Genomic DNA, 50,478 nt, shown 5'->3' with positions numbered 1-50,478 from the left:
GGCGTCGCGCGCGGTGCGGGAGCCGGCGGAGGGGGAGGGGAGGGCAGGGGGTGGCTGGGTCACGGGTGGACCTCCTGGGGGTTGGTGCCACCCGCACAAGCTAGATCGGCCACCACAGGCCGTCAACACTTTGTTGAACTGTTTGTGCCGACGGAGCACGGCGCCGGGCCCGGAGCCCGGCGCCGTGTGCGATCCACCAAGAGCGGCCCCGCGCGGCGCGGGGGCGGCCCCGGCGGGTCAGCCCTTCTCCTGCCGGTTCAGGTAGTTGTACACGGTGAACCGGCTGACGCCGAGCGCCGACGCGACCGTCTCCACCCCGTGGCGGACGGTGAACGCGCCGCGCTCCTCCAGCAGGGCGACGACCCGCTGCTTGTCCGCGCGGTCCAGCTCGGTCAGCGGTCGCCCGTCGAACTGCCGGACCATCTCCGCCAGCAGCCGGTCCAGCGCGCTGCTCAGGTGCGGCAGCCGCACCGCGACGGCCGGTGCGCCGTCCCACTCCAGCACGACGTCCTCCGCGCGCGCCTCGGACGGCGCGACCGCGGTCGCGCCGACCGCGGCCAGCAGCGGCTCCAGGGCGGCGGCGAGCGGGTGGTCCAGGGCCTCGCTCACTGCGTATCCCCCCCTTCCGGTCCTCCGGGCTCCCCGTCCAGCACGCTGAGCTGGACCGAGATCCGGCTCGCGCCCGCCGCCAGGGTCTCCCGCAGCAGCCGGGTGACGGCGGCCAGTGCCTGCTCGGCGTCGCCCTCGGCGCTGGTGCCGAACGGCCCCACCGACACGGCGAGCCCCGCCTCGTCCACCGCGCGGCGCGCGGCCTTGGCGTGCTCGGGGAACCCGTCCAGTTCGAACGGCTCTGTCGTGAACTCCACCATCAATCGCACCCGCTCACCTTATCGACCCGACCGGCCTGGGGGATCGGACAGCGGGGCCCGGGCGGGCGGCCCGGCGTTCGGCTGCTTCAACAAATTGTTGCGAGTTTCTTGACAGTCCGGGCGGTGGCGGAGAAGCTTCCATCAAGCAGAATTCAACTTCCGCATGGTGGAAGTTTCCCGGTGAGAGCGAGAGAGGTGAACGACGTGACCGCTGCCGCCCAGCACCGCTTCACGGTCAACCTGTCCATCCTGTTCGGCGAACTGCCCCTGCTGGAGCGGCCCGCCGCCGCCGCGGCAGCCGGCTTCACCGCCGCCGAGCTCTGGTGGCCGTTCGGCGAGGAGCACGCCCCCGGGAACGACCAACTCGACGCGCTCGCCGAGGCGTTCGAGACCGCCGGGGTCCAGCTCACCGGCCTCAACCTCCTCGACGACCTCGCCCGCGGCGCCCGCGGCACGCTGTCCGTCCCCGCCGAGAGCGCGCGCTTCCGGGAGAACCTCCCGATCGCCACCGCCCTCGCCGAACGCCTCGGCACCGGCGCGCTCAACGCCCTCTACGGCAACCGCGTCCCCGGCACCGACCCCGCCGAACAGGACGCCCTCGCCCTGGAGAACCTCGCGCTGGCCGCCCGGGCCGCGCACTCGATCGGCGCCGACCTGCTGGTCGAGACCCTCAACGCCGCCGAGTCCCCCGACTACCCGCTGGTCACCGCCGCGGCCGCCGTCGACGTCGTCGACAAGGTCAACGCCGCCACCGGCCTCGGCAACGCCAAGTTCCTCTGCGACCTCTACCACCTCGCCCGCAACGGCGAGGACCCGGCCGCCGTCATCGACGCGCACGCCGACCGGATCGGCCACGTGCAGATCGCCGACACCCCCGGCCGCAACGAACCCGGCACCGGCGAACTCGACTTCGAGCGCCTGTTCGCCCGCCTCACCGCCGCCGGGTACCGGGGCCGCATCGGCCTGGAGTACCGCCCGGCCGGGGGCGTCAGCGCCGAGAGCTTCGACTGGCTCCCGCGCGAGCTGCGCGGCGCGCGCTGAGCCGCTCAGTCGCTGGGCCGCTGGGCGACGGTGTGCTGAGCACCGAGTCGCCGAGCGCCGAGTCGCCGAGTCGCCGAGCACAGAGTCACCGAGTCGCCGAACTGCTGGGCAACGGCGCGCCGAACTGCTGGGCGACGCGAGCCGAGCCCTTCACCCACCGAGACCCTCACACCTAAGGACCCGCACGCGATGAGCCGCAAGATCGCCTTCATCGGCCTCGGCATCATGGGCAAGCCCATGGCCGTCAACCTGGTCCGGGCCGGCCACCACGTCACCGGCTACAACCTCACCCGGGAGCCCATCGACGCCCTGGTCGCCGCGGGCGGCCACGGTGCCGGATCGATCGCCGAGGCCGTCGCCGACGCCGAGGTCGTCATCACCATGGTGCCCGCCGACCCGCAGGTCGAGCAGGCGGTCCTCGGCGAGGACGGCGTCCTGGCGCACGCCGCGCCCGGCGCCCTGGTCATCGACATGTCCAGCATCACCCCGCAGACCTCGATCAAGGTCGACGCCGCCGCGCGGGCCGCGGGCCTGCGCGCCCTGGACGCCCCCGTCTCCGGGGGCGAGGCCGGCGCGGTCGAGGCCGTGCTCTCCATCATGGTCGGCGGCGAGGCGGCCGACTTCGCCGAGGCCAAGCCGCTGTTCGACGCGCTCGGCACCACCGTCGTGCACGTCGGCCCGGCCGGTGCGGGCCAGACCGTCAAGGCCGCGAACCAGCTGATCGTCGCCGTCAACATCCAGGTCCTCGCCGAGGCCGTGGTCTTCCTGGAGAACGCGGGCGTCGACCTCGCCGCCGCGCTCGACGTGCTCGGCGGCGGCCTGGCCGGGTCCACCGTGCTGAACCGCAAGAAGGGCAACATGCTCGCCCGCGAGTTCGCCCCCGGCTTCCGGATCGACCTCCACCACAAGGACATGGGCATCGTCACCGACGCGGCCCGCGCCGTCGGCGCCGCCCTCCCGCTCGGCGCGGTCGCCGCCCAGCTGGTCGCCTCCGCCCGCGCCAACGGCGACGGCTCGCTCGACCACTCCGCGCTGCTGCGCGGCGTCGAGCGGCTCTCCGGCCGCGAGGTCGAGTAACCGACTCCCCCTGGCGGCGCGGACCTGTCCGGTCGTGCCCGCGCCCCCGGGGGGTCCAGACCCCCTCCCCGCCGAGGGGAGCCTCCCGTGCGTCGGAAGCGGGACGGGAGGTCGGCGGGGAGGGAGACTCTTCGGCAGGCGGAGGGGAACGGACCGGGGCCCGGGGAACGGCGGGTCCGAGCTGCTGGTGGTCCGGGCCCGCCGGAGGTCGGTGCTGCTCCGGGCCGGGGCGGAACGGCCCGGAGCCGATGGCACGCACGAGCAGCGAACCGCCAGCAGTCCCGAGCCCGCCGTTCCCCGGGCCCCTGTCCGTCCCCGCTCGTTTCTGCAGAAAGGCCCGGTGTCGTGCGAGGTCATGTGGTCGTTGCCCCCGACAAGTTCAAGGGGTCGCTGGAGGGCGCCGAGGTCGCCGCGCGGATCGCCGCCGGGGTCCGGCGGGCGGTGCCCGGGGTGGAGGTGCGGGAGCTGCCGGTGGCCGACGGCGGGGAGGGGACGCTGGCGGCCGCGCTCGCGGCGGGGTTCTCGCGGGTGGAGGTGAAGGTCGCGGGGCCGACCGGGCTGCCGGTGGTCGCGGGGCTGGCGGTGAAGGGCGGGACCGCGGTGGTGGAGCTGGCGCAGGCCTCGGGCCTGGCCCGGCTGCCGGGGGGCCGGACGGCCCCGCTCGCGGCGGGCTCGTACGGGGTGGGCCAGTTGGTCGCGAAGGCGGTCTCGCTCGGGGCGTCCCGGGTGGTGCTGGGCCTGGGGGGCAGTGCCTGCACCGACGGCGGTGCGGGCATGGTGCAGGCGCTGGGCGCGGAGCTGTACGACGCGGACGGGGCGCCGCTGCCGCCGGGCGGGGCCGCGCTGCGGCGCCTGGCGCGGGTGGAGCCGGGGCCGCTCGCGGAGCGGTTGCGCGGGGTGGAGGTGGTGGTCGCGTGCGACGTGGACAACCCGCTGCTGGGCCCGCGCGGCGCCGCGGCCGTGTACGGCCCGCAGAAGGGCGCGGACGCCGCCGACCTGCTGGTGCTGGAGGAGGGGCTGACCCGCTGGGCGGACGCGGTCGCCGGGCTGGCCGGCCGTGACGTCCGGGGCGCGGCGGGGGCGGGCGCGGCCGGCGGGGTGGGCTTCGCCGCGCTGGCGCTGCTGGGGGCGCGGATGCGCCCGGGCATCGAACTGCTGCTGGAGCTGCTGGGCTTCGAGCGGGCGGTGCGCGGGGCGCGCCTGGTGGTGACCGGCGAGGGCTGCCTGGACGCGCAGACCCTGCACGGGAAGGCCCCGGCGGGGGTGGCCGCGGCGGCCGCGCGGGCCGGGGTGCCGGTGGCGGCGGTGGCCGGGCGGCTGGAGCTGTCGGAGCGGGAGTGGCGGGCGGCGGGTTTCGCCGCGGCACTGGCGCTGGCCGACCTGGTGGCCGATCCGGCGGAGTCGATGGCCCGGGCGGGCGAGCTCGCGGAGCTCGCGGGGGAGCGCCTGGCGGCCGCTCTGCTGGCCTGACGGGCCGTCGGGCCCTCGTACGTTCCTACATTGACGTTTTGTTGAAGGCGGGCCTACGCTCCCCCCACTCCTTCGACCCACCCCCGCTCCCACGACGCTCGGAGGTTCCCTCATGCCCATCGGCGACACCGCGGTGATCCGCTCCCGGCGGGTGCTCCTGCCGGACGGCGAACGCCCCGCCGACGTGCTGGTGCGGGCCGGGAAGATCGAGCAGGTCGCCCCCCACGGCGCACTGCCCGTCGGCGGCCGGCAGCTCACCGACCTCGGCGGGACCGCGCTGCTGCCCGGCCTGGTCGACACCCACGTGCACGTCAACGAGCCCGGCCGCACCGACTGGGAGGGCTTCGCCTCCGCGACGAAGGCCGCCGCGGCGGGCGGCGTCACCACGGTCGTCGACATGCCGCTCAACTCGATCCCGCCGACCACCACCGTCGCGGGCCTCGCCGCCAAGCGCAAGGCCGCCGACGGCCAGGCCTGGGTCGACCTGGGCTTCTGGGGCGGGGCGGTGCCCGGCAACACCGGCGACCTGGAACCGCTGCACCGGGCGGGCGTGTTCGGCTTCAAGTCCTTCCTGGCCCCGTCCGGGGTGGACGAGTTCCCGCACCTGGCCACCCCCGCCGACCTGGAGTCGGCACTCGCCGAGCAGGCCCGGATCGGCGCCCTGGCGATCATCCACGCCGAGGACCCGGCCGTGCTGGCCGCCGCCCCCCAGGTGCCCGGCACCCACTACCGCGACTTCCTGGCCTCCCGCCCGGACGACGCCGAGGCCGCCGCGGTCGCCGCCCTGCTGGCCGCCGCCCGCCGCACCGGCGCCCGGGTGCACGTCCTGCACGTCTCCTCCGCCGCCGTGCTGCCGCTGCTGCGCCGCGCCCGGGCGGACGGCGTCGACGTCACCGCCGAGACCTGCCCGCACTACCTGACCCTGGCCGCCGAGGACGTCCCGGACGGCGACACCGCGTTCAAGTGCTGCCCGCCGATCCGCGACGAGTCCAACCGCGACCTGCTCTGGCAGGCCCTCGCGGACGGCGAGTTCGCCGCCGTGGTCTCCGACCACTCGCCCTCCACCCCCGACCTCAAACTCCTCGCCCGGCACGGCGGCAGCGGCGACTTCGCCGCCGCCTGGGGCGGCATCGCCTCCCTCCAACTGGGCCTGCCCGCCGTCTGGACCGAGGCCCGCCGCCGCGGCCACACCCTGGCCGACGTGGTCCGCTGGATGTCCGCGGGCCCCGCCGCCCTGGTCGGCCTGACCGGCACCAAGGGCGCCATCGCGCCCGGGCACGACGCCGACCTGGTGGCCTTCGACCCGGACGGCGAACTCACCGTCCGCGCCGAACGCCTCCACCACAAGAACCCGGTCACCCCGTACGCGGGCCGCACCCTCACCGGGCTGGTCCGGCGCACCTGGCTGCGCGGGCGGCCCGTCGACCCCGACGGCGCCCCGCACGGCCGCCAGATCGTCCGACCCTGACACCGCAGACACCGCAGACACCGCAACACCGACAGAAGGAGCACCAGTTGAGTACTGACCTGACCGCGGGCGCGCCGTTCACCGAGCTGGTCGACCTGGCCTCCCGGCTGCTCGGCGCGGGCGTGGTCGCCACCAACGAGGACACCTTCGCGGACGCCGAGAACCTGCTGGTCGCCGCACCCGCCGAGTTCCGCCCGCACACCTTCGGCCACAAGGGCCAGATCATGGACGGCTGGGAGTCCCGCCGCCGCCGCGGCGCGAGCGCCGAGCAGCCGCACCCCACCGGGGACGACCACGACTGGGCGGTCGTCCGGCTCGGCGCCGCGGGCCGGATCCGCGGCGTGGTCGTCGACACCGCGCACTTCACCGGCAACTACCCCGAGACCGCGTCCGTGCAGGCCGCGTCCGTACCCGGCCACCCCTCGCCCGAGGAGCTCGCCGCCGCCGAGTGGACCGACCTCGTCCCGCGCACCGCGCTCAAGGGCGACACCGCGCACCTCTTTCCCGTCGACGACCCGGCCCGCTGGACCCACGTCCGCCTGAACATCTGGCCGGACGGCGGCGTCGCCCGGCTGCGGGTGCACGGCGAGGTGCTGCCCGACCCGCGCGACCTGGCCGGCCTCACCTTCGACCTCGCCGCCCAGGAGCACGGCGGCGTCGCCGAGGCCGCCTCCGACCGCTACTTCTCCTCCCCGCACAACCTGAACGCTCCCGGCCGCGCCACCGTCATGGGCGACGGCTGGGAGACCCGGCGTCGGCGCGACAAGGCCAACGACTGGGTGCAGCTGGCCCTGGCCGGGGGCGGCGAGGTCCTGGCGGCGGAGGTGGACACCTCCTGCTTCGTCGCCAACGCCCCCGGCTGGGCCGAACTCGTCGGCACCGACGGCGAGAACGGGACCGAGACCGTCCTGCTGCCGCGCACCCGCCTCCAGCCCGACACCCGCCACCGCTACCGCCTCCCCGCGGGCACCCCGGTCACCCACGTCCGGATCAACGTCTACCCCGACGGCGGCCTCGCCCGCCTGCGCCTCACCGGCCGCCTCACCCCCGCCGGGCAGGACGCCCTCGCGCTGCGCTGGTTCAACGCGATCCCGCTGCGGGAGGCCCGCGCGGCCCTCGCCGCCGCGGGCCTGGCCGCCGACCTCGCCGAGGCCCGCCCGCTCACCGACGCGACGGCCATCCGGCCGCTGTACGCGAACTGACAGCGCGTCCCCCTCCTCCTGTCCCCGCACGCCCGAGAAGGATCACCCATGCCCAGAACCCTCACCACCGAGTCCGGCGCGCCCGTCGCCGACAACCAGCACAGCGCGTCGGCCGGCGCGTACGGCCCGCTGCTGCTGCAGGACCAGCACCTGCTGGAGAAGCTGGCCCGGTTCAACCGGGAGCGGATCCCGGAGCGGGTGGTGCACGCCCGCGGGTCGGGCGCGTACGGGTACTTCGAGGTGACCGACGACGTCTCGCGGTACACCAGGGCGGCGTTCCTCGCGCAGGTCGGCAAGCGCACCGAGGTGTTCCTGCGCTTCTCGACCGTCGCGGGCGCGCTGGGCTCCACCGACGCGGTGCGCGACCCGCGCGGCTTCGCGGTGAAGTTCTACACCGAGCAGGGCAACTACGACCTGGTCGGCAACAACACCCCGGTGTTCTTCATCAAGGACCCGCTGAAGTTCCCGGACTTCATCCACTCGCAGAAGCGAGACCCGTACACCGGCACCCAGGAGGCCGACAACGTCTGGGACTTCTGGGCGCACTCCCCGGCCTCCACGCACCAGATCACCTGGCTGTTCGGCGACCGCGGCATCCCCGCCTCGTACCGGCACATGAACGGCTACGGCTCGCACACCTACCAGTGGGTCAACGCCGAGGGCCGGGCGCACTGGGTGAAGTACCACTTCAAGACCAACCAGGGCGTCCGCTCGCTGGACGCCGCCCAGGCCGCCGAGGCCGCGGGCGGCGACGCCGACAGCCACCAGCGGGACCTGCACCAGGCGATCGAGCGCGGCGTGCACCCGTCCTGGACGCTGTACGTGCAGCTGATGCCGGTCGAGGACGCCGCCGACTACCGGTTCAACCCGTTCGACCTGACCAAGGTGTGGCCGCACGCCGACCACCCGCTGGTCAAGGTCGGCCGGCTGGTGCTCAACCGCAACCCGGAGAACGTGTTCGCCGAGGTCGAGCAGGCCGCGTTCTCGCCGAACAACTTCGTGCCCGGCATCGGCCCCTCGCCCGACAGGATGCTCCAGGGCCGCCTGTTCGCGTACGCCGACGCCCAGCGCTACCGGCTCGGCGTCAACCACACCCAGCTGCCGGTCAACGCCCCGCGCGCGGCCGAGGCGGCCCACTACGGGCAGGACGGCCTCGGCGCGCTGAACCCGAACGGCCGCGAGAAGAACTACGAGCCCAACTCGTACGGCGGCCCGGCCCAGACCGACGAGCCGCTGCACGCCCCGCAGCCGCTCTCCGGCCACACCGGCACCTACCCCGTGCCCGCGCACAGCAAGGACGACGACTTCTTCCAGGCCGGCGAGCTCTACCGGCTGATGACGGACGCCGAGAAGTCCCGCCTGATCGCCAACCTGGCCGGTTCGCTCGCCCGGGTCGGCCGGGACGACGTGGTGGAGAAGAACCTCGCGCACTTCCACGCCGCCGACCCGGAGTACGGCGCCCGCCTGGCCGCGGCCGTCACCGCACTCCGGGAGTCGCACGAGGACTGACCGGCCGTCAGGCGCGCCGACCACCCCGACGGTCGTCCGCGCCCCGAGCCCCGCCCCGCCGGGGCATATGCCTGTCAAGGGCGCCCCGGCCCGCCGGGGCGAATATCCGGTGAGGGGACGGTGCGGCAGCCGTGCAGCGCCTACCCTGGACGGAAGGCAGGACCGGCGCGGGAGGGGGCCAGACCATGTCCGCGGTGAGCAGGGGCAGGGGCCGGAGCGACGGGTTGCTGGGGTCGGGCGGCGGCTCCGGGCCGTTCGGGGTGCTGCGGCGGGCGCTGCGGCTGCTGGAGGCGGTGGACCGCAGGCCGGAGGGGGCCACCCGGGCCGAACTGGCCCGGGAGCTGACCCTGCCGGAGACCCAGGTGCAGCTGTTGGCCGAGGAGTTGGAGACCGAGGGCTACCTCGTCCGGGTGGAGGGCGGCTGGGCGCTCGGCGGCGCGTTCACCCTGCTGGGGACGCAGCATCGGGAGCCGATGGTCCGGGCCCGGTTGCAGCACCGGCTGGAGGAGCTGCGCGACGAGCTCGGCGCGGCCGTCTACTTCAGCCGCTACCACGACGGCGAGCTCTCGGTGGAGGCGGTCTGCGCGGACGAGGACGCCCCCGCCGTGCACGAGTGGGCCGACTTCCGGGCCACCGCGCACGCCTCCGCGATCGGCAAGTGCCTGCTCGCCCAACTCGACCACGACGCCCGCCTCGACCACCTCTCCCGCCACCCGGCCGCCCGGCTCACCGTGCGCACCATCACCGAGACCGACCGCCTGCTGCACCGGCTCGACCGGCAGCCCGCCACCGTCCCCGTCCTGGACCTGCAGGAGTACTCGATGGACACGGTGTGCGCGGCCGTCCCGGTCGTCGCCGGGAGCACCCTCGGCTGCCTGGCCACCTCGCTGCCCCTCGACCAGGCGCACCGGCTGCGCGAGGCCGCCGAACTGCTGTCGGTGCGGGCGGCGCCGCTGATGCTGGCGATGGCGGTCTGACGTGCTCTGACGGGTGATCAATCCGCTTGTCGAACGGGTCGTTCGAAGGAAGGATGCGGGGATGAGCGATCACCCCCGACGGCCCGTCGTCCGCCCCTACCGGCCCACCGACCGGGCCGCGCTGTTCGACATCTGCGTCCGCACGGCCGAGAACGGCGGCGACTCCCGGCAGACCTACCCCGACCACGAACTGCTGCCGAACATCTTCGCCGCCCCGTACGCCGCACTGGAACCGGACCTGGCGTTCGTGCTGGACGACGGCGGCCAGGCCGTCGGCTACGTGCTGGCGACCGCCGACACCCCGGCGTTCGTGCGGCGCTTCCGGGACGAGTGGCTGCCGACCGTCACCGACCGCTACCCGCCGCTGACCGGCGAACCGGCCACCCCCAGCGAGGTGATGGTCCACCTGCTGCACACCCCCGAGCGGATGGTGCTGCCCGAACTCGCCGACTACCCCGCCCACCTGCACATCGACCTGCTCCCCAGCCACCAGCGGGCGGGCCACGGACGGGAGTTGATGCACACCCTGCTCGACGCCCTGGCCGCCAAGGGCGTCGGGCAGGTCCACCTCGGCATGGTCACCGCCAACACCGCCGCCCGCGCCTTCTACGACCGCCTCGGCTTCCACGTCGTCCCCGTCCCCGACCCCGGCCCGCTCACCTACCTGGGCCGCCGCACCACCCGCTGAAACCGCTCCGCTACGATCGCGGCCCACCACGACCGGAAGGACCGCACACCACCGATGGGCCTCTTCACGCGCCGCAGGACCGACCGGGCCGCCGAACTCCTCCAACAGGCGCTACGGGCCGAACAGGACGAGCGGCACGCCGAGGCCGAGCAACTCGCCCGGCAGGCAGCCGAGTCGTACGCCCGGGCGTCCGGCCCCGGCGCCGTTCCCACCGCGGACGCCCTGGTGGCGGTCGGCCGCGCCCTGCACGCGCAGGGCCGGACCGAGCAGGCCGAGCGCGAACTGCGCGCCGCCCTGGACACCCCCGCCCTGCAAGCCGACGGTGAGGTGCTGCTGCGCAGCGGGCTCGCCAAGCTGCTGCGCGACGAGGGGCGCTACCAGGAGGCGGTCGAGGAGATCGCGCGGGCCCTGGCGCTCGACGCCTCGCTCGCCCCGTCACTGATCGCCCGCAAGGCGAACGCCACCGTGCTGGCCGACCTGGGGCGGCACCGGGAGGCCGCCGAGCAGTACGCCGCCCTCGGGACCGCCGCCCGCCGCGAGGGCTGGGAGTTCGCGCTGGTGGTCGAGAGCAACCGGCTGGCCCAACTCGCCTACCTCGGCGAGCACGAGGCGGTCGAGCGCGGGGCGGCCCGGCTCAAGGCGGAGTCCGTCCGGGCGCCCGAGCCCGCCGCCACCCTGACCCGGACCTCGGCCGACAACAGCCTGGCGGTCAGCCTCTCCCTGCGGGGACGGCACGCCGACGCCGAGGACCTGCTGCGCAGGGGGCTGGCAGCCGGCCCGGCGGGCGGCTCGTTCGAAGCGATCCTGCGCGTCAACCTCTCCCGCGCGCTGCTCGGCCAGGGCCGCACCGAGGAGTCCCGCACCGAACTGGACGCCGCCCGGGCCGTCGCCGAGCGCCTGCCCGCGCTGCCCGACGCGGACCGCTCCGCGCTCGACCTGGCCACCGCCCGGCAGCACCTCGCCGAGGGCGACCCCGCCGCCGCCGAACGGGCCGCCCGCGCGGGCCTCGCCCTGTGCCCGCCCGGCGACCGCCCCACCCACCGGGCCCTGGAACTGCGCACCGCCCTCGGCACCGCCGAAGCCCGGCAGGGCCGCGGCGAGCGGACGCTCGCCGCCGCGGTCGCCGACTGGGAGGCGCACTTCGGGGCCGACCACCACGGTGCGACCGCCGCCCGGGCCGCGTCGGCGGCCCCGGCGGGCTGAACGCGCGCGCCCGGGCAGCGAGAAGCGGCCCGTCCGCCGGATCGGGGGCGATCCGGCGGACGGGCCCGCACCGTTCGACGTGTCCCCTCTGCCACCGGCGGATCCCCCTGGGCGGCTGTCACGTCGACCGCGAGGCGCCCCGAGCGGCCAGGGCCTCCTTCGCGTGGATCACGTTAGCCAACCGCGGGGGCCGCGCCTTGGCGGTGCGTGCACAGCGTCTTGGCGCTGCGTCCACCCCGGGCCCGCTCAGCCCTCCGCGGAGGGCTGCGGCGCCTCGCCCAGCGCCTGCCTGCGGTGGTCGCGCGGGGAGAGCCCGTACGCGGCGCGGAAGGCCCGGCTGAAGTCGTCGGGGCGCGGGATGCCGCAGCGGGCGGCCAGGACGTGGATGGGGGTGCCGCGCTGCGCCGGGTCGGCGAGGTCGCGGTGGGCCTGCTCCAGGCGCCGGCGGCGGGTCCAGGCGGCGACGGTCTCGCCGCCGCTCTCCTCGGTGAACACCCGGTGCAGGTAGCTGACCGAGATGTGGTGCGCCGCGGCGATCACCCCGGGCGTCAGCTCGGTGTCGTGCAGGTTGCGCCGCACGAAGGCCCGGACGTTCTCGACCAGGGCGCGCCGCCGGGTCTCCGGCGACAGCAGGGCGGTCATCTCCACCTCCTCGGTCAGCCAGGCGGACACCAGGTCGACGACGACCGGGCCGAGCCGGCTCACCGCGGCCGGGCCCAGGGACACGGCCTGCCGGTTCAGGCTCAGCAGGAAGTCGGGTATCAGCGCGGCCGTCCCCTCCTGCGGCCGGTAGCCGCGTCCGAGCAGGGGGCGCAACTGGTGCGGCGGCACCGGCAGCAGCGAGGTCGGGAAGTCGATGCCGAGGGCGTTGATTTGGGGCGACTCCGCCCCTTCGAGCGGCGCCCCGAGGGCCCGCAGGTGGTACGGGCGGGAGCTGTCGAGCAGGGTGATGTCGCCGGGCACGGCGGTGAAGTCGGCCTCGTGCGGCCGGACCAGGTTCAGCCGGCCGTGCAGCATCAGGGTGAGGTGGAAGACCGCCGGGTCGGAGCGGCGCACCTGGGCGTCGGTGCGCTTGAACTGGGCGGCCGGGAAGGACGTCCCGAGGAAGGTCACCGGGCCGAGTTCCAGCCGCCGCAGTTCGGCCGAGAACCGGTCGGTGTACGGGGTGCTGGCGTCGCAGCTCCGGGTCAGCGCGATCAGGTCCCGCCAGGTCTCGAAGCGCTCCTCCGATCTCCTCTTCCGCTCCAGGACGTCCTGCTTCGTCGCGGTCATGATCCGTTCCACTTCCCTCATTCGTGCCGTACGGCCCCCCGACGGCCCGTCAAGCATTTCAGGTGGTGGAGCGCACCGGGACGCCGGACCCGGCAGCACCCGCCCCCGTCCGCCCCCGCTCCCACCACGGCCTTCACCGCGGCCTTCACCACGGCCTCCATCCGAACCCGCTGATCCTGTGACACCCCTGGAGGGACCTTGGCGCACACCACCGCACCGGGCGACCGCGAACCCCTGGCCTATCTCTCGCGGCCGCGCTGCGCGGCGTCGGCCAGGTCGGCCTGCAACCGCAGCTGCTCACCGGGGCGTTCGTCCTCGCCAGGCTGTGGGCGGCGGGCCGGGAAGTCGGCCTGTCCGCCACCCTCGGCACGCTGGTCTCCACCACCGCGGCGTACGCGTTCGGCGTCGACCGCGGCTCCGTCGCGCTCGGCCTGCAGGGCTACTCGGGCTGCCTCACCGGCATCGCCCTGATCGGCTCGCTCGGCGGCCACCTCGCCGCGTACGTCCGCACCGTCGTCGGCTGCGTGTTGTGCACCGTCCTGACCGCCGCGCTCACCGCGCTGCTCGCCCCCCTCGGCGGCCGTACCCTCACCTGGCCGTTCGTCCTCACCACCTGGGCGCTGCTGGCCGCTGTCCCGCACCTGCCCTGGTTGCGGGCCGCCGCCGCCTGAGGCGGGCCCCGGGAATGCGAAAGGCAGGGAGCGCGCGCTCTCCTGCCGTTATCAAACTTATACCGCAGAGGGGGCCTTGCCGCAAGGCCCCCTCGATGCCGCACAATCGCTGGTCTGAACCGGGGAACCCGCGCGAACAGCACAGACGGGGCAGACCGCGAGCAGCACGCGGACGGAGCGCGGCCCACCCGGCAGCGGATCGGAGTCACCACCCATGAACCAGCCGACGACCAGCGCCTTCGACCTGCCCGAGCGGCTCGCCGCCAAGGCGGACCCGGCCCTGATCGCCGCCGACGACCGGCACTTCGCCGAGGTCGCCGACACCCTGCGACGGGACACCGCGGAGCTGACCGCGCGCCTGGAGGAGGCCCGCCGCGGCCCCGGAGGGGCCGGGCGGGCGGCGATGGACCGCGACAACGAGGTGCACCAGCTCTCCGCCCGGCTGCGCACCCTGAACCGCTTCGGCCACGACCTGTGCCTGGGCCGGATCGTCCTCGCCGACGACCCCCAGCCGATCTACATCGGCCGCCTCGGCCTCGCCGACGCCGACGGCCGCCGCCTGCTGGTCGACTGGCGCTCGCCCGCCGCCGAACCCTTCTTCGCCGCCACCCACGCCAACCCGATGGGCCTGACCAGCCGCCGCCGCTACCGCTGGCAGCGCGGCAGGGTCGGCGACTACTGGGACGAGGTGTTCACCGCCGACGGCCTCGAGGGCCACGCCGCCCTGGACGACCAGTCCGCGTTCATCGCCAGCCTCGGCAGCTCCCGCTCCGAGCGGATGCGCGACGTGCTGGCCACCATCCAGGCCGACCAGGACGCCATCATCCGGGCCGGCTCGCGCGGCGCCCTGGTCGTCGACGGCGGCCCCGGCACCGGCAAGACCGTCGTCGCCCTGCACCGCACCGCCCACCTGCTGTACTCCGACCCGCGCCTGGGCCACCGCAAGGGCCGCGTCCTGTTCGTCGGCCCGCACCAGCCGTACCTGGCGTACGTCTCCGACGTGCTGCCCAGCCTCGGCGAGGAGGGCGTGCAGACCTGCACCCTGCGCGACCTGCTGCCCGAGGGCGCCGCCGTCGCCCCCGAACCCGACCCCGAGGTCGCCCGGCTGAAGGCCGCCGCCGGGATGGTGCGCGCCATCGAGAAGGCCGTCGCCGTCTACGAGGAGCCGCCCGCCGAGGGCCGCAAGCTCTCCACCGAGTGGTACGAGCTGTGGATCGACCCCGAGGACTGGTCCGAGGCGTTCGCCGCCCCCGGCCCCGGCACCCCGCACAACGAGGCCCGCCAGCAGATCCTCGACGAGCTGATCACCATCCTGCTCGACAAGAACGCCGACTCCTTCGACGACGAGGAGGACGGCATCTCGCCCGAGGTGCTGCGCCGCGAACTGCGCCGCGACCCCGAACTGCTCGGCGCGCTGCGCCGCGCCTGGCCGATCCTGGAGCCCACCGACCTGGTCGGCGACCTGTGGACCGTCCCCGCCTACCTGCGGCTGTGCGCGCCCTGGCTCGACCGCGAGGAGGTCCGCACCCTCCAGCGCACCGACCCCGCGGCCTGGACGCTCTCCGACCTGCCGCTGCTGGACGCCGCCCGCCGCCGCCTCGGCGACACCGACGCCGACCGCCGCCAGCGCGCCCACCGGGCCCGGCTGGCCGCCGAACGCGAACTGATGGACGGCGTCGTCGACCACCTGCTGGACTCCGACGACGACGGCGAGGGCGCGGTCGCCATGCTGCGCGGCGCCGACCTGCGCGACGCGCTGATCGACCACACCGAGAGCGAACCCGTCCACCCCGACCTGCTGGCCGGGCCGTTCGCCCACATCGTGGTCGACGAGGCGCAGGAACTCACCGACGCCGAGTGGCAGATGCTGATCGCCCGCTGCCCCTCCCGCTCCTTCACCATCGTCGGCGACCGCGCCCAGGCCCGGCACGGCTTCACCGAGTCGTGGACCGAACGCCTGGAACGCGCCGGGCTGGACCGGGTCACCCTCACCTCGCTGACCGTCAACTACCGCACCCCCGAAGAGGTGATGGCCGAGGCCGAGCCGGTCATCCGGGCCGCCCTGCCCGACGCCAACGTCCCCACCTCGATCCGCCGCAGCGGCCTGCCCGTCCACCACGGCGCCCGCGCCGAACGCGACGCGCTGCTGGACGCCTGGCTGGCCGACCACCCCGAGGGCACCGCCTGCGTGATCGGCGACCCGACCTACCTCGGCCGGGGCCGGGTCCGCTCGCTCAGCCCCGAACTGGTCAAGGGCCTGGAGTTCGACCTGGTGGTGATCGTCGACCCGGACGCGTTCGGCGAGGGCATCGAGGGCGCCGTCGACCGGTACGTGGCGATGACCCGCGCCACCGGGCAGCTCGCGATCCTGCGCTAACTCCCTTGCAGGAGACGCTGCTTGGCGAGGGCGAACTCCTCGGCGGTGAGCGCGCCGTCCCGGTGCAGCCGGTGCAGGCGCTCGATCCGGCCGGGGAGGTCGGCACCGCCCGGCGGGGTGTCCGGGTCGGTGCCGTCCCGCGGGGCGTCCGGGGTGTCGAGCTCCAGGCGGACGTCGGCCGGGTCGGCGGGCAGGAAGCGGACGGCGGCGGTGTCGCCGGGGCGGGGACGGGAGTGGGCCGGGAAGGACAGCGGGTGCTCCACCTCGTGCTCGGCGCCCGCCGCCGGGTAGCGCACCGTCAGGGTGGCCCGGTAGCGGCCCTCGTGGTCCGGCTCCGGCGAGATCCGGTCGACCCGGACCACGGTGCCCCGGGCCACCTCGCCCTCGGTGCGGATCCGCCGCTCCAGCAGCGCCGCCGCCCGCTGCGCGGCCAGGTCCGCCAGCCGCCACCGGCGCGAGTGCCGGGCCGCGGGCACCGCCCCCGCCGCCGCCAGCAGCGCGACCACCGCGAGCGGCCGCCCGCCCCAGCCGCCCGCTGCCGCGCCCCCCGCCCCCAGCGCTGTCCCCACCAGCACGGCCGTGCCCGCGCCGAACACCGGCACCCCGCCGTCCGGGCCGCCGCCCCGGGCGACCAACTGCCCGAACACGAAAGCCAGGAGGGCCCCGGCCAGCGCCAGCCCCGCGAGCACCCGCCCCTCGGCGGCGGGCTGGGTCAGGTGCGCCCGGGCCGCCCCGAAACCGCCCGCCGCCACGAGCACCGCGAAGAACCCCGCGCCGAACCAGCGCCCGCCCGAAAGGCCCGGCCAGCGGGGCTCGTCCGGGACCACCGTGTCGTCCATGGTCGTGATGCTAGCCGCCCGCCGGAAATGGTCCAGTCCACTGCGGACGAACGGACACCGGCCCCCACCGCGGAGCGGGTTGCGCGGATACTCGGCACCATGACCGAACAGCCGAAGGCCGGGCGCTCCCTCGCCGCGGACGCCGTGCAGAATCCTCACCTGGACGGTGAGTTGGCAGCCGCACTGGCCGCCCGCGGCGGACCGCCCGCACCGCTGACGCCCGACGCGCTGGCCGAGTGGCAGCGGCGCGACGCGGCCCGGCGGCCGAGACCGACCCTGCGGCAACTCGCCGACGGCGGACGCTTCGAGACCGCCGAGCACGACGCCGACGGCGTCCCGGTGGTCGCCGCCCGCCCGGCCGGGGCGGCCGGGCCGCTGCCCGCGCTGTTCCACCTGCACGGCGGCGGGCTGATCGGCGGCAACGCGTACGCCGTCCTGCCGCGCGTGCTGCGGGAGTCGGCGCAGCCGCTCGGGCTGGCCGTGCTCTCCGTCGACTACCCGCTCGCCCCCGCTGCCCGCTACCCCGCCCCGCTGCACGCCTGCCGCACCGCCCTGCGCTGGGCCGTCCGGCACGCCGAACGGCTGCGGATCGACCCCGGGCGGATCGTGCTCGCGGGCAAGAGCGCCGGGGGCGGGCTGGCCGCCGCGCTCGCCCTGCTGCTGCGCGACGAGGGCGGTCCGGCCCCGCTCGGCCAACTGCTGCTCAGCCCGATGCTGGACGACCGCGGCACCACCGCCTCCACCCGGCAGGCCGCCGGGCACGACACCTGGGACGCCGTCTCCAACGCCACCGCCTGGCAGGCCGCCCTCGGCCCGCTGCACCGCACCCCCGACCTCCCCCCGTACGCCGCCCCGGCCCGGGCCCGCGACCTCTCCCGCCTGCCGCCCGCCTACCTGGAGGTCGGTTCCGCCGAGACCTTCCGCGACGAGGTCACCGCCTACGCGAACGCCCTCTGGCGCGACGGCGGCCACGCCGAACTCCACGTCTGGCCCGGCGCCTGCCACGGCTTCGACACCCTCGCCCCAGACGCCGCCGTCAGCCGCACGGCGGTCGCGGCCCGACGGGACTGGCTGCGGCGGTTGCTGCGTCCCAGCAGTCTGACGGAACGTCAGGAGAACGGCTGGGGGCGGGGCTAGAATCCGGACGCGATGGCGATGGGCCGAGTGGGCAAACGGAGGGCGACGATGAGCGCGAGCGGTACCCGCACCTGTTCCTGGTGTGGCGTGGGAGGGCATGACAAGCGGTCGTGCACCGTTTCCCCCCGTGCCGGGAAGTGCAGCGTGTGCAACTTCCACGGGCACGACAAGCGCAACTGTCCGGACAAGTGAACCCCGAGCGGTAGAGCCCTTCTTCGGCTGACCGTGCGTCGCAGGCAAGCCCCCCGGGGTCGCGCTCGTGGCGTGGCGGTCAGCCGGGCAGGCGGGTGTCCGTCCAGCCGGTGTCGGTCCAGCCGGTGGGGGTGCGGGTGTGGCGGCGGCGCAGGTGGTGGCGGTCGGGGCCCGCCTGCCAGAACTCGACCTGGTCGGCGTGCAGGGCGTAGCAGTGCAGGCCGGGGGAGGGCGTGGCGCAGCTGGGGGAGGGGCGGACGGGGCCGCGCAGGCGGACCTGGCGGCCGTGGGCGGGCCAGTAGGCGGTGAGTGCGGCGTCGGGGCGGGCGGCGAACTGGCGGGCCTTGGGGGAGTCGGGCTCGGTCCAGAAGTGCCAGGCGGCGGCGGGGAGTTCGACGTCCCGCAGGACGAGCACCCGGGCGTCCGGGCGGCCCTCGGCGTCGACCGTGGCGAGCGTCAGCACCTGCACGTCCGGGACGCCCGCGGTGAGGGCGTCCAGCAGCCAGGCGGTGAACAGCCCGGCCGGGCCGGCGGGGGCGTGGTCCGGCGCCGGGTAGGCGGGGGCGGCCAGCACCGGGTGGGCGACCAGCGCGCGGACGAGGGGGGAGGGGGCGTCGGTCACGGGGCCTCCTGGGCGGGGGCGGCCACCACGGTGGTGCCGTCGGGTCCGAGGGCCGAGCCGGGCGGCAGCAGCACCTGCAGGCGGCTGCGGACGGGGGCGTCGGTGCGGGTGCAGGGGGTGTCGATCCGCAACTGCCGCTCGTCGACGGGGTGGTGGGCGGTCAGCAGCCGGACGTGTGCGACCAGGCTCGCGCGGTCGGCGAACCAGCCGGCCGGGTGCCACTGCCAGCCCGCGTACGCGTCGGTGTGGCGGCCGTGTTCCTCGTCCTGCTTGCGCTTGCGCTTCCGTTGTCCCGGCACGGGAGACACACTGGCGGGTCGCGGGGGCGGTGGCAAACGGGTTTGCGGGGTCGGGTCACCCGATCGGGCGTCTTATTAGACTCGGCGTTGATAAGGATGGTCGAAACCCTTGTCGGACCCGCTACCCGCGAGTAGTTTGCCGGTGTGCCCGCCGGACGGTCCCCGGGTCGTCCCTCCCGTCCGCCCCCTCGTCCACCGCGCGCCAGGAGGCACCCCATGCCCCGCCCCACCCCGTCCGCCACCGTGCACGACAGCCTGGTGCTCGAACCGCGCGACGTGCACTTCGACTGGTCCGAGCTGCCGCTGCACTGGATCCCCGACGAGCCGATGGCCACCCACACCATCAACGTCCTGCACCTGCTGCTGCCCGAGGGCGAGCGGTGGTTCGTCAAGGTGTTCAAGGACGCCCTGCCGCTGATCCGCGACGAGCAGCTCCGCGAGGAGGTGCTCGGCTTCATCGGGCAGGAGGCGATCCACGCCGAGGCCCACCAGGAAGTGCTCGACCACCTGCTCGGCCAGGGCCTCGACCCCCGCCCCTACGTCCGGCAGATCAGCTGGCTGTTCCACCGCGTCCTCGGCGACAGGCCCGGGCTGACCGCCCGCCAGCGCCGCGAGAACACCATCGAACGCGTCGCCTTCGTCGCCGCGATCGAGCACTTCACCGCCTTCCTCGGCAACTGGGCCCTCAACTCGCCCGGCCTCGACCGCGCCGGGGCCGACCCCACCATGCTCGACCTGCTGCGCTGGCACGGCGCCGAGGAGGTCGAGCACCGCAGCGTCGCCTACGACCTGATGCGGCACCTCGACCCCGGCTACCTGCGCCGCGTCCGCGGCATGTTCGTCTCCGGCCCGCTCCTCGTCCACCTGTGGATCCGCGGCACCCGCTTCCTGCTCGCCGCCGACCCCACCCTGGGCGCACACCCCGCCCCCACCTGGCGCGAGGCCCGGAACGCCGCCCGGCGCGGCCTGCTCCCCGAACCGGCCCGCTTCCTCCGCTCCGCGGCCCGCTACTTCGGCCCCCGCTACCACCCCACCCGCGAGGGCAGCTCCTCCCAGGCGCTCGCCTACCTCGCGAAGTCGCCCGCGGCGCGGGCTGCCGCGACGCGCTGAGCGGAGACAGGGCTCGGGGAACTGCGCGAGGGGGAACGGGACTTCGGGAAGATCCGGATTCCCCGAGCGCCCGCGTCCCGGCTGCGGGCTTCGCGGAGCGTGTCACCCCCAGCGGCTCCGCCCACCTGCAACCGGCTCCCCGTCCCCGGACCTCCTCGCGTCCCGTCCCCCTCCGCGCAGTTCCCCGCGCCCCTGGCTTCGCAGCCCTTCTCCCCTGGAGCCGTCACGTCATGGACCTCGAAACGCCGCCCCCCGACCTCTACGGGCGCCCGCGCGCCGACCGCTTCTTCGCCCGGCTGACCGCCTTCGGCGACTGGTACGGCCCCGCGCTGGGCCGCCCCGGGCTGCGGCGCAGCCCGCGCCGGGGCGAGGCGCGGGGGGTGCCGCCGCTGCACCTGGTGGTGCTGTCGCACCGGCCGGTCGCCGAGGACGTGGTGGAGCTGCGGCTGGGCGACCCGTCCGGGGGGACGCTGCCGCCGTGGCAGCCCGGGGCGCGGATCGTGCTGACGCTGCCGTCGGGGCGCGAGCGCCACTACTCGCTGTGCGGGGACCCGGCGGACCGGCACGCCTACCGGATCGCGGTGCGCCGGATCGCGGACGGCGGCGGCGGTTCGGTCGAGGTGCACGACGCGCTGCACGTCGGGGTGCGGTTGCGGGTGCGCCGCCCGCGCAACGGCTTCGCGTTCTGCGGGGAGGAGAAGGTGCTGTTCCTGGCCGGGGGGATCGGCGTCACGCCGCTGCTGCCGATGGCCCGGGCCGCCCAACAGGCGGCCGTCGACTGGCAGTTGGTGCACACCGGCCGCACCGCGGCCGCCCTCCCGTACACCGCCGAGCTGACCGCGCTCGACCCGGCCCGGGTGACCGTCCGCACCGACGACGCGCACGGCGTCCCCGACGCGGCCGAGCTGCTCGCGCACGCGCCCCGCGGCGCCGCCGTCTACGTGTGCGGGCCCGCGCCGATGCTGCTGGCCGTCCAGCGCGCGCTGCCCGCCTCGCCCGCCACCGCCCTGCACTTCGAACGCTTCGGGGCCGCGCCGATCCGGGACGGGCGCCCGTTCGCCCTCCGGATCGGTGACGCGACACTGACCGTCCCGGCGGACCGCTCCGCCCTCGACGTCGCCCGCGAGGTCCGCCCCGACCTGCCGTACTCGTGCAAGCAGGGCTTCTGCGGCACCTGCGTGCTCAAGGTCTCCGCCGGGACGCCCGAGCACCGCGACCGCCGCCTGACCGAGGAGCAGCGGGCCGCCGGCCTGGTGCTGCCGTGCGTGTCCCGGGCCGCCGAGGGCGAGACCCTCGTCCTGGAGGTGTGAGATGCCCCGATTCCCCTACGACGAACGCGACCTGGCGAAGTTCCGCGAGGTCCAGCAGCTCGCCTACCACTGCGCCGAACAGGTCGCCGCCTGGATCGAACCCGGCGTCACCGAACGCCAGGCCACCGCCGAACTGCGCCGCTGCCTGGTGCGGGCCGGGGTGCAGGACTTCTTCCACGTCCCGTTCGCCTGGTTCGGCGACCGCACCGCGTTCCGGCACTTCCGCACCCCGCTGCAGTTCTTCGCGGGCTCCCGGGTCCTCGCCGAGGGCATGCCGTACGTGCTCGACTGCGCGCCCGTGGTGGACGGCTACACCGCCGACATCGGCTACGGCGGCAAGGTCGGCGAGAACCCCGTCTGGGACCTGCTCGCCAAGGACCTCCGGGTCTACCGCGAGCTGATCCTGCGCGAGGTCCGCGCCCGCAAGCCGCTCGCCGAGGTGTACGCCGCCGTCGACGCCCAACTCGCCGCCCACGGCTACGACAACCGCCACCAGGTCTACCCCGGCCGGGTCATCGGCCACCAGGTGACCAGGAACACCGCCCGCGGCCCGGCCGGCGTCAACCTGTTCGGCTTCGGAGTGCGTACGCTGCAGACCCTCGGACGCGAACTCGTCAAGGAACGCCTAGAGGGCCGCTCCCCGCTGTGGGCGGGCGGCCGCGCCTCCCGGCACGCCCCCACCCCGGGCCTGTGGGCGGTCGAACCGCACATCGGCTTCCGCGACGTGGGCATCAAGTTCGAGGAACTCCTCGTCGTCACCGACGAGGACGCGTACTGGCTCGACGACGACCTGCCGCACGTGCGGCGCTGGGCACTCCAGGAGGACGCAGCATGACCGGCCGCAGCAACGGGACACACGGCACCGACGGGACCCACGGCACCGATGGCACCGACGCGACCCGCCGCCGCACCGTCGACTCCGGCGGACTCGCCCTCGCCGTGTACGAGCAGGGCGACCCGGCCCGCCCCACGGTGCTCCTGGTGCACGGCTACCCCGACGACCACTCGGTCTGGGACGACGTCGCCGCCGACCTCGCCGCCGACCACCACGTGGTGCGCTACGACACCCGCGGCTCCGGCGCCTCCGGGGTGCCCGCCGCCCGCGAGGACTACCGGCTCGAACTGCTCGGCCAGGACCTGTACGCCGTCGCCGACGCCGTCAGCCCCGACCGGCCCGTGCACGTGGTCGCGCACGACTGGGGCAGCGTCCAGGCCTGGGAGGCCGTCACCGCGCCCGGCGCGTACCGGCGGATCGCCTCCTACACCACCATGTCCGGCCCCTGCCTCGACCACATGGGCCACTGGATCCGGCACCGGCTGCGCCGCCCCACCCCCCGCCACCTCTCCCAACTGCTGCGCCAGGGCGCCCACTCCTGGTACATCGCGCTCTTCCAGCTCCCCGTCCTCGCCCCCGCCGCCTGGAAGCTCGGCCTGGCCCGGCTGTGGCCGCGCGTCCTGCGCGACCTGGAGGCCGTCCGCCCCCGGCCCGGCCACCCGCAGGCCACCCTCGCCAAGGACGCGGTGCACGGCATCGAGCTGTACCGGGCCAACATGCGCCCCCGCGTCCGGGCCCCGCGCGAACGGCACACCGAGGTGCCGGTGCAGCTGATCACCCTGCAACGCGACCACTACGTCGCCGACTTCCTCTCCGAGGGCCTGGAACGCTGGGTCCCCCGGCTCACCCGGCGCACCCTCGACGCCACCCACTGGTCCGCCCTGCTGGAGAAGGGCCCCGCGGTGGCCGCGCTGGTCCGCGAGTTCACCGCCCGCGACCACACCGCCGCCCGCCAGGAACCCTCCGCGGCGGGCGAGTTGGTCGTCGTCACCGGCGGCGGCAGCGGCATCGGCCGGGCCACCGCCCTCGCCTTCGCCGACCGGGGCACCCGCGTCGTGGTCTGCGACCGCGACCTGCCCGCCGCCCGGCGCACCGCCGAACTGTGCGAACTCTCCGGCGCCAAGGCCGCCGCGTACCGGGTCGACGTCAGCGACGGCGCCGCCGTCGACGCCTTCGCCCGGCAGGTCGCCGCCGACCACGGCGTCCCCGACGTCGTCGTCAACAACGCGGGCATCGGCCACTCCGGCACCTTCCTGGAGACCACCGAGGAGGAGTGGCGCCGCGTCCTCGACGTCAACCTGTGGGGCGTCATCCACGGCTGCCGCGCCTTCGGACAGCTCATGGTCGAGCGGGGGACGGGCGGCCACCTCGTCAACCTCGCCTCCGCCGCCGCCTACCTGCCCGCCAAACGGCTCGCCGCGTACGCCACCTCCAAGTCCGCGGTCCTCATGCTCTCCGACTGCCTGCGCGCCGAACTCGCCCCGCACCGCATCGGCGTCTCCGCCATCTGCCCCGGCATCGTCAACACCGACATCACCCGCACCACCACCTTCTCCGGCCTGCACGACGACGCCCTCGCCGCCAAGCAGGCCAAGGTCTCCAAGCTGTACGCCCGCCGCGGCTTCCCCCCGGAGAAGGTCGCCGCCGAGATCCTCCGCGCCGTCCGCACCCGCAAGCCCGTCGTCCCCGTCACCTTCGAGGCCAAGGCCGCCCGGCTGCTCGGCCGGCTCAGCCCGGGGCTGCTGCGCCTGCTCGCCCGGGTCAACGCGGGCTGAGAGACCTGGCTTCGCAGTCTGTCGCGCCCCCTGGCGGCGCAGCCTGTCGTGTCCCCCCGGCGGCGCAGCCGCTTGCTTCGCCGCTCGCGAAAAAGGGCTGCGGGAGGGGGGCTGACCAGGGCAGACTGCGCGCCATGGAACAGACGCCCGAAGTCCGCGCAGCCCTCCGGCACGTCGCGGCCCGCAGCAGTGGCGACCCGCTGCTCGCCGGGCTCGACGTCACGCTCAACTTCCACCCGGACCGGACCGGCGCCGACGGGGCGTCGATCCTGGCCGCGATGGCCCGCGACGGCGTCTACCGTTCCCAGTTCAGCACCGGGACCAGCAACGGCGGCCTCACCGCCCACCCCGGGGGCGACCGCTGGAAGTGGGAGAGCCGGATCTTCGGCGGCGCCTACGACGAGGCCCCCGCCGAGAGCCGCCCCGTCTACGGCGCGCTCAACCGTCACCGCAGCCCGTACGGCGGCGCGCCCCGCTTCGGCTCCGCGCACTTCCGCCTCGCCCCCGGCACCCTGCACCGGGCCACCTTCTGCTACCCCGACAGCTTCCTCGAACCCGAGGACTTCGGCACCATCGAGGCCATGCCGCTGCTCGCGCTCGCCGAGGCCGACGAGCAGGACGCCCTGGACGACTACATCGAGGCCCAACTGCACGGCCCCGTCCGGTTCGACCTGCACGTCGCCGCCCTCGTCCTGGACCCGAGCCACCGCGGCACCGAGGTCGAGGCCGCCGCCCGCGCCCTGCCCTGCCCCGTCGAGTGGCACCCGGGCTACCGCCTCCCGGCCGCCGAACTGCCCCGCCACGCCGACTACCGGGGCCCGCACGTCACCGCCCTCGCCGCCGAGGTCGCCCGCGACGGCGTGCTCGACCCGGCCGCGATCGGCGCCGCCGCCCGCAGCGGGCAGCACGACCCGCAGGACCTGAAGAAGGTGTGGCACTGCCTGGCCCGTTTCGGCCGCCCCGCCGACTCCTGGACCCGCCCGCTCCTGGACCCGCCCGCTCCTGGGCCCGCCCACGCATAGACCTGTCGACTCGTAGACTCGACCGCCGTGGACCTGACGACGATGGCCGGAGCGCTCGCCTCCTTCGCCCTGGTGGTGGGCCTGCTCACGCTCACCCCGGGGCTCGACACCGCACTGATCCTGCGCACCGCCGTCCTGGGGCGGCGGCGCCAGGCGTGGGGCGTGGTGCTCGGCATCCAGACCGGCACCCTGATCTGGGGCACCGCCTCCGCGGCCGGGGTCAGCGTGCTGCTCACCGCCTCCCGCCTCGGGTACGAGGCGCTGCGCTGGGCGGGCGTCTGCTACCTGCTGTGGACGGGCGCGCGGATGCTGCGCAGCCGCCACCAGCAGCCGGACGAACCGCCCGCGGGGGACGACGGCACCGGCGGCGGCTGGTGGGCCGGCTGGCGGCGCGGGACGCTCACGGGGTCCAGCCAAGGTGAGCCTAAAAGGGGCAGTGGGATGATCTTGGATGTGTGAGCCCACCCTTCGGGCCGAGGGCTTGGTCCTGTCCTGGGTTCTGCGGGCCTCCCCGTGAAGGGCTGCGGCTCCTGGGCGACCCCGCCACCGTTCATCTCGACGAGGACGCGGACGCCGGGGAGGAGCGGTGAACTGCCCACAGCCGACCGGGCGAGGGCGGTGTCGTTGGCTCCCCTCCGAAGCGGGTGCGCTGGAGGGACGGCCCCGCCGTGTGTGCTCTGATCGGTCACCACGGGGCAACTGCTGCTTTGTGGTCCCCTATCGCCTACCGCCGGGGTGCCGGTGCCCGGGTGGGTGTAGCCGATATTCTCGGCGCGGTAACGCTAAGTCACCGGGGCCACGTGAAGCGCCCTTCCCGCCGCATCCGTCGCAGCCCTGTCCCGGCCCGGTTTCGCCCCGACGCAACACGTGGGCAGCTTCGCTCTCTGATGCGTCACGTCCGCAGGTGTGGTGGGGGTTTGGCGGGGGAGGATCGCGAGGGGCCGGCAGGGAACCATGCCCTGAGGGGGGACGCCATGACTGATGAGACCGCACAGCGAGTCGAGGAAATCGACATGAGTTCCATCCCGGCGGGCGAGGGCGAGGCGGGGCAGACTGCTCTGCGCCCGTTCCCGGTGACTGAGGTGACGCCGGACGAGGTGGGCATGGTCAGTGTGCGGTATGTGGAGGGGACGCCTCAGCTCGTCATCACCGGCGGAACGGTCATCCCTGCTGTGCTGACCGCTGTGGACGGGTCGGGAGATGTCGTCGCGGAATACACCGCGCCGCGCCGGCTGGCCAGGAGCAGCAGTTACAGCATCCTCGAAGCGGGCATCGGCATGGCGGACTTCGAGGACACCGCGGGCTAGGGGTGTCCTCGAAGTCCGCCAGCAGGGGCATCGGATGGGTGGGCTCGGAGGCCGGGTGTTCCACCGGCAGAGAGACCATGCGCGGCGGATGTGGCAGCGCATGGTGGTGATGGTGGCGGCCAGAGCGAGGAGGAACTCGATGGCCGCTCTGCGGCGTTCGGTGCAGCGTCGGTGCGTGCCGCAGTTGTTCATCCAGGGGGCGCCTCCTAGTACACCTGGCCGATCTTCGGGTTGGGGTCGCTTCCGTCGCCCAGGGCAGGGGTCTCGTCGGGGAAGAGCGCCTTTTGCTGATCCATGTTGAAGTAGAGGCGGCCGTCCGGGCAGCGCGCCTTGTCATTGGCGAGGGGCGTGTTCCTCAGGAAGAGGTGCCCGTCGGCTGTCTTCTCGTAGAAGGTGATGCCGATGCCGAAGGGGTCGGTGTATGAGCAGGCGGGCGCCAGGCGCAGTGCCTCTTCGTACTCGGACCGGTTTCGCGCCGCTTTGAGGGCGCTGGCAGCGGCATCGCTGATGGTCGCGCCGTTGGGGAGGACGCTTGCCATGGGGGACCTCTGTTCACTCGACGTCAGGAATGATGATCATTCTCAGCGTAGGTATCGGATGCCGATCGTGTCAGCCGGAAGTCGAAAGTGATCCGGCACGTCTTCGCTCACGGTTGCCTGCCCGGGCAGCATGGGGGCGCTGAGCTGGCGGGTATGGAATCGGTCGGGTTCGGAACGACTCAGGAGCAGCGGCTGGAACGGCTGCGGGCGCAGTTGCAGGGACGGCCAGCGGTCGGGCCTGCCACAGGCCCTTGCCGGGGCTGAGGGGGCGGCGCCCGGTACGGACTCTGCTGTGAGCCGTGCCGGGCGCTGCTTTGCGCTCAAGCACAGGGGTTGGTCTGGTGGTGCGGGTGCGGCTTTCCCCGCGGTCCGGCCCGTACCTCTGTGCTGGGGGCTGTTTCGGCCGCCGGGGTGTCAGGCGGTTTGGGTAAGCGGGCCGAGGAGGAAGTTGCCGGGGGCGGTGGGGTCGGTGCTCAGGTAGAACTCGACGATGGCTGCCCGGTACTCGCCGTAGCTGATCACGCCGTTGCCGTCGCGGTCGACTCGCGCGAAGGCTTCCTGGGACAGTTCCTGCGGGACGCCGAGGGTGTCGTAGAGGCGGATGTACTCCTCGCGGTCCAGGACGTCGTCGCCGTTGGTGTCCAGGGCGTTCATCACCGCGTCGGCGATCGTCATGACCGCCGTCTCGAAGTGTTCGGGGGCGGTGACGTTGACCTCCATGGCCGTGATGAACTCCTCGCGGGAGACCTGGCCGTCGCCGTCGGTGTCGGCATGCTGGAGCAGCAGCTGCCACCACTGCTCGAAGGCGTCATGGATGGCGGTGATGTTGCCGTGGTCGTCGTCGGCTGCCGCCTGGGAGAACACCCGGGCGGTGGCTCGCAGGTCGGCCTGGGTGAGCTGGCCGTCCTGGTCCTGGTCGAACCAGTCGAAGAGCGTGCTGAACTTCTGGCTCGTCACGGCAGTCGTCATGTGCGTCGTCCTCGGATCGTGGGCTGCGCGCCCGAGTGCGGGCGGCGCTTCCCGCACGGTAGGGCCGCCTCCGGACTGGGGTCGCCGGTACGGGGCGAAACCAGCCCGGAGGGTTACGGCCGGGACGTGCGCACGACCTCGCGGGCTGCGGGTGTGCTCCCTCGGCGGGGGTGGTGCACAGCACGCAGCCCCCGGGGGTTACATGCTGCGGTAGGCGATGTGGAGGGTGTCGCCGGTGTCACCGGCCAGGGCGGCCTCCGACATGGTGGCCGCGCCGGGGACCGGCGTGTGGAAGCCGGTCCAGGTGGTGCCGTTGAGGTTATTGAGGACGACCTCTCCTTGCAGGGCGCGCACCGCGCAGTACAGGACTCCGTTTCGGACGGTCAGCGCGGGGGCGCAGTCGGTGAGGCCGCCGAGGTCCATCGGCGTCGTGGACCACGCGGTGCCGTTGTCGACGCTGACGTAGGTCTTGCCGTCCATGCCGACGGCAGCCACGTACAGATTGCCCGCGTGGGCGGCCAGGGCCGGGGCGTGGGGAGTCGTGAGGCCGGGGACGGGATGGAAGGCCGACCACGTGGTGCCCCTGAGCCAGGCCAGGTACACCTGGCCGTTGTCGTCCTTGCCGCGGATCGCGCAGTGCAGCTGCCCGCCCCGGCTGGCCAGGGCCGCACCCGCCGAGCTGGCCCCCGACAGCTGGACCGGCCGGCCCCAGTCGAAGCTGTTGGCGGAGACGTAGATCTGGCCCTGTGGGCCGCCGCTGGTCACGTACAAGGTGCCCGCGTTGACCGCCAGGGCCGGCGGGGTCCAGGTCGTGAGCCCGGGCACGAACCCGTAGCCGCCCCAGACGCCACCGCTGAACTTGCCGATATGCACGCCGCCGTTCATTCCGCGCGAGGCGACGTGGAGGTCGCCGTTGTGGACCACCATCGATGGGCCTGCGTCGGTGACATCGCGCAGCCGGACCGGGGCGCTCCACCGTCCGTTTGCCCGGGTGATCACCATGACGTCGCCGGGGTTGTCGGCCGGGGGCGGGCTGCCGATCCACTTGAGCTGCAGACGGTGGCGGCCTTCGGCGTCGCCGCCGTTGAAGACCCAGCCGGTCGAATTTGCCCCACCGCTGGTGACCAACTGGCGCAGCGCGGCCTGGCTGAAGACCAGGGTGCGTTCCTGGATCAGGTCGTCGTTGTTGCGGAACAGATCGATCAGCCAGGCCACGATGAGCGCGACGATCGCGGTGATCTGCACGTAGTCCAGGAAGTCGCCGTACTGCGGCGCCAGGTAGCCGTAGATCTCCATGACCTCAAGGAACTTCATCAGCTCCGCACTGATGGCGCGCAGCTTGTCGCGCAGCTCGTTCCGCCACTTGTCGCCGCCGTCGTCCTCCTCCCAGCAGGAGATGTTGCACACCAGGGAGGTGTTCACGCGGCCGTAGAAGACCGTGGTGTTGGCGGCGAAGTCGTGCCACTCGCCCTTGTCGACGTTGGTTCTCACCGGGGTCAGCAGCTCGGTCCGGGCCCCGAACGCACCCACCGAGCTGGTCGCCCAGTAGATTTCGTCGGACGCCGAGGCTTCGTTGGACTCGTCCTCGCAGTAGAACGAGTGCATGTCCACCCGCGCGATGAACGAGGCGTTCACACCCGGCTCCTCGGCCGGCGGCACCGTCGTCTTCGAGGCGGTCACGAACGTCGCCCCGTACCCGTAGGCGGCCTGACCCTCGATGAACTGCGCACTGTCCCAGGTCTCCTCGCCCGCAGCCGGGGCGTCCAGGTCGACGAGGTTCACATTGGCCTGCGCGAGGATCTCCTCGCGCAGCGCGGGCAGGTCCTTGACCAGATCCGCCACCGCGTATCCCTGCTCCACCGCCCGCCCGGTGAGCACCTCGGGGAACACCGCGGCCGTACTGCGCGCGGTGTTCTCCTCCCGGTACACCCGCCCGAAGTCACGGACCTCCTCCTCCGACAGCAACAGCCGCAGCGGAGCGAGCATCCGCGTTTCCAGGTCCGTCAGCTCCAGCCCGGCCTCCAGCCGGGCTGCCGCGTGCAGCATCACCCCCAGCAGCAGATGCGACCCCCGCGACGGCTGGGTGCGCTGCGCGGCCCGCGTACCCACCACCGGCGTACCCCGCAACTTCCCCCGCAGCCGCTCCAACCGTTCGGCCGGTGTGGTCCCGAAATCGACGGTCTCCATGAGCAACTCCCCAGTCTCATGCACGGTCCGGACGGATGAACGCGGCCGTGCGCATTGATCCTTCCGTCGCACCGCGCAAAGCGACAGGCCGTTTACAGCCAGTGATCTTGCCTCTGTCCGGCGCGCCGCACATGGCCCCCGCTGCCTCGCCAATGCAGGCAGCGCTGTGGTGAATCCACCTTCAAGACAGCCAGGGCAGGTGCCCGCGTTCATCTATCGACCGTTTGCCGAACGCACGCCGCTGCGCCGCCCCGCGTCCCCATTCCCCGTCGGAACCGTTCATTTTCCCGTTCATCAACCGCTAGCGTTCAGATCGCTACCTGAAGACGTTTGATGAACGGAAAGGGTGCCCCGTGGCGCTCATCGGACTGGTCCGCGTCAGCACCGACAAGCAGAAGACCCAGCGCCAGCACGACGCCCTCGGCCCGATCTGCCTCAAAGTCTTCGAGGAGAAGATCAGCGGCAAACTCGCCGTCGACGACCGGCCCGGCCTGACCGCCGCCCTGGACTACCTCCGCGACGGCGACATGCTCACCGTCCAGGAAGTCGACCGCCTCGGCCGCAACCTTCTCGAAGGGCTGATCGTCCTCAACGACCTCTTCCAGCGCGGCATTGCGGTCAAGGTGCTGGACGGCATCGCCGCTGGCGAGCACACCGAACGCTCGCTCATCCTCGACCTGGCCCTCGCCCTCGCCGAAGACCGGCGTCGCGACATCGTGAAGAAGACGAAGAACGGCCTCGACTCCGCCCGTGCCCGCGGCCGGATCGGCGGACGGCGCCCCGTCGTGGACGACGACAAACGGCGCGTGATCCTCGCCCGCCGCGCCGAAGGCCAGTCCATCCGCGAGATCGCCGCCGCCGTCAAGGTGTCCGTCGGCGTCGTACACAAGACCCTCAACCCTGCCCCGTAGCGCCCAAAATCCGCTGCCCAGCGCCAACTGGCTGTTCCACCGTCCCGGGGCCGCATTCGTAGTGCAGGCACGGCCCATGGCCCGTTCCCACCCGATGGGGTGACGGACGGTGCTGCGCGCGCCGGTCGAGCGATCGCAACGATCATCCTGAGGGCACTGGCCCCCATGGGAGGGGGCCGCGTAGACAGGAGTCCCCGATGAACCCTGCCCGGCGTGCGCTGGTCGCCGCAGCTGCCCTGATGGCCGCTCTCGGTACCGCCGTTCCCGCACAGGCCGTACCGCCGCCCAGTGACTGGCAGTCCCGGTGGTCGTTCAAACTCGATGCCGTGAACGAGGTGCGGAACGGGCCCTATGACCGTTACACCGTCTGGAGCGGGACATGCGCCGAGCCCGGCCCCTATCGCGCAACTATCCAGAAGATCGCAGGCTCGGACTCGCTGTTCCTCGGAGAGGGTCAGCTGCAGTGCAAGGCTGATCACACCTTCAGCGGAATGGAGATTTTGGTCTACGACTACTCCCGCAGCCGTGGACTCCCCAAGGGCACGCAGATCGATGTCCAAATCCTCGGGGCCGAGTCCGAGGTCGGGCCCGGCCTCGGATTCGGCAGCCTCGGGACCGAGTCCGGGCCCAAAATCCCCTGTGTGCGGGTTGAGGGAGAAGGCCCGGTCTGCCATCCTCAGCCCGCCATGAGGTTCACGATCTAGCCTCGGGAAGCCTGGCGGATCTCGCTCGCGCCCCGCTCCGGCCGTACGCGTCGGCTCCCGCAGACCCGGCGGCTTGCACCGGCCGGGGCCCGGCCTCTCGCGGCAGGCTCCCGGGCCTGCCGCGAGAAGGGTGTCCGAGAACTGCCCTCCCGCCGCCCATGACCGGCTGCAGTACCGGAGGGAGGAATCCTCGTGCTGGTTCGACGCCGAGCCCGCTCGACGTTCAGGGCCGTCATGCTGCTGTCGCCTTCTCGTCGCCGAGCACACTGAAGTCGACGTCCAAGCGGGCGTCGTAGGCGTCGGGTGTGATGCCGAGTTCGTGGGTGGAGTACTCGCCGAACCGCTTGATGTGCTCCGTCAGGTACGGGGAGACCTGCGCGAGGTCGAGCGGGTCGACCGCTCGGCCCTGGGCCTGCAGCTCACGGACGACGTCGGCGATGTCCAGGGTGTTGTGGAAGATCACCAGGTTGGCCAGCAGGGAGGTGAACTTCACGTCCTTCTCCTGCTCGGCCGGGTCGTTCGCCGCCACCGTGCCGTTCTGCCCGAAGCGCACCCAGTCCGAGAAGCCGTTGAACGCCTCGACCTTGTTGGTCGCTGCCGTCACCCGGGCCCGCAGCGGGCTGTCCGAGAGGTAGCGCAGGAGCTGGACGGTGCGGATGACCTTGCCCACCTCGCGGAAGGCGGTGTAGGTGGCGTTGCGCCGGGAGCCCGAGCGCAGGCGCCGCAGCAGCAGCACGGAGGAGATGGCCCCCTCGCGGATCGAGACGATCACCCGCATCAGGTCCCGGAAATGGGTCTCGATCAGGCGCCAGTCGATGACGTTGCGCCCCATCTCGCCGAACAGGGCGTCGATGTGCTCGTAACTCTCGGTGCGCGAGGGGCGGAAGAACAGCAGGTCCTTCCAGTTGCGGATGCGGGGCATCAGGTCGATGCCGAGCAGGTGGGCGATGGCGAAGACCGGGTAGCTCTGCCCCTGGGTGTCCGCGTGGAGGGTGGTCGGGCGGACCTCGGAAGTGTTCTTCAGCAAGCCCTCGATGATGTAGACGGCCTCCCACACCCCGCACGGCACGAAGCGCGTGAACAGCGCGATGTAGAGGTCGGAGACGTGGTGGTAGGCGATGCCGCCGACCGCCCCGTACCGGACGCTGGTCTCGGCGAGCAGGTTGTCCAGGTAGGTGTCCATGTGGGTGCCGTCGGCCGCCGCGGTGGTGCCGTTGCCCCACGCGCGGGACAGGTCGAGCTGAGCATGCCGGTCGACCACGTCGCCGATCGCCTCGTTCAGCTTCGCGGTGGTGACGTGGCGGCGGGACGCGATGGAGAGTTCGTGGCCGGAGACGCCGGCGATGTGCCGGGCGGCCTCGGCGAAGGTCATGTTCGTGCCCTTCACGAACGTCGTGATCACGTACCGGCCGAACGGGTCCCTCAGCTTGGGGTCGTTGCCGGACGCCGGCCCGAACCGGTTCCACCACTCGGTCCAGTACGCGGTGCGGGCCACGATCCCCAGCAGGGTGCGTTCGGGCATCCGCTCCTTGACGGCCTGCTCCAGCACCTGCGCACTCTTGCGGGGCTTCTCCGCCCGGCGGGCCTTGAGCCTGGGCGCCCCGCTGTCGGGGTCGATGAACAGCTCGTCGTTGTCCGGGTACTCGCCGTCCGCCGCAGCCGCCGCCGCGCTCAACCGCCCGCGCAGCTGGGCGACCAGCGCGCGGCCGTCGAACGGCACCTGGCCGTCCGGCGCGGCCAGGCCGACCTCCGCCAGGTACTCCGGCAGCTTCGCCTCCACCTGATCCCAGGGCAGCAGCTGCTCGGACCAGTCCGCGTACTCCTCCGAGCCGAGCACCGCGACGTCGCCGGTGCGGAGCTCGTCCGCGAGGTAGAAGAAGACCATCGCCTCGAAGTGGCGGCGCACGAAATGCCCGGGCCGGCGCCGGTCGCGGATCGCCTTCTGCCAGTTCTGGGTGGCGAAGGAGACGTCCACTTTGCGGCCGTCCGCGTCGAGGTCGGGGATGAAGTCGCGCACCAGCGCCCGGTGGGCCCTGGCGTGGGCAAGGGCGTCCAGCACCGAGGAGTCCTCGCTGGTGGCCCTCAGCTCGATCACGTCGGGCAGGTCGAACATCACCGGCCGGTCCGCCTTCAGGTGCCCGTGCAGCAGCACCTCCCAGTTGTCGCCGTGGTGGGCGGAGACCCGCTCGATCTGCGCGTACTGGGCGTCGAACCCGCCGAGCCCTTCCACCGCCGCGGTGAGCGAGGCGAGCCCGTTCGACTGCACCATCAGTCCTTCGGCCAGTGTCAGCAGGGCGGGCGAGACGCGGCCCTCCAGCTGGCGGACCGCCTCGGCCGCGCTCGACTCCTCGTCCAGGCCCTCCAGCGCGTCCAGCGCCCGCTGGGTCAGCGCGGCAGCCTTCGCCCGCGCGGTCTGCGCGGGCCCGCCGACGTCGACCTGCTGCAGCAGCGTGCGGTAGTTGGCGACCAGCGTCTCCACGATCTCCTGCTGCTGGCGCCGGATCTCCGCCAGCTCCTCGCGGGCCTTCTTCGCCTTGCCCGCCATCCGCTTGCAGAACATCGTCGTCAGGTCGTCGCGGGCCCGCATCCTGGCCTTCGCTGCCAGGCAGGCGATCAGCGCGACCCGGCGGCGGGCGGTGTAGTCCTTGAGCGTCGCCGCGTCCTGGGCCTCCGCCTCCCCGGCGAAGTCCGCGACCTTCCCCGTCGCCACCGACTCCAGCCACCTGGCCGTCTCGCCGAGCCCGTCGACCCACGCCAGGTGGCCCTTGAGGCGCTTGAAGTTCGACCAGGTCGCCCGCCCGGGGTTGTGCTTGAGCGCGTTGAACAGCGTCTTGCCGTCCAGGCCGACGACGTCGACCAGGCCCAGCAGCCGCGCTCGCTCGTCCTCGGTCATCCGCTCCCGGATGCCGGCCAGGATCTCCTCGTTCACCCGGGCCCGCACGGTGGAGGCCATCGCGTCCAGGGTGGAGAAGCTCGGGATCTCCAGCCCGGCCTCCACCAGCTTCTCCAGCGCGATGTTGATCAGGTCCGCGGGGTTGTTCTTCGACGCCGCCCCGATCCGCATCGTCTCCTCGGCCAGCGCCCGGGCGGCAGGCCCGTCGTAGCGCATCCCGCACCGCTGACGGACCATGCTCCGCTGGCTCTTGGCCGTCCGCTCCGAGCCGTACACCGGCAGGGTGTCCTCCGGGAGCTCCGCCGCCCGCCGCACGAACTCCATCACCTGGTCCGGCACGTCGTGCGCTTTCGGGAAACAGCCCATCCGCTGGTACGACTTCAGCGCCAACAACAGCGTCAGCTGGTGCTCATCGGAGTCCGCAGCCTCCTCCGCCCAAGCCCGCTCCTCCTCGCACGGCGTGAAGAACACATGCAGCTCACGCGCCGTGATCAACCGCTTGAACCGCGGATACGCGGTCCGCTCGATCGAAGTCATCCCCACCCCACCCGATACCCAGCCCCTGCCGGGCACGCGGTACGCACCCGCGCGAGATCATCGTGGCGTCAGCGCCGGGAGAGCATTGGAACAGCGGTACCCGGGACAGCGGCAAGCCCTGGGTGCTAGGCCCGGAACGCGGGCTCACAACTTCAAGATCATCCCACTGCCCCTTTTGAGCTCACCTTGGCTGGACCCCCTCACCAACCTGCTCAACCCGAAGGTCGGCGTCTTCTACGTGGCCGTCCTGCCGCCGTTCATCCCGGCGGGCGCCCCGCACCTCGCCGCCGGCGTGCTGCTCACCTCCGTGCACGTGGCCGAGGGCCTGCTGTGGTCCGCCGTCCTGATCGCCTTCGCCCGCACCCTGCGCACCCGGCTGCGCCGCCCCTCCGTCCGCCGCCTGCTGGACCGGGCCACCGGCGTCGCAGTGCTCGGCTTCGGCGCGAAGCTCGCCCTCGGCGACTGACCACCGACCGCGGCTCCCCCGTCCGACCTCCGCCCCGCCCCGCCGGGTTCCGCGTCCAGCCGCGGCGGGGGCGTGGACGTCCCGGCCGCGACGAGGCTGCCCAGGAGGCCGGTACGGTCCGCGCCGCGGACCGTACCGACCCCGGGCGCCCCCGCTCCGCGCGGCCCCTCAGCCCCGCAACTTCTCGATCCCGGCCCGCAGTTCGTCCGCCGACATGCACGGCGTCACCGTGACCTTGGCCCCGAGCCGCATCCACAGCGGCTCCATGGTGGTGACCAGCGAGGACTCCTGGTCCACGTCCACCACCAGGGTGAACCCGCGGTGGCCGTTCAGCGGGTAGAAGTACGCCGCCTCGGGCCGCAACTGCTCCATCATCCGGCCCATCATCTCGGGCATCTGCCCGCTGGTGATCAGGTCGTTGGACTTGTCGGTGTCGATCTCCGCGACGATCAAAGTTCGCATCGCACGCCTCCCGGGCCTCTCAGGGCTTCCGCGAACCGTTCCATTCTCCTGCGCCCACCCACCCCGGTCACGCCGGAACGTCCACCACGAGAACGGGCAGCTGCCCGGACCGGCACCCGCGGCGGCGTCGGCGGCCACCGGAGCCGTCACCGCCGACCCGACGGGTCAGGCCTCGCCGAAAGCACCCCCGGCAGCTGCGGCGGCGAAGGACGCCCAGGTGCTGTTGGAGAAGCGGAGCCGGGGACCGTTCGGGTCCTTCGAGTCACGGACGGCGGTGGTCGCGGAGTCGGGGGCGGCGACCTCGACGCAGTTGCCGCCCGATGCACCGCTGTAGCTGGACTTGTGCCACTCAAGCGCGTCGGTCTTCTTCACTCGCGTGCTCCTCAGTCGCTCTGTCGATGAGAGCCAGCGACGCCTTCGGGGAGAGGGCGTCGGCCCGGGCGAGATCGTAAGTCAGACGGATCTTCCGGACGGTCTCCGTGCTCTCGACCAGCACGCCTACGTGCGGTCCCTCGATGTATGCCACGTCCGGGCTGCCGTCGGCAAACGACATGAGGGTCAAGGCGCCCTCCAGAGCGGCATGTGCGCCACTCCGCTGCTCAAGCACCTGCACTACCACTACCCTTGAGCGGATCAGCTCGGTCAGGTGGCGGAGTTGACCGGCCATCACCGCGGATCCGCCGATCGGTCGGCGGATCGCGGCCTCGTCGATCAGCCACCACAACACGGGGCGTGTTGGACCGGAGAGCAACTCCTGACGGAGGAGCCGGGTGCGGATGCTGCTCTCGACCCCCGCCTCCGGCGCGAAGGGCAGCCCCGAGCGGAAGATCGCTCGCATGTACTGCTCGGTCTGGCCCAGCCCCGGAATCAGGAACCCGCCGAACTCGAGGATTTCCGACGCCCTCCGTTCGAGTTCCGCGTACGTCCGGAAGTAGTCCGGGTAGGGCCCCCGTCCGACGTGCGGCCAGAGTCGGCCGAACAGTCCGCCCGTTCCCAACGCCCCGTCCAGGCGTTCGGCGAACTCCTGGGTGGGGGAGCGCTTCGCCGTCTCGATCTGGCCGACCAGCGATCCGGTGTAGCCAAGGACTTCGCCCAGCGCGTCCTGGCTCAGGTTGGCCTCAGCGCGGATCCGGCGCAGTTCCGAGCCGAACAGGGCCGCCATCGAGGCGGCCGGGTCGAGGTCTCGCGGGTTCGGTATGGACTGGGTTCCCCTCTCACAGCTGCGGAGTTGGACTGGCGGCCCTGGTGAGGGTAGCGCTCCGTGCCGATGCTGTTACTCGGAACGAGAATCCCCCGGATCGTCAGGAGTGCTGCATGCAAGTGGAGTTGGAAGCAGAACAGCGGTTCCCGCGACCCCGCGGTGCGGACCGCGGAGCTTTCGTCACCCTGGACGGCCTCAGCGCGAGCGGGAAGACGACCGTCGCCCCGCTGGTCGCGGCCCTGCTCGGTGGCGTCCACCTCACGGACGACACCCTGCCGGGGTTCTCCCGGATGCGGGCCGAGGTGGACGACGCCGGGATCCTGCCCGCGCGGCTCCACTGGTGGTTGATGGCGAACCACGTGAAGTCCGAGAAGGCCAGGGAACTCGTCGGCAGCGGGCGGCCGGTGGTGGTCGAGTCCTACTTCCCGCGGACCGTCGCCACGCACCGGGCGATGGGACAGGACTGGCCGGTGGCCTACCCGGACGGGGTGCTGCTCCCGGACGCGGCGGTGCTGCTGGAAGTGGACGAGCGTGTCCGCCGGGAGCGCCTGCGCGAGCGGGCCGTACTCGGGGCGCTGAGTGGTTGGCACCGGCGGGAGGAGCCGGGGGTCGCCGAGAGCTCCCGGGTGTACCGCGCGTTCGGTCTCGTCCCGGTGGACGGCACCGGGCGCACGCCGGGCGAGGTGGCGGAGGCGGTCGTGTCCGTCGTCCGCAGGCAGGTTCGGATCCGTCGGCAGGAGAAGGAGGCTCCCCGTGAGCACCACTGAGTTCGAAGCGAAGATCCTCGACGTCGAGCCGGGGAAGATCCGCGCCCTGCTGGTCGCGGCCGGTGCCGAGCACGTGGCCGACCGCCTCCAGCGGCGCTACGTCTACGATCTCCCGGACCGGCCGGGGGCGTGGCTGCGGCTGCGGGACACCGGCAGCGGCGTCACGCTGTGCGTGAAGGAGATCCACTCCGACGCGATCGACGGGGTGACCGAGACGGAGACGGCGGTCGGTGACTTCGAGACGACGAACGCGCTGCTGGAGAAGCTCGGGCACCGACCGAAGGCGTACCAGGAGAACCGCCGCTCCTCCTGGCGGCTCGGCGGTGCGGCCGTCGAGATCGACGAGTGGCCGCTGATCCCCCCGTACCTGGAGGTCGAGGGGGACAGCGCCGAGCACGTCTACGCGACGGTGGCCGCGCTCGGGCTGCCGCTGGCCGGGCTGACGAGCGAGAACACCACCAGGGTCTACCACCGCTACGGGATCGACATCGAGGCGATCGCCCGGCTCACCTTCGCATGAGGGACCGGACGGAGAGGGGAGGGGCCTTGGCGGAGAACCAGCGTCCGGCGGTCCGGATCGTCCGGGACCGGAGCATCCGGATCAAGGTGATCGACGACTGCGGACTGGCCTGCACGTTCTGCCACAACGAGGGGACGCCGGTCACCGCGGACAACCGGGACCGCACGGCCCTGCCCTTCGTCGCGGGGCCGGGACGGACCGGGCGGGTGTCGATCTACGGCGCGACGAACGGAGCCGGGTTCCTCGCCGCGCGGATGGCGCCGGACCGCGCCTTCCGGCGGGCAGTGCGGGCGGTGGCGAAGGCCTTCGACGCCGACGAGGTCCACCTCACGGGAGGGGAGCCGACCCTGCACCCGGAGGTGTCCGGGTTGGTCGCGGCGCTCACCGGCATGGGGCTGGGCGTCGGCATGACCAGCAACGGGGAACGCGGACGCCAGGTGATGCCGGACTGCTCGGCGGCCGGGCTCGACCGGGTCAACGTCTCGGTCTTCGGCACCACGGCCGAGGAACTGCGGGCGGTCCAGCACCCCGGGCGCTTCGGATCGGCGGCGCTGGCCGGGGCGAAGGTCCGAGCGGCGACCCAGACCGTCCGGGCCGCGGTGTCGCACGGGGTGAAGGCCTCGGTGAACGTCGTCGTTCCCGGCCCGGCCCACGTGGACCGGGCCGTCAACCTGGTCGAGGCGTACGGCCAGTTCGCGGACGTGCGGATGCTCACCAGCATCCAGGACGGGGCGGAGTCGCTCGCGGCGATCTCCGAGGTGCTGGCCCGGGTCGGTGCGGAGCCGGTGCTGCGGACGTTCACCGCGGGCACCTCCGACGAACGCACGCTCTACCGGGCGCTCGGCGGCCGGGCCGTCCACGTCAAGCGGCTGCTGCCGGTGCGGCTCCCGGACACCTGCGCGTCCTGCCGGTTCGACAACGGTGCGGACTGCCAGGAGGGGTACTACGGAATCCGGCTGTACCTGACCGAGCAGGGGGAGTACACGGTCGGCGTCTGCATCCAGCGGATGGACCTCTGCGTGCCGGTCGCCGAACTCCCGGACAGCGGGATCGTGGAGGAGGTCCGGGCGTTCAAGGAGGCAGAGGTCCGCAGGCTGGCCCGCCGCTACGGCCCCGGGTGAGCGGCCGGGGCGGGGCTGGGTGGGGTCGGGCCGGGGGCGGAAGGTCGACAAGTCGGTAGGGAGAGGGGTCGACGGAGCGATCTCCCGTGCGCCCTGTGCGTGTCCGTCGTGCGCGGGTGGGGCGGGGGTGGGGGCGGGGGCTGGTCAGGACGGGCGGGTCAGGGTGTGGAGGTGGCCCTGCTGCGGGTGCGGGGGGCGGGGCGGGAGGAGGGATTCGAGGCGGTAGCCGGCCTTCTCGGCGACCCGGCAGGAGGCGGGGTTGCCCGCGTTGTGGACCAGTTCCAGACGGGTCAGGCCGAGCTCGCCGCAGGGGTCGAGGGCCCAGGCGGAGAGCAGGGCCACCGCCCGGGTGGCGAGGCCGCGGCCGCGGGCGGCGGCGCCGGTCCAGTAGCCGACCTCGCCGGTGCCGCCGGTGCCGCCGGTGCCGCCGGGGCGTTTGAGCACGACGTGCCCCGCCAGCCGGTCGTGGGCGAGCAGGGCGAAGCCCAGGCGGGCCCCGGTGGCGCGGCCCGCGTGTTCGGCGGCGAGCCAGCGCAGGGCGTCCCCGCGTCCGCGCAGGGGGCGGTGGGAGGTCCAGCGGTGGATCTCCGGGTCGGCGAGCAGGGCCGGGAGGGCGGCGGCGTCGCCGTCCTCCCAGGGGGGCAGCGTCAGCTCCGCCGCGGTCAGTGCCGCCGCCGGTCCCGGTCCCGTGCCCGTGCCCGTCGTCATCGCTCTCGTTCCCTTCCGTGCGCCCCGGCGGGGCTCCGGCCGAGCCTAACGATCGGGCACGTCCGGTCGGGCGGGCCCCTGTGGCAGGAATCTGACGCTCCGTCAGGAGGGGGCGCACGAGGCGCACGCGAATGTGACCGGTGTGCTTCGTGACGGTGCGTCAATTTTCTTGTCCAGCAACCCGGATGGCCGTATTCCGCTTAATATTCGGCCAAAAGAGGTGCGTTCCGAGCCGTCCGGGTGATCTTCCGACGGCCGCTCGGCGTGCCTTCCGGACCGACGACGAGAGCAGGGAATGACCCAGACAGATCAACAGACCAGGGCGCCCGTACCGGGCGCGGCCCGGCGGCGGGCCGAACGGGCCGCCGCCGTGGTGGCGGCCTTCGCGGCGGCCACCGCCGTCGCCGCCCCCTCGGCCTCCCCGGCGACCGCGGACGGCTCGGTGACGGTGCGGGTGGTCCGGGCCGTCGACCAGAGCGGGACGTGGACCCCGGCGCTGGAGCCGGGGATGGGCGGGGTGACCGTCACCCTGACCGGGGACGACGGGGCGGTGCGCACGGGGGTCACGGCCGCCGACGGCACCGTGACGCTGACCCCGGCGAAGGCCACCGCCGACGGGAAGTACCGGGTGGAGGTGGTCAACCCGGAGCCCGGCGTGCTGTACCCGGCGTTCGCCGCCCGCGAGGGCCTGGCCGGGGCGCCGAACAGGCTGAGCAGCAACGAGGAGTTCGTCGACCTCTCGGCCGGCAAGCAGGCCGCCTACACCACCGGCCTGTGGAACCCCGCCGACTACTGCCAGCGCAACGCCCCGCTCGCCACCGCCTGCCAGCCCCCGATCGGCGCCCCGGCGACCCAGCGCACCCTGCTGACCTTCCCGTACGAGTCGCGCGGCGTGAACAAGGACGTCACCGACCTCGGCACCAGCGCCGGGACCGGCAACGTCTTCGGCATCGCCTGGAACCGCGACGACCGGCGGCTGTTCAGCTCCGCCCAGGCCAAGCGCGCCACCGCGTACGGGCCCGGCGGGCCGGGGGCGATCTACGTCACCGACCCGGCGAAGAAGGCCACCGCACTGTTCGCGACCGTCCCGGACGCCGGGACGACCGCGCACACCGGCGGCGACGACGCGGCGTTCCTGCCCGCCGTCGGCAAGGAGAGCCTCGGCGGGCTGAAGCTCACCGAGGACGGCCGCGACCTGTACGTGGTCAACCTGCACGACCGCAGGCTGTACCGCTACGACGCCACCGCCCCGACCGCGTCCGCCCCGAAGGCCGTGTACGCGATCCCGTCCGGCGGCTGCCCGTCGCCGGACGACTGGCGCCCGTACGGCCTCGGCATGCAGGACGGGGTCGGCTACGTCGGCGGCGTCTGCTCCGGCCAGTCGACCGGGAGGATCACCGACCTGCGGGCCGTGGTGCTGCCCTTCGACCCGGCCAGCGGCGTCTTCGGGGCGGCCGTGCTCGACCAGCCGCTCGACCACCGCGGCACCCCGGCGCAGACCTGCGCGGGCTACTACTGGTACCCGTGGCAGGACGACCAGCCGCTGCAGAACGGCCAGGTCTGCGGCCTCAACCCGGAGCCCGAACTCGGCGAGGTCGGCTTCGAGACCGACGGCTCGATGCTGCTGGCCTTCCGCGACCGGTACGCTGACCAGGCCGCCGCCGCCCCGCCCGAGGGGCAGCCGCTGCCGAACGGCTTCGTCTACGTGCTCGCCTCGGCCGACCTCAACAAGGCCTGCCGGTCGGGCGACGGCTACGTGCTGGACGTCAACCTCGGCTGCGGGCAGACCGTCCGCAACAAGGGCTTCTTCGACCTGAGCCGGCCCCACCCCGGCGGCCACCCGTACCCGGCGTTCGCGGGCATGGCGCTGTCCAAGGTCGAGAACTCGATCGCCGCCTCCGGCTACGACGTCTCCAACAACATCGTCACCGCCGGAACGATGTTCACCCTGCGCACCGGCGCACCCGACCCGGGCTTCGGCAACGAACTCTCCGACGGCCGCTCGCGCTTCGGCAAGGGCGCCGCGATGGCCGACCTCGAAGTGCTCTGCGACCGCGCCCCGCTGCAGATCGGCAACCGGGTCTGGTACGACCCGGAGCGCTCCGGCCTGCAACTGCCGCAGCAGGAGCCCGTCCCCGGCGCGACCGTCCACCTGTACGACGCGGACGGCGAACTGGTCGGCACCACGAGGACCACCGCCCGGGGCGAGTACTACTTCGACGACGGCAACGTCACCGGCGGGCTGAAGCCGAGGACCTCGTACACCATCCGGCTCGACCACCCCGCCGACTACGCCGAGGGCGGCCCGCTGCACCACTGGGTCCCGACCCGGGACAACGTCGGCGACAACCGCCGCACCGACTCCGACGGCACCGTCCCCCAGGGCGGCACCTACGTCGAACGGGCGCTCACCACCGGCGGACCGGGCCAGGACGACCACAGCTTCGACTTCGGCTTCCAACGGCAGCGGGGCGCGCTGCGCCTGGTCAAGCACGACCAGGACGGCGCGCCGCTGCCCGGCGCGGTCTTCCAGCTGTGGCGCGAGACCAACGGCACCGACGGCCTGCAACCCGGGGACACCGAGGTCGGCGACCCGTGCACCACCGGCGAGGACGGCACCTGCACCAGCCAGGCCGACCTCGGCACCTACTACTGGCAGGAGGTCACCCCGCCCAAGGGCTACCGGGCACCCGCGCAGCCGGTCCTCGGGCCGATCGTGCTGGACGACGCGCACCTCGACGCGGGCATCACCACCTTCGACACCGCCGACGTGTACGCCGAGACGCGTGCCGAGTCGGTCCTCGGACGGGCGCTCAAGGGCGAGCGCCGCGAGGGGCTGGAGATCCTCACCAAGGTGTTCTGGCCGACCGGGCCGGGCCGCAACGACCGCGGCCTGGGGCGCAAGCACGTCATGGAGTCGATCGACGGCTCGCTGCGCCGCCTGCAGACCGACTACGTGGACGTCTACCAGGCGCACCGCTACGACCCGTCGACTCCGCTGGAGGAGACCATGGAGGCGTTCGCCGACGTGGTCCGCTCCGGCAAGGCCCTGTACATCGGCGTCTCCGAGTGGACCGCCGACCAGATCCGGGCCGGGCACGCGCTGGCCCGCGAGCTGCGCGTCCCGTTCGTCTCCAGCCAGCCGCAGTACAGCGCGCTGTGGCGGGTCATCGAGGGTGAAGTGGTGCCGACCTGCGAGGAGTTGGGGATCGGCCAGGTGGTCTGGTCGCCGATCGCGCAGGGCGTGCTGACCGGCAAGTACAAGCCGGGCGCCGAGCCGCCGGCCGGGTCCCGGGCCACCGACGAGAAGGGCGGCGCGAACTTCGTGGCGCGCTGGCTGCGGCCCGAAGTCCTGGAGCGCGTCCAGCTGTTGCAGCCGCTCGCCGCGGAGGCCGGGCTGTCGCAGGCCCAGCTCGCCGTCGCCTGGGTGCTGCAGAACCCGAACGTGTCCGCCGCCATCATCGGCGCCTCCCGCCCCCCCCCCCCCCGCGCCCCCCCCGCCCCCCCGGGGGGCCCCCCCGCAGCCCCCCCCCCCCCCCGGCCCCCCCCCGCCCCGCCCTACCCCCGCCCTACCCCCGCAGTTCGCCCCCGCCGCCGCGCCCCGCCTCCGACACCTCCGACGGAGCCTCGGCCACCGGTTCCGGCACCTCCTGCTGCGCCCAGATCGTCTTGCCGTGCCGGGCGAAGCGGGTGCCCCAGCGCTGCGCCAACTGCCCGATGATGAACAGCCCGCGGCCGCCCTCGTCGGTGGACTTGGCCCGCCGCAGGTGCGGGGTGCTGTCCGAGCTGTCCGACACCTCGCAGATCAGGCCCCGGTCGTTGATCAGCCGCAGCCGGATCGGCGACTTCCCGTACCGGATCGCGTTCGTCACCAGCTCGCTGACGATCAGGTCGGTCGAGAACTCCAGTTCCTCCAACCCCCAGGCGGCGAGCTGGTGTTCGGCCAGCCGCCGGGCGGTGCGCACCACCGCCGGGTCCTCCGGGAGGGTCCACACGGCGACCTTGTCGTCCGGTAGCCCCAGGGTGCGCACCAGCAGCAGCACCGCGTCCTCGCGCTGCCGTTCGGGCAGCAGCGCGTACACCGCCTGGTCACAGAGCCGGGGCAGTTCCTCCTCCCCGGCCCGGGCCAGCACCCGCTGCAGCACCGCCCGCCGCCCGTCCCCGGGCCCGACCGGCAGCACCTCGTCCAGGCCGCCGCGCTCCGCGCCGCCGTCGACCCGGCCGGTGGGGCGGCGCGGCGGGCCGGACAGCAGGCCGTTGGTGTAGAGCGCCAGGACGCTGCCGACGGGCAGTTCCGCGACGCGGGTCTCGTAGCAGCCGTCGCCGCAGCCCAGCGGCAGTCCGGGTTCGACCGGGAACGGCACCGGCACGCCGTCGGGGCCGACCAGGACCGGGCCGGGGTGTCCGGCCGAGGCCGCCGTGCAGGTCCGGCCGATCGGGTCGTAGACCAGGTAGAGGCAGGAGGCGAGGCCGTCCGGCAGGGTCTCCGCGCCCGCGGGCAGGCTGCCCCGCTGCTCGTCGGTGAGCACCCGGGCCGCGTCGTCCAGCCGCACCAGCAGCTCGTCGGGCTGCAGGTCCTGGACGGCCAGGGTCCGCAGGGCGGTGCGGACCTGGCCCATCACGGCGGCGGCCTCGATGCCGGTGCCGGTGACCGATCCGATCGCCAGGCCGACCCGGGCGGCGGACAGCGGCACCACGTCGTACCAGTCACCGCCCGGCCCGACCACGCCCGGCAGGTAGACGTGCGAGCTCTGCACGGCGCTCAGCTCCGCCGGTTCCCGGGGCAGCAGTTGGCGCTGCAGCGTGGTGGCGATCGAGCGTTCCCGCGCGTAGCTGCGCGCCTTGTCGATGGACATCGCGCCGCGCGCGGCCAGTTCGACGGCCAACTCCAGGTCGTCCTGGTCGAACGGTTCGAGCCGCCGGTGCCGGTACAGCGCCAGCACGCCCAGCACGATGTCGTGCACCACCAGCGGCGCGACGATCATCGAGTGCACGCCGAGCCCGGTCAGCCGCCGCCCGCGCTCCGGGTCGGCGCTCAGCCACTCCTCGTCCTCGCTCAGCCCGCGGATCAGCCGGGCCCGCCCGTCCACCAGCGCCTGGCTGTACGGCGTCGGCGCCCCGTACGTGGACAGCGCGCCCTGCGGGATCGGCCCGGACGAGGGCCCGGCGGGGCCGGCGCCGTGCACGCTGCGGTAGGCGACGCGGCGCAGCGGTGCGCCGGGGTCGGTCGGGCCGGGGCGCAGCGGTAGTCCGCGCAGCGGTTCGTCGAGCAGGTCGACGGTGGCGGAGTCGGCGAAGCGCGGGACGGCGACGTCGGCGAGTTCCTGGGCGGAGCCGACGGCGTCGAGGGAGGCGCCGAGGCGCTGGTGGGCGCTGTGCAGGATGTCGAGCCGGTCGAGGGCGCCCTGGCGTTCGGTGACGTCCTCGACGGCGGCGACCAGGTAGGGGCGGCCGGTGTCGGAGACGATCCGGAAGAAGGAGATCGCGCCGACCATCTCGTGCCCGGGGTCGATGGGCATCCGGCCGCGCACCAGGTGTTCGCGGACGTAGCCGCCGTCCTGGAGGGCCTGCCGGGCGAGCGCCTCGAGTTCGGCGCGGTCGAAGCCGGGGGCGAACTCGGCGGGGCGGTGGCCGACGATGTCGGTGCTGGGCATGCCGCGCACGCCGCGGGCGGCGGTGTTGTAGCGGACCACCCGCAGGTCGCGGTCGAGCAGGTACAGGCCGAGCGGGGCCTGGGCGAACAGCGCGTCGAGCAGGGCGGCGTCGACGTGGTCGCCCTCGCCACTGCCCCTGGGCCCGCCGCCCTCCGCTGCCGCGCCCTCCGCTTCCCCGTCCGCACCGCCACCACCACCGCCGCCGTCGCCGCTGTGCCGGTCGTCCCGGTCCTCCCGGTAGCCGTCCACGCCGTCCCTCCGCTTTCCGCCCTCGTCCCGGCCCGCACCCTCGCGCGCCTGTTCCTGTCCCAGCCCCTGCTCCTGCGTCTGCCCCTGCTCCTGCGCCTCTTCGTGCGCTTCCTCGTCCCCGGGTCCGTTCACGGCCGTCCCCCTCCCTTCGCTCCGTGCCCGCCGTGCAGCGGGTCGGGGCGGAACGCGATCACGGCGATGTCGTCGCGGATGTCGGCGATCCCGGTGACGAGGTGGTCGCAGAAGTCGGCGAGCGGTCGGTGGCGGGCCTCGGCGGCGGCTTCGCAGAGCCGGGCGATGCCGTCGCCGAGGTCTTCGCCGGGCACTTCGACCAGGCCGTCGGTGTAGAACAGCAGCGTCTCGCCGGGCCCGACCGGATGCCGGTGGGTGACGCGGGGGCGGCGCGGGTCGACGCACAGTGGGACGTCGGCGTCCTCGGCGGACAGCAGCCGGGGCGGCCCGTCGACGGGCACCAGGACGGGCGGCGGGTGTCCGGCGTTGGCCCACTCCATCTCCCAGCCGCCGTCCGCGCCGTGCCGCACCAGCCGGGCGTGCACGGCGGTGGCGAAGCTGCCGACGCCCAGCCCCTCGGCGGCGGTGTCGAGTTCGCGCAGCGTGTCGGCGGGGGTGTGGGCCTGGCCGCGGGTGTACGCGATGGAGCGCAGCATGGCGCGCAGCTGGCCCATGGTGGTGGCGGCGGCGAGGTCGTGTCCGGCGACGTCGCCGATGGTCATGGCGAGCGAGCCGTCGGGCAGCGCGAAGGCGTCGTACCAGTCGCCGCCGACCTCGGCGTTGCGGCTGCCGGGCTGGTAGCGGGCGGCGACGGCGGCGCCGCCGAGCGTGGGCGGGGTGGTGAGCAGGGCGCGTTGCAGGACGACGGCGGCGTGCCGGGCGCGTTGCAGGGCGAGGGCCTGCCGCAGCGGGGCCTGGGCGCGCTGCAGGACTTCGTGCTGGAGGTCGATGTCGGCGGGTCCCGGTGGTGGGGCGCCCTCGCAGCCGGCGGTGGCGGCGAGGGCGACGACGGCACCGTCGACGACGATGGGCAGCAGGGTGAGGCTGGTGGCACGGGTGTCGTGCAGCCAGCGGGCGGAGATCTCGGGGACGGCGCCCTCGGGGACGGCGCCCTCGGGGAAGTGCAGCAGGGTGGGGGTGCGGTCGGTGACGGCCTGCCGGGCGCGGGCGCCGAGGGTGAAGGTCTGCCGGTTGAGCGGGGGCAGCGGGGGCAGTCCGGGTCGGGCGACGGAGGCGATCCGGGTGGCGACGACTTCGTCGTCGGCGGCGTCGGGTCCGGGGAGGAGGTAGACGGCGCAGACGTCGGTGAGGTCGGGGACGAGGGTGGCGGCGAGGGCGGCGAAGGCGTCCTCGGCGCGTTCGGCCTCGGTGACGGCTCCTGCTCGGGCGAGCAGGCGTTCGCGCAGGCGAGCACGCCACTGGTCCTCGATGTCGCCGGTGGTGCCGATCCATTCGGGGCCGCGGTCCTCGCGCAGCACGGGGACGGCGCGGGAGCGGACGTGCCGGTAGCCGCCGGCGGCGCTGCGGACGCGGAAGGTCTGTTCGAAGACGGGGGGCAGGTCGCGGGCGGCGGCGGCCCAGCGGGCGGCGACGGCGTCGCGCTCGTGGGGGTGGACGACGTCCAGCCAGCCGAGGCCGACGGCTTCGGCGAAGGGCTGGCCGGTGAGTTCCTCCCAGCCGGGCATGAGTTCGTGGGCGGTGCCGTCGGGGCGGACGACCCAGACCATCTGGGCGGCGGCGGCCATCAGCGCCTCGTAGCGCTGCAGGGCCTCCAGGCGTTCGGCGGACTGGCGTTCGGCCTCGAGGGCGGAGTGCAGTTCGGCGGTGGTGTCGATGGCGGCGGCGAGGATGCCGGGGCCGTAGCGGGTGGCGGCGGGTGAGCAGGAGTAGACGAAGTGCCGGTGGGCGGGGGTGCCGGAGGGGCAGCCGAGGGTGCGGTGGGCGGTGACCTGCCGGGCGGTGCCGTCGGCGAGGACGGCGTCCAGGGTGGCGACGAAGCGTTCGGTGCCGGGTTCGGTGAAGGCCTCGTGGGCGGGTGCGCCGAGCGGGCGGTCGCCGAACAGGTCGCGGAAGGCGTCGTTGTAGTAGACCATCCGGTGGTCGGGTCCGGCGGTCAGGGCGATGGCCACGACGGCGCGGTCGAACACCTCGGGCGTCAGTTGCGGTTGCGGCACCCCGGTGTCCTCCTCCCGTCCGCCGTGCGGCGGGTCCGTGGGCCCTGCGCGGTCGGCGTGCGCGTCGGCCCGGGCCGGGGCGGGTGGGGTTCCCGCTCCGGCCCGGGCTGCGCCGGTCCGTCGTCCGGTCATCGGTCCGGGCTGTCGTCCGGTCATCGGTCCGGGGTCAGGCGAGCAGTTTCTGCTTCGCCCTCTCGAACTCCTCCGCCGAGATCGCGCCGCTGCTCTTCAGGTCGGCGAGGCGGGCGAGCTCGTCGACGTGCCGGGGCCCGGCGTTCTGGTCCTCCGTTCCGGCGGCCTTCCGGATGTAGTCCTGGAAGTCGCCCTCGGCCTTGGCCGCCAGTGCCCGGTCGCGTTGGCCCATCTCCTTGCCGCGGGCGACCAGGTAGACCAGGACGCCGATGTACGGCAGCACGATCACGAAGATCGTCCAGCCGGCCTTGCCCCAGCCGCCCATGTCGTGGCTGCGGAAGATGTCCGTCAGCACCTTGAACATCAGGAAGAACCACAGGATCCACAGGAACAGCCACAGCATGGTCCAGAACAGGTTGAGCGCCGGGTAGTCGTCCATCGACTGGCTCCCTTCCACAGGTCCTTCGAGTGGTATCACCACATTCCGGACACCGCACCTCGGCGGCCGCCCTCCGTGCGCCCCCGCGCGCGCCGCCGTGCGCCGGGTGAGGATGTGAGCGGGTGTCAGGTTCGGCGGCGGCGCGGGAGGCGCAGATGGACGCGGAGGGCGGGCGGGCGGTGCGCCCGGAGGACGGGGGCGGCGGCACCGGCGGCACTGGCGGCGCCGGGGGGACGGAGCGGTCGGAGCGGGTGACGGCGCTGCTCGCGCGGCTGACCGGGATGCTGCTGGCGGCCAGCGGCGAGGGCGCCTCGGAGGTCGCGCAGACGGTGGCGCAGGCCGCCGCGGGCCTCGGCGCCCGCACCTCGATGGTGCTGGTCCCGGACGGCGCGACGCTGACCGTCGTCCTCGACGGCCGCGCCTCGACGGTCGCGGTCCGGGCCTTCCCGGACGTCGCCCGGCTGGACAAGGTGGCCGCGCTCAAGCCCTGGGCCCACCGGGTCTCGCTGGGCCGCACGCCCCTCGCCGAGGCCGAGCGGCGGCTGGCGGCGATCGACGGCTCGCCCGCCCCGTACCCGTGGTGGCTCAAGGGCCTGGGCATCGTGCTGTTCTCGGTCGGGTTCGCGCCGCTGATGCAGCCGACCTGGTACGAGATCGGCAGCACCGCGGCGCTCGGCCTGGTCACGGCGGTGCTGGCGGTGGCCGCGGGGTGGTGGCCGCGGCTGGCGCGGGTGCTGCCGCTGGTCGCGTCGACGGCGGTGTCGGTGCTGGTGCTGGAGGTGTTCGCGCGCGACCCGGTGCACGGCGGGGCGGTGCTGCTGATGCTCCCGGCACTGTTCTACTTCGTCCCCGGCGACCTGCTGTCCGCGGCCGCGGCCGAGCTGGCGGCCGGGTTCCTGACCACGGGCGCGGTGCGCCTGGTGTACGCGCTGTTCCTGCTGCTGCAGCTGTACCTGGGCGTGATGCTCGGCGTGTACGCGACCGGCGGCGACACCTCGGCGATGTTCGACCTGGCGGCGCACGCCGACCTGCCGCGCTGGGCGACGTTCCTGTCCTGGGTGGTGTTCACGGTCGGCACGGTGCTGGCGTTCGCGGTGCCGTGGCGGCTGCTGCTGCCGCTGCTGGGGCTGGTGTACCTGACAGTGGCGGTGCAGTCGGGGGCGACGAAGCTGCTGGGCGAGGTCGGCGGGACGTTCGTGGCCGCCGCGGCGCTGGGCGCGCTGGCCACGGCGGTGGCCCGCCGCCCGGACCGGCCGCCGCGGATGCTGCTGGCGCTGCCCGGGTTCTTCACCCTGACCGTGGGCTCGCTGGGCATGCGCGGCCTGACCAGCCTGGCCGGCGGCCACCCGGTACGGGGCTTCCACGACCTGCTGTCGATGGTCACCACGGTGGTGGCGATCTCCGTCGGCCTGCTGCTGGGCTCAGTGCTGGCCCAGCGCCCGCAACCGCTGCCCTGACGCCCGACTCCCCGGTTTCCCCACTCCCCGGCCTCGGCTACCCCACTCCCCCAGCCCCGGCTTCTTCACTCCCTCACTCCCCGGCCCCGGCCCCCGCTCCCGGC

Annotated in this window: 43 protein-coding genes and 3 pseudogenes; 28 read left to right on the top strand and 18 right to left on the bottom strand. The window is 73.8% G+C overall.

The annotated features are described in order from the left end of the window. Positions 1-237 precede the first annotated feature (237 nt). Both OO57_RS25475 and OO57_RS25470 read right to left on the bottom strand, forming a co-directional pair. Positions 238-609: a helix-turn-helix domain-containing protein gene (locus tag OO57_RS25475; RefSeq protein ID WP_033254978.1), complete on the bottom strand. Its 372-nt coding sequence runs from the start codon at positions 607-609 to the stop codon at positions 238-240. Then, positions 606-869 carry a thiamine-binding protein gene (locus tag OO57_RS25470; protein ID WP_081973950.1) on the bottom strand — a complete coding sequence of 88 codons (264 nt, stop codon included), beginning with the start codon at positions 867-869 and terminating at the stop codon, positions 606-608. The genes OO57_RS25475 and OO57_RS25470 overlap by 4 nt, the downstream gene beginning before the upstream one ends. Before the next feature lie 195 nt (positions 870-1,064). Between OO57_RS25470 and OO57_RS25465 the strand changes: the two genes are divergently transcribed. From OO57_RS25465 to OO57_RS25425, 9 genes are all read left to right on the top strand, one after another. Then, complete coding sequence (locus tag OO57_RS25465; protein ID WP_051778234.1) at positions 1,065-1,910, top strand: TIM barrel protein; 846 nt, start codon at positions 1,065-1,067, stop codon at positions 1,908-1,910. A gap of 189 nt (positions 1,911-2,099) precedes the next feature. Further along, entirely contained in the window at positions 2,100-2,987 is an 888-nt protein-coding gene (locus tag OO57_RS25460) for a 2-hydroxy-3-oxopropionate reductase (RefSeq protein ID WP_033254976.1), read from the top strand. 345 nt (positions 2,988-3,332) lie between these two features. After that, complete coding sequence (locus OO57_RS25455; RefSeq protein ID WP_033254975.1) at positions 3,333-4,457, top strand: glycerate kinase; 1,125 nt, start codon at positions 3,333-3,335, stop codon at positions 4,455-4,457. Positions 4,458-4,569: 112 nt separating this feature from the next. Then, complete coding sequence (gene allB / locus OO57_RS25450) at positions 4,570-5,925, top strand: allantoinase AllB (RefSeq protein WP_033254974.1); 1,356 nt, start codon at positions 4,570-4,572, stop codon at positions 5,923-5,925. A gap of 47 nt (positions 5,926-5,972) precedes the next feature. Beyond that, positions 5,973-7,127, top strand: a complete 1,155-nt coding sequence (alc, locus tag OO57_RS25445; RefSeq protein WP_033254973.1) for an allantoicase — start codon at positions 5,973-5,975, stop codon at positions 7,125-7,127. A 48-nt stretch (positions 7,128-7,175) separates the two neighbouring features. Further along, positions 7,176-8,636: a catalase gene (locus tag OO57_RS25440; RefSeq protein ID WP_033254972.1), complete on the top strand. Its 1,461-nt coding sequence runs from the start codon at positions 7,176-7,178 to the stop codon at positions 8,634-8,636. A 194-nt stretch (positions 8,637-8,830) separates the two neighbouring features. Then, positions 8,831-9,613: an IclR family transcriptional regulator gene (locus OO57_RS25435; protein WP_234337498.1), complete on the top strand. Its 783-nt coding sequence runs from the start codon at positions 8,831-8,833 to the stop codon at positions 9,611-9,613. 61 nt (positions 9,614-9,674) lie between these two features. Next, on the top strand, positions 9,675-10,301 hold the full coding sequence (locus tag OO57_RS25430) for a GNAT family N-acetyltransferase (protein WP_033254970.1): 627 nt from the start codon (positions 9,675-9,677) through the stop codon (positions 10,299-10,301). Between the two features lie 54 nt (positions 10,302-10,355). Then, the gene (locus OO57_RS25425; protein WP_033254969.1) at positions 10,356-11,504 is read left to right on the top strand and encodes a tetratricopeptide repeat protein; all 1,149 of its coding nucleotides are present in this window, start codon (positions 10,356-10,358) and stop codon (positions 11,502-11,504) included. Between the two features lie 246 nt (positions 11,505-11,750). Here OO57_RS25425 and OO57_RS25420 read toward each other — a convergent pair whose 3' ends face one another. Further along, a complete protein-coding gene (locus OO57_RS25420) occupies positions 11,751-12,776 on the bottom strand; it encodes an AraC family transcriptional regulator (RefSeq protein ID WP_051778237.1) in 1,026 nt (341 codons plus the stop codon). 257 nt (positions 12,777-13,033) lie between these two features. Here OO57_RS25420 and OO57_RS41480 point away from each other — a divergent pair, with 257 nt between their 5' ends. Together OO57_RS41480 and helR are read left to right on the top strand one after the other, a co-directional pair. Beyond that, entirely contained in the window at positions 13,034-13,447 is a 414-nt protein-coding gene (locus tag OO57_RS41480; RefSeq protein WP_081973949.1) for an urea transporter, read from the top strand. 214 nt (positions 13,448-13,661) lie between these two features. After that, positions 13,662-15,824 carry an RNA polymerase recycling motor ATPase HelR gene (helR, locus tag OO57_RS25410; protein ID WP_033254968.1) on the top strand — a complete coding sequence of 721 codons (2,163 nt, stop codon included), beginning with the start codon at positions 13,662-13,664 and terminating at the stop codon, positions 15,822-15,824. On the opposite strand, the gene OO57_RS25405 is transcribed toward helR, so the two are convergent. Continuing rightward, positions 15,821-16,663, bottom strand: a complete 843-nt coding sequence (locus OO57_RS25405) for a DUF3592 domain-containing protein (RefSeq protein WP_033254967.1) — start codon at positions 16,661-16,663, stop codon at positions 15,821-15,823. The two genes, helR and OO57_RS25405, sit on opposite strands and share 4 nt — an antisense overlap. Before the next feature lie 99 nt (positions 16,664-16,762). Here OO57_RS25405 and OO57_RS25400 point away from each other — a divergent pair, with 99 nt between their 5' ends. Continuing rightward, positions 16,763-17,800: an alpha/beta hydrolase fold domain-containing protein gene (locus OO57_RS25400; protein WP_051778231.1), complete on the top strand. Its 1,038-nt coding sequence runs from the start codon at positions 16,763-16,765 to the stop codon at positions 17,798-17,800. 271 nt (positions 17,801-18,071) lie between these two features. Here the strand turns inward: OO57_RS25400 and OO57_RS39805 are convergent, their stop codons facing one another. After that, the gene (locus OO57_RS39805; RefSeq protein ID WP_051778230.1) at positions 18,072-18,614 is read right to left on the bottom strand and encodes a pyridoxamine 5'-phosphate oxidase family protein; all 543 of its coding nucleotides are present in this window, start codon (positions 18,612-18,614) and stop codon (positions 18,072-18,074) included. Continuing rightward, positions 18,611-18,913, bottom strand: coding sequence for a hypothetical protein (locus tag OO57_RS46930; RefSeq protein ID WP_033254966.1), 303 nt, complete (start codon positions 18,911-18,913; stop codon positions 18,611-18,613). Before OO57_RS46930 ends, OO57_RS39805 begins: the two co-directional genes overlap by 4 nt. 216 nt (positions 18,914-19,129) lie before the next feature. Here OO57_RS46930 and OO57_RS25385 point away from each other — a divergent pair, with 216 nt between their 5' ends. The 7 genes from OO57_RS25385 to OO57_RS44095 all read left to right on the top strand — a co-directional run bounded on the left by OO57_RS25385 (position 19,130) and on the right by OO57_RS44095 (position 26,272). Continuing rightward, complete coding sequence (locus OO57_RS25385; protein WP_033254965.1) at positions 19,130-20,023, top strand: metal-dependent hydrolase; 894 nt, start codon at positions 19,130-19,132, stop codon at positions 20,021-20,023. 230 nt (positions 20,024-20,253) lie between these two features. Next, positions 20,254-21,333, top strand: coding sequence for a PDR/VanB family oxidoreductase (locus OO57_RS25380; protein WP_033254964.1), 1,080 nt, complete (start codon positions 20,254-20,256; stop codon positions 21,331-21,333). Between the two features lies 1 nt (position 21,334). Next, positions 21,335-22,168 (top strand): M24 family metallopeptidase, encoded by an 834-nt coding sequence (locus OO57_RS25375; protein ID WP_033254963.1) that lies wholly within the window; start codon positions 21,335-21,337, stop codon positions 22,166-22,168. Beyond that, entirely contained in the window at positions 22,165-23,943 is a 1,779-nt protein-coding gene (locus OO57_RS25370) for an SDR family oxidoreductase (RefSeq protein ID WP_033254962.1), read from the top strand. The genes OO57_RS25375 and OO57_RS25370 overlap by 4 nt, the downstream gene beginning before the upstream one ends. Positions 23,944-24,077: 134 nt before the next feature. Continuing rightward, positions 24,078-24,965 (top strand): DUF3626 domain-containing protein, encoded by an 888-nt coding sequence (locus tag OO57_RS25365; protein WP_051778229.1) that lies wholly within the window; start codon positions 24,078-24,080, stop codon positions 24,963-24,965. Positions 24,966-24,992: 27 nt separating this feature from the next. Beyond that, a complete protein-coding gene (locus OO57_RS41475) occupies positions 24,993-25,424 on the top strand; it encodes a LysE family translocator (protein WP_234337497.1) in 432 nt (143 codons plus the stop codon). Between the two features lie 515 nt (positions 25,425-25,939). Further along, positions 25,940-26,272, top strand: a complete 333-nt coding sequence (locus OO57_RS44095; protein WP_158715226.1) for a hypothetical protein — start codon at positions 25,940-25,942, stop codon at positions 26,270-26,272. Between the two features lie 30 nt (positions 26,273-26,302). Here the strand turns inward: OO57_RS44095 and OO57_RS41470 are convergent. The 4 genes and pseudogenes from OO57_RS41470 to OO57_RS25340 all read right to left on the bottom strand — a co-directional run. Next, a pseudogene (locus tag OO57_RS41470) lies at positions 26,303-26,467 on the bottom strand (IS5/IS1182 family transposase); the annotation flags it as partial. A gap of 11 nt (positions 26,468-26,478) precedes the next feature. After that, complete coding sequence (locus tag OO57_RS25350) at positions 26,479-26,811, bottom strand: hypothetical protein (RefSeq protein ID WP_033254960.1); 333 nt, start codon at positions 26,809-26,811, stop codon at positions 26,479-26,481. A gap of 414 nt (positions 26,812-27,225) precedes the next feature. Further along, positions 27,226-27,780, bottom strand: a complete 555-nt coding sequence (locus OO57_RS25345) for an EF-hand domain-containing protein (protein ID WP_033254959.1) — start codon at positions 27,778-27,780, stop codon at positions 27,226-27,228. A 198-nt stretch (positions 27,781-27,978) separates the two neighbouring features. Continuing rightward, positions 27,979-29,967, bottom strand: a complete 1,989-nt coding sequence (locus tag OO57_RS25340; RefSeq protein WP_033254958.1) for a hypothetical protein — start codon at positions 29,965-29,967, stop codon at positions 27,979-27,981. A 353-nt stretch (positions 29,968-30,320) separates the two neighbouring features. On the opposite strand from OO57_RS25340, the gene OO57_RS25335 reads away from it, so the two are divergent. Together OO57_RS25335 and OO57_RS25330 are read left to right on the top strand one after the other, a co-directional pair. Further along, a complete protein-coding gene (locus tag OO57_RS25335; RefSeq protein WP_033254957.1) occupies positions 30,321-30,878 on the top strand; it encodes a recombinase family protein in 558 nt (185 codons plus the stop codon). A 197-nt stretch (positions 30,879-31,075) separates the two neighbouring features. Then, entirely contained in the window at positions 31,076-31,582 is a 507-nt protein-coding gene (locus OO57_RS25330) for a hypothetical protein (protein ID WP_033254956.1), read from the top strand. Positions 31,583-31,814: 232 nt separating this feature from the next. Here OO57_RS25330 and OO57_RS25325 read toward each other — a convergent pair whose 3' ends face one another. Continuing rightward, positions 31,815-35,012 (bottom strand): Tn3 family transposase, encoded by a 3,198-nt coding sequence (locus OO57_RS25325; protein ID WP_033254955.1) that lies wholly within the window; start codon positions 35,010-35,012, stop codon positions 31,815-31,817. 175 nt (positions 35,013-35,187) lie between these two features. On the opposite strand from OO57_RS25325, the gene OO57_RS25320 reads away from it, so the two are divergent. After that, on the top strand, positions 35,188-35,478 hold the full coding sequence (locus tag OO57_RS25320; RefSeq protein ID WP_324606799.1) for a LysE family translocator: 291 nt from the start codon (positions 35,188-35,190) through the stop codon (positions 35,476-35,478). A 168-nt stretch (positions 35,479-35,646) separates the two neighbouring features. On the opposite strand, the gene OO57_RS25315 is transcribed toward OO57_RS25320, so the two are convergent. The 3 genes from OO57_RS25315 to OO57_RS25305 all read right to left on the bottom strand — a co-directional run bounded on the left by OO57_RS25315 (position 35,647) and on the right by OO57_RS25305 (position 37,102). Then, positions 35,647-35,940, bottom strand: a complete 294-nt coding sequence (locus tag OO57_RS25315) for a hypothetical protein (RefSeq protein ID WP_033254954.1) — start codon at positions 35,938-35,940, stop codon at positions 35,647-35,649. A gap of 165 nt (positions 35,941-36,105) precedes the next feature. After that, the gene (locus OO57_RS25310; RefSeq protein WP_033254953.1) at positions 36,106-36,312 is read right to left on the bottom strand and encodes a DUF397 domain-containing protein; all 207 of its coding nucleotides are present in this window, start codon (positions 36,310-36,312) and stop codon (positions 36,106-36,108) included. Then, positions 36,290-37,102: a helix-turn-helix domain-containing protein gene (locus OO57_RS25305; protein WP_051778228.1), complete on the bottom strand. Its 813-nt coding sequence runs from the start codon at positions 37,100-37,102 to the stop codon at positions 36,290-36,292. Before OO57_RS25305 ends, OO57_RS25310 begins: the two co-directional genes overlap by 23 nt. Positions 37,103-37,254: 152 nt before the next feature. Between OO57_RS25305 and OO57_RS25300 the strand changes: the two genes are divergently transcribed. Genes OO57_RS25300 through OO57_RS25290 form a run of 3 tightly spaced genes read left to right on the top strand, consistent with a single transcriptional unit; the run spans position 37,255 to position 39,549 of the window. Beyond that, a complete protein-coding gene (locus tag OO57_RS25300) occupies positions 37,255-37,908 on the top strand; it encodes an AAA family ATPase (RefSeq protein ID WP_033254951.1) in 654 nt (217 codons plus the stop codon). Then, on the top strand, positions 37,895-38,428 hold the full coding sequence (locus tag OO57_RS25295) for a class IV adenylate cyclase (RefSeq protein ID WP_033254950.1): 534 nt from the start codon (positions 37,895-37,897) through the stop codon (positions 38,426-38,428). Before OO57_RS25300 ends, OO57_RS25295 begins: the two co-directional genes overlap by 14 nt. A gap of 26 nt (positions 38,429-38,454) precedes the next feature. Next, positions 38,455-39,549 carry a radical SAM protein gene (locus tag OO57_RS25290; RefSeq protein WP_033254949.1) on the top strand — a complete coding sequence of 365 codons (1,095 nt, stop codon included), beginning with the start codon at positions 38,455-38,457 and terminating at the stop codon, positions 39,547-39,549. Positions 39,550-39,693: 144 nt separating this feature from the next. Here the strand turns inward: OO57_RS25290 and OO57_RS25285 are convergent, their stop codons facing one another. Beyond that, on the bottom strand, positions 39,694-40,257 hold the full coding sequence (locus OO57_RS25285) for a GNAT family N-acetyltransferase (RefSeq protein WP_051778226.1): 564 nt from the start codon (positions 40,255-40,257) through the stop codon (positions 39,694-39,696). A gap of 295 nt (positions 40,258-40,552) precedes the next feature. Here OO57_RS25285 and OO57_RS47235 point away from each other — a divergent pair. After that, positions 40,553-42,946: pseudogene (locus OO57_RS47235) on the top strand (SdrD B-like domain-containing protein); the annotation flags it as partial. A gap of 39 nt (positions 42,947-42,985) precedes the next feature. Beyond that, positions 42,986-43,735, top strand: a pseudogene (locus OO57_RS44875) (aldo/keto reductase family protein); the annotation flags it as partial. 91 nt (positions 43,736-43,826) lie between these two features. On the opposite strand, the gene OO57_RS25270 reads toward OO57_RS44875, so the two are convergent. The 3 genes from OO57_RS25270 to OO57_RS25260 all read right to left on the bottom strand — a co-directional run bounded on the left by OO57_RS25270 (position 43,827) and on the right by OO57_RS25260 (position 48,917). Beyond that, complete coding sequence (locus tag OO57_RS25270; RefSeq protein WP_234337496.1) at positions 43,827-46,292, bottom strand: SpoIIE family protein phosphatase; 2,466 nt, start codon at positions 46,290-46,292, stop codon at positions 43,827-43,829. Beyond that, positions 46,289-48,346 (bottom strand): SpoIIE family protein phosphatase, encoded by a 2,058-nt coding sequence (locus tag OO57_RS25265; protein ID WP_051778225.1) that lies wholly within the window; start codon positions 48,344-48,346, stop codon positions 46,289-46,291. The genes OO57_RS25270 and OO57_RS25265 overlap by 4 nt, the downstream gene beginning before the upstream one ends. 166 nt (positions 48,347-48,512) lie before the next feature. Beyond that, positions 48,513-48,917: an SHOCT domain-containing protein gene (locus tag OO57_RS25260; protein ID WP_033254948.1), complete on the bottom strand. Its 405-nt coding sequence runs from the start codon at positions 48,915-48,917 to the stop codon at positions 48,513-48,515. Between the two features lie 122 nt (positions 48,918-49,039). On the opposite strand from OO57_RS25260, the gene OO57_RS25255 reads away from it, so the two are divergent. After that, positions 49,040-50,374, top strand: a complete 1,335-nt coding sequence (locus OO57_RS25255; RefSeq protein WP_234337495.1) for a threonine/serine exporter family protein — start codon at positions 49,040-49,042, stop codon at positions 50,372-50,374. The last annotated feature ends 104 nt before the right edge of the window (positions 50,375-50,478 follow it).

This window comes from Kitasatospora phosalacinea, from assembly GCF_000717185.1.
Classification (GTDB): domain Bacteria; phylum Actinomycetota; class Actinomycetes; order Streptomycetales; family Streptomycetaceae; genus Kitasatospora; species Kitasatospora phosalacinea_A.
The sequence above is the reverse complement of the archived record's forward strand: the minus strand, read 5'-3'. Positions and strand labels throughout refer to the sequence as shown.

Bases quoted from the DNA above. Each gene is read 5' to 3' on its own strand.
- OO57_RS25420 (WP_051778237.1), bottom strand. From the start codon at position 12,776: ATGACCGCGACGAAGCAGGACGTCCTGGAGCGGAAGAGGAGATCGGAG.
- OO57_RS25365 (WP_051778229.1), top strand. From the start codon at position 24,078: ATGGAACAGACGCCCGAAGTCCGCGCAGCCCTCCGGCACGTCGCGGCC.
- OO57_RS25340 (WP_033254958.1), bottom strand. From the start codon at position 29,967: ATGGAGACCGTCGATTTCGGGACCACACCGGCCGAACGGTTGGAGCGG.
- OO57_RS25370 (WP_033254962.1), top strand. From the start codon at position 22,165: ATGACCGGCCGCAGCAACGGGACACACGGCACCGACGGGACCCACGGC.
- OO57_RS25300 (WP_033254951.1), top strand. From the start codon at position 37,255: ATGCAAGTGGAGTTGGAAGCAGAACAGCGGTTCCCGCGACCCCGCGGT.
- OO57_RS25345 (WP_033254959.1), bottom strand. From the start codon at position 27,780: ATGACGACTGCCGTGACGAGCCAGAAGTTCAGCACGCTCTTCGACTGG.
- OO57_RS25400 (WP_051778231.1), top strand. From the start codon at position 16,763: ATGACCGAACAGCCGAAGGCCGGGCGCTCCCTCGCCGCGGACGCCGTG.
- OO57_RS25325 (WP_033254955.1), bottom strand. From the start codon at position 35,012: ATGACTTCGATCGAGCGGACCGCGTATCCGCGGTTCAAGCGGTTGATC.
- OO57_RS25350 (WP_033254960.1), bottom strand. From the start codon at position 26,811: ATGGCAAGCGTCCTCCCCAACGGCGCGACCATCAGCGATGCCGCTGCC.
- OO57_RS25385 (WP_033254965.1), top strand. From the start codon at position 19,130: ATGCCCCGCCCCACCCCGTCCGCCACCGTGCACGACAGCCTGGTGCTC.
- allB (WP_033254974.1), top strand. From the start codon at position 4,570: ATGCCCATCGGCGACACCGCGGTGATCCGCTCCCGGCGGGTGCTCCTG.
- OO57_RS25260 (WP_033254948.1), bottom strand. From the start codon at position 48,917: ATGGACGACTACCCGGCGCTCAACCTGTTCTGGACCATGCTGTGGCTG.
- OO57_RS25460 (WP_033254976.1), top strand. From the start codon at position 2,100: ATGAGCCGCAAGATCGCCTTCATCGGCCTCGGCATCATGGGCAAGCCC.
- OO57_RS25375 (WP_033254963.1), top strand. From the start codon at position 21,335: ATGCCCCGATTCCCCTACGACGAACGCGACCTGGCGAAGTTCCGCGAG.
- OO57_RS44095 (WP_158715226.1), top strand. From the start codon at position 25,940: ATGACTGATGAGACCGCACAGCGAGTCGAGGAAATCGACATGAGTTCC.
- OO57_RS25470 (WP_081973950.1), bottom strand. From the start codon at position 869: ATGGTGGAGTTCACGACAGAGCCGTTCGAACTGGACGGGTTCCCCGAG.
- OO57_RS25440 (WP_033254972.1), top strand. From the start codon at position 7,176: ATGCCCAGAACCCTCACCACCGAGTCCGGCGCGCCCGTCGCCGACAAC.
- OO57_RS25315 (WP_033254954.1), bottom strand. From the start codon at position 35,940: ATGCGAACTTTGATCGTCGCGGAGATCGACACCGACAAGTCCAACGAC.
- OO57_RS25285 (WP_051778226.1), bottom strand. From the start codon at position 40,257: ATGACGACGGGCACGGGCACGGGACCGGGACCGGCGGCGGCACTGACC.
- OO57_RS25425 (WP_033254969.1), top strand. From the start codon at position 10,356: ATGGGCCTCTTCACGCGCCGCAGGACCGACCGGGCCGCCGAACTCCTC.
- OO57_RS25405 (WP_033254967.1), bottom strand. From the start codon at position 16,663: ATGGACGACACGGTGGTCCCGGACGAGCCCCGCTGGCCGGGCCTTTCG.
- OO57_RS25430 (WP_033254970.1), top strand. From the start codon at position 9,675: ATGAGCGATCACCCCCGACGGCCCGTCGTCCGCCCCTACCGGCCCACC.
- OO57_RS25330 (WP_033254956.1), top strand. From the start codon at position 31,076: ATGAACCCTGCCCGGCGTGCGCTGGTCGCCGCAGCTGCCCTGATGGCC.
- helR (WP_033254968.1), top strand. From the start codon at position 13,662: ATGAACCAGCCGACGACCAGCGCCTTCGACCTGCCCGAGCGGCTCGCC.
- OO57_RS25305 (WP_051778228.1), bottom strand. From the start codon at position 37,102: ATGGCGGCCCTGTTCGGCTCGGAACTGCGCCGGATCCGCGCTGAGGCC.
- OO57_RS25380 (WP_033254964.1), top strand. From the start codon at position 20,254: ATGGACCTCGAAACGCCGCCCCCCGACCTCTACGGGCGCCCGCGCGCC.